The sequence below is a fragment of the Peribacillus phoenicis genome, from assembly GCF_047238085.1.
In the GTDB taxonomy this organism is placed as follows: Bacteria; Bacillota; Bacilli; order Bacillales; family DSM-1321; genus Peribacillus.
On the sequence record NZ_JBDFMF010000001.1, the window covers coordinates 2087771 to 2145441 of the forward strand.

General features: G+C 35.8%; 62 protein-coding genes and 6 pseudogenes (2 of these 68 running past the window's edge). 61 read left to right on the plus strand and 7 right to left on the minus strand.

Annotated elements, in window-relative coordinates; all coding sequences use genetic code 11:
* The 4 genes from ABC374_RS10075 to ABC374_RS10090 form a co-directional block, all read left to right on the plus strand.
* Window positions 1-183, plus strand: partial view of a nicotinate phosphoribosyltransferase gene (locus ABC374_RS10075; protein WP_413017434.1) — the final stretch only. It extends 1287 nt beyond the left edge of the window; only the last 183 of its 1470 coding nucleotides appear in the window; its start codon lies off the left edge, out of view; the stop codon is at window positions 181-183.
* A 34-nt stretch (window positions 184-217) separates the two neighbouring features.
* On the plus strand, window positions 218-1048 hold the full coding sequence (gene nadE / locus ABC374_RS10080) for an NAD(+) synthase (protein WP_413017436.1): 831 nt from the start codon (window positions 218-220) through the stop codon (window positions 1046-1048).
* Between the two features lie 124 nt (window positions 1049-1172).
* The gene (locus ABC374_RS10085; protein ID WP_413017438.1) at window positions 1173-2198 is read left to right on the plus strand and encodes a serine hydrolase domain-containing protein; all 1026 of its coding nucleotides are present in this window, start codon (window positions 1173-1175) and stop codon (window positions 2196-2198) included.
* Window positions 2199-2554: 356 nt separating this feature from the next.
* Window positions 2555-2848, plus strand: coding sequence for a hypothetical protein (locus ABC374_RS10090; RefSeq protein WP_350302531.1), 294 nt, complete (start codon window positions 2555-2557; stop codon window positions 2846-2848).
* Window positions 2849-2998: 150 nt separating this feature from the next.
* Here the strand turns inward: ABC374_RS10090 and ABC374_RS10095 are convergent, their stop codons facing one another.
* Window positions 2999-3403: a hypothetical protein gene (locus tag ABC374_RS10095; protein ID WP_101221979.1), complete on the minus strand. Its 405-nt coding sequence runs from the start codon at window positions 3401-3403 to the stop codon at window positions 2999-3001.
* Between the two features lie 362 nt (window positions 3404-3765).
* Between ABC374_RS10095 and ABC374_RS10100 the strand changes: the two genes are divergently transcribed.
* The 18 genes and pseudogenes from ABC374_RS10100 to ABC374_RS10185 all read left to right on the plus strand — a co-directional run bounded on the left by ABC374_RS10100 (window position 3766) and on the right by ABC374_RS10185 (window position 15501).
* Window positions 3766-4014 carry a hypothetical protein gene (locus tag ABC374_RS10100; protein ID WP_350302532.1) on the plus strand — a complete coding sequence of 83 codons (249 nt, stop codon included), beginning with the start codon at window positions 3766-3768 and terminating at the stop codon, window positions 4012-4014.
* 239 nt (window positions 4015-4253) lie between these two features.
* Window positions 4254-4682, plus strand: a complete 429-nt coding sequence (locus ABC374_RS10105) for a YwqH-like family protein (protein WP_350302533.1) — start codon at window positions 4254-4256, stop codon at window positions 4680-4682.
* On the plus strand, window positions 4682-4972 hold the full coding sequence (locus tag ABC374_RS10110) for a YwqI/YxiC family protein (protein WP_054395992.1): 291 nt from the start codon (window positions 4682-4684) through the stop codon (window positions 4970-4972). Before ABC374_RS10105 ends, ABC374_RS10110 begins: the two co-directional genes overlap by 1 nt.
* Window positions 4969-6945: a T7SS effector LXG polymorphic toxin gene (locus ABC374_RS10115; RefSeq protein WP_413017441.1), complete on the plus strand. Its 1977-nt coding sequence runs from the start codon at window positions 4969-4971 to the stop codon at window positions 6943-6945. Before ABC374_RS10110 ends, ABC374_RS10115 begins: the two co-directional genes overlap by 4 nt.
* Complete coding sequence (locus tag ABC374_RS10120; RefSeq protein WP_350302535.1) at window positions 6936-7373, plus strand: SMI1/KNR4 family protein; 438 nt, start codon at window positions 6936-6938, stop codon at window positions 7371-7373. Before ABC374_RS10115 ends, ABC374_RS10120 begins: the two co-directional genes overlap by 10 nt.
* Before the next feature lie 19 nt (window positions 7374-7392).
* A complete protein-coding gene (locus ABC374_RS10125) occupies window positions 7393-7851 on the plus strand; it encodes an SMI1/KNR4 family protein (protein WP_289321968.1) in 459 nt (152 codons plus the stop codon).
* A 222-nt stretch (window positions 7852-8073) separates the two neighbouring features.
* Complete coding sequence (locus ABC374_RS10130; protein WP_413017444.1) at window positions 8074-8289, plus strand: immunity protein YezG family protein; 216 nt, start codon at window positions 8074-8076, stop codon at window positions 8287-8289.
* A gap of 106 nt (window positions 8290-8395) precedes the next feature.
* Window positions 8396-8515 (plus strand): annotated as a pseudogene (locus ABC374_RS10135) (immunity protein YezG family protein); the annotation flags it as partial.
* 605 nt (window positions 8516-9120) lie between these two features.
* Window positions 9121-9474 (plus strand): DNA/RNA non-specific endonuclease, encoded by a 354-nt coding sequence (locus tag ABC374_RS10140; protein WP_413020314.1) that lies wholly within the window; start codon window positions 9121-9123, stop codon window positions 9472-9474.
* Window positions 9471-9956: an immunity protein YezG family protein gene (locus tag ABC374_RS10145; RefSeq protein ID WP_350302537.1), complete on the plus strand. Its 486-nt coding sequence runs from the start codon at window positions 9471-9473 to the stop codon at window positions 9954-9956. Before ABC374_RS10140 ends, ABC374_RS10145 begins: the two co-directional genes overlap by 4 nt.
* A gap of 27 nt (window positions 9957-9983) precedes the next feature.
* The gene (locus ABC374_RS10150; protein ID WP_413017446.1) at window positions 9984-10256 is read left to right on the plus strand and encodes an immunity protein YezG family protein; all 273 of its coding nucleotides are present in this window, start codon (window positions 9984-9986) and stop codon (window positions 10254-10256) included.
* Window positions 10257-10459: 203 nt separating this feature from the next.
* Window positions 10460-10894, plus strand: coding sequence for a hypothetical protein (locus ABC374_RS10155; RefSeq protein ID WP_413017448.1), 435 nt, complete (start codon window positions 10460-10462; stop codon window positions 10892-10894).
* Between the two features lie 127 nt (window positions 10895-11021).
* A pseudogene (locus tag ABC374_RS10160) lies at window positions 11022-11483 on the plus strand (Imm30 family immunity protein).
* A 738-nt stretch (window positions 11484-12221) separates the two neighbouring features.
* Window positions 12222-12830, plus strand: a complete 609-nt coding sequence (locus ABC374_RS10165; RefSeq protein WP_413017450.1) for an immunity protein Imm33 domain-containing protein — start codon at window positions 12222-12224, stop codon at window positions 12828-12830.
* Between the two features lie 200 nt (window positions 12831-13030).
* Window positions 13031-13537, plus strand: a pseudogene (locus ABC374_RS10170) (DNA/RNA non-specific endonuclease); the annotation flags it as partial.
* A pseudogene (locus ABC374_RS10175) lies at window positions 13520-13995 on the plus strand (antitoxin YezG family protein). The pseudogenes ABC374_RS10170 and ABC374_RS10175, both read left to right, overlap by 18 nt.
* A 751-nt stretch (window positions 13996-14746) precedes the next feature.
* A pseudogene (locus ABC374_RS10180) lies at window positions 14747-15024 on the plus strand (DNA/RNA non-specific endonuclease).
* A gap of 21 nt (window positions 15025-15045) precedes the next feature.
* Window positions 15046-15501 carry a DUF600 domain-containing protein gene (locus tag ABC374_RS10185; protein WP_413017452.1) on the plus strand — a complete coding sequence of 152 codons (456 nt, stop codon included), beginning with the start codon at window positions 15046-15048 and terminating at the stop codon, window positions 15499-15501.
* 448 nt (window positions 15502-15949) lie between these two features.
* Here the strand turns inward: ABC374_RS10185 and ABC374_RS10190 are convergent, their stop codons facing one another.
* On the minus strand, window positions 15950-16117 hold the full coding sequence (locus ABC374_RS10190) for a hypothetical protein (protein ID WP_350302545.1): 168 nt from the start codon (window positions 16115-16117) through the stop codon (window positions 15950-15952).
* 194 nt (window positions 16118-16311) lie between these two features.
* Between ABC374_RS10190 and ABC374_RS10195 the strand changes: the two genes are divergently transcribed.
* The 27 genes and pseudogenes from ABC374_RS10195 to ABC374_RS10330 all read left to right on the plus strand — a co-directional run bounded on the left by ABC374_RS10195 (window position 16312) and on the right by ABC374_RS10330 (window position 36078).
* Window positions 16312-16938: an HNH endonuclease gene (locus tag ABC374_RS10195; RefSeq protein ID WP_413020315.1), complete on the plus strand. Its 627-nt coding sequence runs from the start codon at window positions 16312-16314 to the stop codon at window positions 16936-16938.
* A gap of 65 nt (window positions 16939-17003) precedes the next feature.
* Window positions 17004-17465: a DUF6985 domain-containing protein gene (locus ABC374_RS10200; protein ID WP_350302547.1), complete on the plus strand. Its 462-nt coding sequence runs from the start codon at window positions 17004-17006 to the stop codon at window positions 17463-17465.
* A 594-nt stretch (window positions 17466-18059) separates the two neighbouring features.
* The gene (locus ABC374_RS10205; RefSeq protein ID WP_413017455.1) at window positions 18060-18836 is read left to right on the plus strand and encodes a YwqJ-related putative deaminase; all 777 of its coding nucleotides are present in this window, start codon (window positions 18060-18062) and stop codon (window positions 18834-18836) included.
* Window positions 18837-18936: 100 nt separating this feature from the next.
* Window positions 18937-19398, plus strand: coding sequence for a toxin-antitoxin system YwqK family antitoxin (locus ABC374_RS10210; RefSeq protein WP_350302549.1), 462 nt, complete (start codon window positions 18937-18939; stop codon window positions 19396-19398).
* The gene (locus ABC374_RS10215) at window positions 19395-20096 is read left to right on the plus strand and encodes an endonuclease V (RefSeq protein ID WP_413017457.1); all 702 of its coding nucleotides are present in this window, start codon (window positions 19395-19397) and stop codon (window positions 20094-20096) included. Before ABC374_RS10210 ends, ABC374_RS10215 begins: the two co-directional genes overlap by 4 nt.
* Window positions 20097-20422: 326 nt before the next feature.
* Window positions 20423-20560, plus strand: a complete 138-nt coding sequence (locus ABC374_RS10220) for a hypothetical protein (RefSeq protein ID WP_413020316.1) — start codon at window positions 20423-20425, stop codon at window positions 20558-20560.
* A 427-nt stretch (window positions 20561-20987) separates the two neighbouring features.
* Window positions 20988-21371, plus strand: coding sequence for a polymorphic toxin type 15 domain-containing protein (locus tag ABC374_RS10225; RefSeq protein WP_413020317.1), 384 nt, complete (start codon window positions 20988-20990; stop codon window positions 21369-21371).
* Entirely contained in the window at window positions 21289-21498 is a 210-nt protein-coding gene (locus ABC374_RS10230; RefSeq protein ID WP_413017459.1) for a polymorphic toxin type 15 domain-containing protein, read from the plus strand. The genes ABC374_RS10225 and ABC374_RS10230 overlap by 83 nt, the downstream gene beginning before the upstream one ends.
* 19 nt (window positions 21499-21517) lie before the next feature.
* Window positions 21518-22065 (plus strand): annotated as a pseudogene (locus ABC374_RS10235) (T6SS immunity protein Tdi1 domain-containing protein).
* Window positions 22066-22392: 327 nt separating this feature from the next.
* A complete protein-coding gene (locus ABC374_RS10240) occupies window positions 22393-22866 on the plus strand; it encodes an antitoxin YezG family protein (protein ID WP_350302553.1) in 474 nt (157 codons plus the stop codon).
* Between the two features lie 833 nt (window positions 22867-23699).
* Window positions 23700-24176: a hypothetical protein gene (locus ABC374_RS10245; protein WP_289321966.1), complete on the plus strand. Its 477-nt coding sequence runs from the start codon at window positions 23700-23702 to the stop codon at window positions 24174-24176.
* Window positions 24177-24390: 214 nt separating this feature from the next.
* Window positions 24391-24684 (plus strand): pre-toxin TG domain-containing protein, encoded by a 294-nt coding sequence (locus ABC374_RS10250; RefSeq protein ID WP_413017461.1) that lies wholly within the window; start codon window positions 24391-24393, stop codon window positions 24682-24684.
* Window positions 24685-24819: 135 nt separating this feature from the next.
* Window positions 24820-25029, plus strand: coding sequence for a hypothetical protein (locus ABC374_RS10255; RefSeq protein WP_413017463.1), 210 nt, complete (start codon window positions 24820-24822; stop codon window positions 25027-25029).
* Window positions 25030-25111: 82 nt separating this feature from the next.
* Window positions 25112-25273: a polymorphic toxin type 15 domain-containing protein gene (locus tag ABC374_RS10260; RefSeq protein ID WP_350302557.1), complete on the plus strand. Its 162-nt coding sequence runs from the start codon at window positions 25112-25114 to the stop codon at window positions 25271-25273.
* Complete coding sequence (locus ABC374_RS10265) at window positions 25266-25520, plus strand: polymorphic toxin type 15 domain-containing protein (RefSeq protein WP_413017465.1); 255 nt, start codon at window positions 25266-25268, stop codon at window positions 25518-25520. The genes ABC374_RS10260 and ABC374_RS10265 overlap by 8 nt, the downstream gene beginning before the upstream one ends.
* Window positions 25521-25539: 19 nt before the next feature.
* Window positions 25540-26088 (plus strand): T6SS immunity protein Tdi1 domain-containing protein, encoded by a 549-nt coding sequence (locus ABC374_RS10270; RefSeq protein ID WP_413017467.1) that lies wholly within the window; start codon window positions 25540-25542, stop codon window positions 26086-26088.
* Window positions 26089-27020: 932 nt separating this feature from the next.
* The gene (locus tag ABC374_RS10275; protein WP_413017469.1) at window positions 27021-27488 is read left to right on the plus strand and encodes an antitoxin YezG family protein; all 468 of its coding nucleotides are present in this window, start codon (window positions 27021-27023) and stop codon (window positions 27486-27488) included.
* A gap of 330 nt (window positions 27489-27818) precedes the next feature.
* Entirely contained in the window at window positions 27819-28463 is a 645-nt protein-coding gene (locus tag ABC374_RS10280; RefSeq protein ID WP_413017471.1) for a DNA/RNA non-specific endonuclease, read from the plus strand.
* A gap of 21 nt (window positions 28464-28484) precedes the next feature.
* Window positions 28485-28967, plus strand: a complete 483-nt coding sequence (locus ABC374_RS10285; protein ID WP_413017473.1) for a DUF600 domain-containing protein — start codon at window positions 28485-28487, stop codon at window positions 28965-28967.
* A 1145-nt stretch (window positions 28968-30112) separates the two neighbouring features.
* Window positions 30113-30577 carry a hypothetical protein gene (locus tag ABC374_RS10290; protein ID WP_350302864.1) on the plus strand — a complete coding sequence of 155 codons (465 nt, stop codon included), beginning with the start codon at window positions 30113-30115 and terminating at the stop codon, window positions 30575-30577.
* A 531-nt stretch (window positions 30578-31108) separates the two neighbouring features.
* Window positions 31109-31519 carry an immunity protein YezG family protein gene (locus ABC374_RS10295; protein ID WP_350302563.1) on the plus strand — a complete coding sequence of 137 codons (411 nt, stop codon included), beginning with the start codon at window positions 31109-31111 and terminating at the stop codon, window positions 31517-31519.
* 479 nt (window positions 31520-31998) lie between these two features.
* Entirely contained in the window at window positions 31999-32511 is a 513-nt protein-coding gene (locus ABC374_RS10300) for an Imm6 family immunity protein (RefSeq protein ID WP_413017475.1), read from the plus strand.
* A gap of 219 nt (window positions 32512-32730) precedes the next feature.
* Window positions 32731-33237 (plus strand): Imm6 family immunity protein, encoded by a 507-nt coding sequence (locus tag ABC374_RS10305; RefSeq protein WP_350302565.1) that lies wholly within the window; start codon window positions 32731-32733, stop codon window positions 33235-33237.
* 908 nt (window positions 33238-34145) lie between these two features.
* Complete coding sequence (locus ABC374_RS10315; RefSeq protein ID WP_413017477.1) at window positions 34146-34295, plus strand: hypothetical protein; 150 nt, start codon at window positions 34146-34148, stop codon at window positions 34293-34295.
* 32 nt (window positions 34296-34327) lie between these two features.
* On the plus strand, window positions 34328-34843 hold the full coding sequence (locus tag ABC374_RS10320; RefSeq protein WP_413017479.1) for an SMI1/KNR4 family protein: 516 nt from the start codon (window positions 34328-34330) through the stop codon (window positions 34841-34843).
* A gap of 250 nt (window positions 34844-35093) precedes the next feature.
* Window positions 35094-35393, plus strand: a complete 300-nt coding sequence (locus ABC374_RS10325; RefSeq protein ID WP_413017481.1) for a contact-dependent growth inhibition system immunity protein — start codon at window positions 35094-35096, stop codon at window positions 35391-35393.
* Window positions 35394-35598: 205 nt separating this feature from the next.
* Entirely contained in the window at window positions 35599-36078 is a 480-nt protein-coding gene (locus ABC374_RS10330) for a DUF600 domain-containing protein (RefSeq protein ID WP_413017483.1), read from the plus strand.
* Window positions 36079-36675: 597 nt separating this feature from the next.
* On the opposite strand, the gene ABC374_RS10335 is transcribed toward ABC374_RS10330, so the two are convergent.
* Window positions 36676-37590, minus strand: a complete 915-nt coding sequence (locus tag ABC374_RS10335; RefSeq protein ID WP_350302569.1) for an iron-hydroxamate ABC transporter substrate-binding protein — start codon at window positions 37588-37590, stop codon at window positions 36676-36678.
* A gap of 565 nt (window positions 37591-38155) precedes the next feature.
* On the opposite strand from ABC374_RS10335, the gene ABC374_RS10340 reads away from it, so the two are divergent.
* Entirely contained in the window at window positions 38156-38335 is a 180-nt protein-coding gene (locus ABC374_RS10340) for an MBL fold metallo-hydrolase (RefSeq protein WP_413020319.1), read from the plus strand.
* Window positions 38336-38530: 195 nt separating this feature from the next.
* Window positions 38531-38722, plus strand: coding sequence for an MBL fold metallo-hydrolase (locus ABC374_RS10345; RefSeq protein WP_413017485.1), 192 nt, complete (start codon window positions 38531-38533; stop codon window positions 38720-38722).
* Window positions 38723-39085: 363 nt separating this feature from the next.
* Here the strand turns inward: ABC374_RS10345 and ABC374_RS10350 are convergent, their stop codons facing one another.
* The 3 genes from ABC374_RS10350 to ABC374_RS10360 form a co-directional block, all read right to left on the minus strand.
* A complete protein-coding gene (locus ABC374_RS10350; RefSeq protein ID WP_350302571.1) occupies window positions 39086-39331 on the minus strand; it encodes a hypothetical protein in 246 nt (81 codons plus the stop codon).
* A gap of 364 nt (window positions 39332-39695) precedes the next feature.
* Window positions 39696-40907, minus strand: a complete 1212-nt coding sequence (locus tag ABC374_RS10355) for a SpoIIE family protein phosphatase (protein ID WP_413017488.1) — start codon at window positions 40905-40907, stop codon at window positions 39696-39698.
* Window positions 40908-40929: 22 nt separating this feature from the next.
* Entirely contained in the window at window positions 40930-41751 is an 822-nt protein-coding gene (locus ABC374_RS10360) for an alpha/beta fold hydrolase (protein ID WP_350302573.1), read from the minus strand.
* A gap of 968 nt (window positions 41752-42719) precedes the next feature.
* Here ABC374_RS10360 and ABC374_RS10365 point away from each other — a divergent pair.
* The 3 genes from ABC374_RS10365 to ABC374_RS10375 all read left to right on the plus strand — a co-directional run bounded on the left by ABC374_RS10365 (window position 42720) and on the right by ABC374_RS10375 (window position 46360).
* Complete coding sequence (locus ABC374_RS10365) at window positions 42720-42929, plus strand: hypothetical protein (protein ID WP_350302574.1); 210 nt, start codon at window positions 42720-42722, stop codon at window positions 42927-42929.
* A 158-nt stretch (window positions 42930-43087) separates the two neighbouring features.
* Window positions 43088-44050 (plus strand): peptidoglycan-binding protein, encoded by a 963-nt coding sequence (locus tag ABC374_RS10370; protein WP_413017491.1) that lies wholly within the window; start codon window positions 43088-43090, stop codon window positions 44048-44050.
* Window positions 44051-44758: 708 nt separating this feature from the next.
* Window positions 44759-46360, plus strand: coding sequence for a phosphodiester glycosidase family protein (locus ABC374_RS10375; protein ID WP_413017493.1), 1602 nt, complete (start codon window positions 44759-44761; stop codon window positions 46358-46360).
* Between the two features lie 97 nt (window positions 46361-46457).
* Here ABC374_RS10375 and ABC374_RS10380 read toward each other — a convergent pair whose 3' ends face one another.
* Window positions 46458-47189 (minus strand): IclR family transcriptional regulator, encoded by a 732-nt coding sequence (locus ABC374_RS10380; protein WP_350302577.1) that lies wholly within the window; start codon window positions 47187-47189, stop codon window positions 46458-46460.
* A 448-nt stretch (window positions 47190-47637) separates the two neighbouring features.
* Here ABC374_RS10380 and ABC374_RS10385 point away from each other — a divergent pair, with 448 nt between their 5' ends.
* From ABC374_RS10385 to ABC374_RS10415, 7 genes are all read left to right on the plus strand, one after another.
* Entirely contained in the window at window positions 47638-49437 is a 1800-nt protein-coding gene (locus ABC374_RS10385; RefSeq protein ID WP_413017496.1) for an acyl-CoA dehydrogenase family protein, read from the plus strand.
* Window positions 49438-49461: 24 nt separating this feature from the next.
* A complete protein-coding gene (locus ABC374_RS10390; protein ID WP_413017498.1) occupies window positions 49462-50649 on the plus strand; it encodes a CaiB/BaiF CoA transferase family protein in 1188 nt (395 codons plus the stop codon).
* Window positions 50650-51164: 515 nt separating this feature from the next.
* The gene (locus ABC374_RS10395) at window positions 51165-52340 is read left to right on the plus strand and encodes an acyl-CoA dehydrogenase family protein (RefSeq protein WP_413017500.1); all 1176 of its coding nucleotides are present in this window, start codon (window positions 51165-51167) and stop codon (window positions 52338-52340) included.
* A 227-nt stretch (window positions 52341-52567) separates the two neighbouring features.
* A complete protein-coding gene (locus ABC374_RS10400) occupies window positions 52568-53839 on the plus strand; it encodes an MFS transporter (RefSeq protein ID WP_413017502.1) in 1272 nt (423 codons plus the stop codon).
* 157 nt (window positions 53840-53996) lie between these two features.
* Window positions 53997-55622: a long-chain-fatty-acid--CoA ligase gene (locus ABC374_RS10405; RefSeq protein WP_413017504.1), complete on the plus strand. Its 1626-nt coding sequence runs from the start codon at window positions 53997-53999 to the stop codon at window positions 55620-55622.
* Entirely contained in the window at window positions 55612-56475 is an 864-nt protein-coding gene (locus ABC374_RS10410; RefSeq protein WP_413017506.1) for a 3-hydroxyacyl-CoA dehydrogenase family protein, read from the plus strand. Before ABC374_RS10405 ends, ABC374_RS10410 begins: the two co-directional genes overlap by 11 nt.
* 349 nt (window positions 56476-56824) lie before the next feature.
* A protein-coding gene (locus tag ABC374_RS10415) for a thiolase family protein (protein WP_413017508.1) crosses the window boundary here: on the plus strand, window positions 56825-57671 show its 5' portion. 338 nt of this gene lie beyond the right edge of the window; only the first 847 of its 1185 coding nucleotides appear in the window; it begins with the start codon at window positions 56825-56827; its stop codon lies beyond the right edge, outside the window.

Consider the following 57671-nt stretch of genomic DNA (forward strand, 5'->3'; position numbering starts at 1 on the left):
TTGCCGACCATAGATGAAATCAAGGCCTTCACGCACAAAAATCTCCAAGTATTATGGCCGGAGTACCTTCGTGCACTGAATCCTGAAGAATACCCGGTAGATCTAAGCCAGGATTGTTGGGATAATAAAATGAGGAATATAGATGAAGTTAAAGCAAATGTAGAAAGAATGCTAACGAAATGACCAATCTATTTTATTAGAAAGCGGGGCTATGCCAATGCGTCCATTACAAAAAGAAATCGTAAAAAAATTACTTGTCCAACCAACGATCGATCCTGAAGTCGAATTCAGGAAAAGTGTTGATCTTTTAAAAGAGTATATGAAGAAAAATACGTTTCTGAAAAGTTTTGTACTTGGGATATCCGGAGGTCAAGATTCAACATTGGCGGGCTATATTGCTCAAACCGCTGTTAATGAATTGAATGAAGAAAAAAATGGCAGCGACTATAAGTTTGTTGCTGTAAGCTTGCCATATGGAGTACAGGCTGATGAAGATGACAGGCAGCTGGCTTTAAAATTCATCAAGCCAAGCCAAACGGTTACAGTCAACATCAAGGAAGCGGTGGATGCATCTGTCAAAGCTGTGGAAGAAGCAGTTTCTGAAAAGCTATCGAATTTCTTAAGGGGAAATGTTAAAGCACGTGAGCGAATGAAGGTACAATATGATTTAGCCGGGCTGTATAAAGGCGTTGTGCTTGGTACGGACCATGCAGCTGAAGCGATCACAGGTTTCTTTACGAAACATGGTGACGGTGCAGCGGATATCCTTCCTTTATATCGCTTAAATAAAAGGCAAGGAAAAGAAATCCTGAAATTCGTCGGTGCTCCTGAGCGTCTTTATACGAAAATTCCAACGGCCGATTTAGAAGACGACAAACCGTTACTTCCTGATGAAGTGGCTTTAGGCGTTAGCTACGATGAAATCGATGATTATCTTGAAGGCAAGGAAATCAGAACGGAAGCTGCCGAAATCATCGAAGGATGGTATACTAAAACCGAACATAAACGCAATGAAGCCATTAATGTTTATGATACTTGGTGGAAATAAAAGAACGAGTGAAATCTGAAATAAGTTATCCCGCATCTAAGATGCGGGTTTTTTTGCAAGACCTAAGTAGCACCTTGGTCAACACATCAGTTATGAAAATTTTACCGGCAAGGGGGAAAAGGAAATGTCGACTCTACATATGGATATATCCAGGATTATTGAAGAAACATGCAAGGAAATTAAATTCTCGGGTGTTATCGGTGTGAAAGCGGGAGATGACCTGATCCATAGCTCAGCACATGGCTATTCCAATCGAGCGGATGAAATCATGAATACGACCGAAACAAGGTTCGGAATTGCTTCCGGTTGTAAACTGTTTACGGCGATAGCCATTTGCCAGTTAATACAAAAAGGAAAACTTAGGTTTGATTCTAAGCTTAAAGAATGTCTTCCGATCGTGTTTCCTAATTTCCATCAAAATGTAACCATTCATCACCTCTTAACACACACGTCGGGCCTTCCTGATTACTTTGATGAAGAAGTGATGGATGATTTTGAAGAGTTATGGCAGAAAAATCCGATGTACCATATAAAAAGATTAAAAGATTTCCTACCAATGTTTCAAGATGATGTGATGATGTTTGAACCCGGGGAAAGATTTCATTATAATAATGCAGGCTATATTTTATTAGGATTGATTGTTGAGGAACTAACCGGACTCCAATTTTCTGAATATATCGACAAGAACATCTTTCTGCCTTGTGAAATGATAAATACCGGTTATTTTTCGATGGACCAGCTTCCTAAAAATACTGCCTTAGGGTACATAAATGAAGAAAATGGAGTATGGAGAACAAATATATATTCCCTTCCGATCAAAGGCGGTGCGGATGGAGGGGCGTATATTACCACATCAGATATGTTCAGGTTTTGGGATGGGTTATTTTCCAATCAGTTACTGAATCAAGAATATACCAATCTCTTATTGGACGCCCATATTGCTGCGGGAGATGAAGGGGAATACTATGGGTATGGTATATGGATCCGTAAAAAAAATGACGGGATTTTCAAATATCATCTTATGGGGTATGACCCGGGTGTAAGTTTCAATTCTGCGGTATATCCGGCAAATCGATTGAGAACCGTCATTACTTCAAATGAAAGCATGGGTCCATACCATATTACTTGCGCGATCGAGAAAGAATTATAAAAACAAATGGAACCTTTCCGCTAATGAAGGGTTCCATTTGTTTATAGTCAATCTGAATTCATTCAAGTATTTATTAAGAAAGGGAAGAATTCGCATTCAATTGCTCCATTGGTTCCAGAACTTCTGGAGTTTCAAGGGAAGAACCCCTTCTGTACCCTTATTCAAGAACGAATCTTTAATGATGATGCGGCACACCAATTTTTCATTTATTGTCGGAAATCTTTAAGGAGGTAGCTTTCTTTAGGTTTCAAGGCTTTTCCAAACAAAGAATTTGTATATTTAAATATCTTGAAGTAGAGTATATTTAATATACTTTATTTTATCCGGTATTTTCCGATGGAGGTTCTTTTTACATTATGAAGGCAAGATATGAACTAGCGAACATGAACTTAACAGTAAGCAATGTAACTTTACGTAATGCTGCGGATAGCTATGTCCTCTTGAAAGCTGCAGATGATCAAAATAATGAAATCACGATCAAGCTTTCCCACGAACAAGCGGAATTTCTGGAAGCGGAATTAAGGGAAGTAAATCGCCGCCGCAGGGAAAATAGTCCTGATATAACAGGAAATGACCAGGAACATATTAATGACGACGATTCTTTTAATCTGTTCAGCATTGATTTATTCAATGAAAATGAATCGAAGTAATTCCCCGAATCAAATTTGCTTCTCTGTAACCTTCCTTTCCATTTAAGCTGCTGCTACAGAGAATTTATCATTCCCGCCAATACAAAATCTGAATTTCCAGTTATTCAAAGGCATTAGGAATGTTTTAAGCAAGGTGACCTATCGTTACCTTTATTTTGATTGCTTGAATAAATTCTTCACCAATAGGAATATGGATGATAGTACAGCAAAAACCATGAAAAATACGATGAACCCCCATAGGCCTATCGCCGCATCTTGAAACTCCATATTCCCCCTGCTGGTAAGGGCTTGCTGTATTTCAATGGCAAAGACTAAAACAACCATGACTGTAAAGGTATAAAGGAAAGAGAGGATCGTTATCCCAAAACGCATCCGGGCAATTAAATTAGATAAAAATAACACGAACAAAAATATTATGATACCGATGATTCCCATTATCCAAAAATGCAGATCTTTGTCCGTTGCATTTGAATTTAATGTGTCGCTTACAAAGAATAGGATGAAATCGTGAAGATTATTGACGATTTCAGCTAATATCTGGATGATTTCTTTCATTTTTTCACACCTCCAATCCTTAGATTATAGCAGGTTATAAATCTATATAGAAGAGGGGAGGTCCTCGGGGTTGCCAGACTGACCTTGGATGGTAGTTATGTGAAATCATAAAGATGCTAAGAGAAGTATATTCTGGGAAACGTAAAAAAAGCATAAGTGAATGAAGAAGTCAGGACATGCAAGTTCAGTTAAATATGGGTAGATTGAACAAAATACATAGAAAAATAAAGTAATTCATGGATTGCAGGAGTGCCTATTTTCCAATAGTTTTAATGCCTTTAGCAATCTTAGCCATGATTGTTGATCGGTTCTTTATTTATAAAGTTAGTAAAACTTAATGCTAAGAGTTGGAGGAAAAAAGGATGAAAGATGTACATAATCATGTGTTAACAGTAATTGATTTTATGAAAACCGGACACAAAACCTGTTTTGTGAAAGTAATTGGTTTTGATGCTGAATCCGGACTAGATTTTGAAGGTGAAGTTAAATTTGTCGGTGATTTGCCTTTTGGTGATTTGATTCATCCCGAACGGTCACATTTATCTTCCACTTGCAGGGAATTTGTTCGGGATGATTTGTTGCGCAGATACAGTCATGGGCAGTTTGAATGAACTGGTTGGAATTTTTATAGAGAATCCAATGAGATGATATTCTGCTCACTTGTTTAAAATTGGTAAAATGGCGGGTATAAAGAATATGGTATGTAGGAACTTTTTTATGCCAATCTTCACTTTCAACTGACAAAATAGCATATTTCTCCCTATTTAACTCTCGGACTATAATCCTTATAATATTAAATAGGAAAATATGACATTTAGTGTAGGATTATACTGTTTCTGAGGTGAGTTTCATGGTTTATGCAGATATTTTGAGTAATATACACTCTGCTATCTCCAGCAAAAAAGCTGATTTAAATGTGAAAATTGAACGTTTAGAAAATGCGAAGAACGATATTATAAAAGAGCAAAGCATGTGCTTAAGCGAGATTAGGAAAATAAAAGACCCTGAGCTAGGTGGCAGCTGGACAGGAAATCGCTCGGATCAATTTCAGGAAGCTCGTCATGATGCCTATAATGTGATGTTTAGTATCATTCATGACGATTATGACGATTACCAATGGAAAATCGAGGCGATGATTACAAAGCTGAATGCCGAGAATACGCTTCTGAGCATAGCGGGGAATATAGCCCATGAAGCCGATTCCCTTTTGAGCAAAGGCGAAGAGGCATTTGAACAGCTGGAAAGTAAAATATCCGATTTAAAAAGGCGGTTGTTTTAATGACGACAATCAAACTGAATCATCCTGCCGTAATGAAGCAAGTCGATCAGGTGAAGACGGCACTTGGTACAGTCACGCTTGGAAATTTGCCGGCAGGCGAGCTTGGCAACAATAAATTGGAATTCACTTCGAAATGGATCGACCGCGAAACGAACCTGGAGAAGGTCTTCGAGCAATATATCAAAATCGTCCAGAAAAACGTGGAAGATACCCGTGCCAACATTGACTTATTAAAAGAACAGGATGAAGCCATCGCCCATACGTCTTCACATGGGTATCCTGTGAGATGAAAATATATGAAGCCGAGACATTGACGGCCGCAACAAAGTCGCGTGCCAAGCAATATGAAGACCTAAAGAAGGAAGTCGCAGCCCTGAAAAAGGAATTTCAGGGCATTGTTGGCCTTGATAACGAGTTTCAGGGAGCCGGTGCTACCGCCATCAAAAGCTTCTATGAAGCGCAAATCGAGGTGGCGGACGCTTGGATGGAGCTATTCACGACCCAAATAAGTTTTTTAGAAGGCATTCCAGCCAGTCTGGAAGAGGCGGACCTATCCGGAAATACCGTGGTCGAGGTTCCCTTTTTAGATGGCGAAGTGTCGAACGGTATTAACCAAGCGAAGTCGCTTGTCGATCAACAAGCGAACGATCTCCAAAGGATCCTGAACAGCATTGACGATATCCTGTCTCTTGATATGTTCGACCAAAAGGACTTTAATGAAAAAATCACGCTGGCCGGGCATAGACTGGATGACACCGTGACAAAGGTCGAGAATGTCGACCGGCAATTGGTAGAAGAATATGATGTGTCCATCGGGCAGGAAAACGTGGCCGTTGGCCTCTTCCGTGCTTTGCTTGATGCCACCAAACAGGACGGCCATGTTTCGCCGATGACATTCAACCAATCGGCATTCAAAAATAGTGACGTCTATCAAGTGAAGGATGATGTCGCCGGTCAGATGAAAGACTATCAGACCTTCAAAAAGCAGCAAGCAGAAGCCCGGAAAATCGAACAGGAAATGGAAGAACTCGAAAACCGCCCATGGTACGAAAAAGCCTGGGATACGACAAAAACCTTTACAGGGGAATTCACGGGATATTATGATTCTATCAGGGCCTCAACCGGAGTCGATCCAGTAACGGGTCGCAAGCTGTCCGATGCCGAACGAATCGCCGCCGGCGCCATGGCCGCCGCTGGATTCATCCCCGTCGTCGGCTGGGCCGGCAGGGCCATCAAAGGCGGCAGCGCCCTATACAAAACGGCCAAAGGACTCAACGCAGCGGACCACGCGCTCGATGCCTATAAAACGACAAAAGGCTTTAGCCTCCTCCAGAAAACCGAATACGGGATATACGGGCTCCTCGCAGCCAACGGCCTCGGTGAAGCAGTCACCGGCAAAGACATGTTCGGCAACCAGCTAACCGAGGAACAGCGCCAGAACGGACTGTTGATGGCACTCGGAATCGGCGGTGTGGCAGGTGCTGCGAAGGTCGCTGATAAAGTAGCGAGTGGTACAAAGTTCATTCCTTACAGCAAAGAATTTGCGCAAAAGCAGGTACAGAAGGTTCAAGCCTTCGGCAGGGAAATCGGCAAGGTGGAAGTTCCTCTCCGGATTAGGGTCGAAGAATTAGCGACGGCGTATGGAAACAACTATAAACATGTCACATTTGATAAAACGACGATTAAGGATATCGTGCAGAAGTTTGCGGTGAAAAGACTGTCTACTGTAAATCAGGCAAAGGCTGACGGTGCGATGGTTGAAGCAGTTAGAAATCTACCAGCATATACAAGAAGACCTAACCAACCAAGAAATTATAAATATAAAGAACGTAATGAAGACGGAACTACACTGTACACTTTTATTTCAATCAAAAATGGAAAAGAATATCAAGTAATTTATGACAAAGATGGATTCCCAATTTTTCAATCAAAATTTGAAATTTACTTACCAGAAAAATATTTTTTAGAATCAGATGCTGCACAATTTGAATATTTATCTAAAACCTTATCTGAAGAAATTATAAGCAATCCAGAACTAGCTGAAAAGTTCACAGCGAAAGAATATGAAGTGTTTAAAGAAGGTAGAGTTCCAAAAACACTTACTTGGCATCATCATCAGGAAACAGGTAGAATGCAAATTGTGGATTATTTTGAACACCAAGCAGCCGGACATACTGGTGGAAGGGCTATATGGGGCGGTGGTGAATCGGGCAGAAAAGGTATTATAAAAAAAGAAATTCTGGAGATGGTAACATGGGATTAAAAAAGTGGCTATTTGTAGAGGAAGAAAAACCCGATGAGGGTGTAATTGCTTCGATTGAAAGAGTGTTTGAGATTGAATATCCTGATGACTACAAAATGTGTGTTATGAGATATAACGGAGGTTTTCCAGAGCCTAATATCTTTAATTTTGGTGAAGGGCAACAGGGAGTATTTAATGATTTAATTAGCTTTACTGATAATGATATAAATATAGGGATGTTTTATGAGCTATTTTCTAGTCCAACGTTAAAAGGGATTGTGCCTTTTGCCAGAGATCCATTTGGAAACTACTTATGTTTTGATTATCGAAATAATTATCCTTCTCCCAAAATAATTTTCTTCAATCATGAAGAAGAAGCGTTATCATTAGTTTGTGATACATTTAGTGATTTGCTAGAGCAAATGTATTCTATAGAAGATACAAAGTAGATGGGGGAGCAAAAATAAAATGGAATATAAATTTGAATATACATTTAAAAATATTACAGTAAGTGAACTTGAAAATTTCGAGAAAAAATTTAATTTAGTACTACCGGAAGATTTCAGTAAATTTTTATTATCTAATAATGGTGGAAAAGCGGTAAATAGAAGATTTCAAACAGAAGATCGAACAATAACTTCCTCGATTATACTATTTTTCCCTTTATCTAGTGAAATAGAAGAAAATTTAGAAAGTAATTTCATTAAGTATAATGAAAGCAGGATTGTACCGAAAGATTTTCTCCCTATAGGATTAGATCCGGCTAATAGTTTAATCTGTTTATCTTTAGATAGAGAACAAAAAGGTAAAGTTTATTTTTGTGACATGGACTACTTTGAAGAGGATAATGAATTAAGGAAAGAATTTATTAAACCGATATCTGGAAATTTTAAAGAGTTCATGGATAATTTATTTGTCGCCAAGTAAATAAAGTTTGAATATTGGGTGCGAAAATACAACAAAATAGAACCCGGTGGATTCCAAGCACTATCATCAACGCTTTCTGATGCTATTCTTCAATTTGTTCGTTTTTCTGAATGATATTAAAAGCTATTAGCCATGGTTATAATTCTTTTGACCTTTTATACAAAATAAACCAAAACTTTACTCTTATCAGGTAGCGTCTGGTTTAGAGCAACAGTAAAAGAATTGAATGAATCAAACTACCAAAAAATAACTCAAACTGTAAATGAGATTATTCCAGAAGAGTGGAGTAAAGTAATTTTGTATGGAGAAATTACTGTGGGGACAGGGACAGCGTTCATTTTCTATCACTTAATTTTAATGATAACCTCATATATATCCATGATATACCTTAATTACATATTAGTTGAATGGAGCATAGAGAAACATGGCGGAGGTTAATAAAGATCTTAATAGACTTATTAGAAGAATTTAAACAGAACAATGAACCAATTTAACTTTTACTTTAGAAAGTACAGGGAATTTTAAGGTTGATTATGATTATGTAGATCTATCAGATTCAGATGACCACGAAAGAAGGGTTATTTGGGAATATACTTATTTGGGTATTTTACCTGAATCTGAATATAATAAAAGTATTTTAGAAGAATACCTAAAGAAAGAATAATGAAGGACAAGAAAAGCTTGTTCTTTTGTATGACCTTAACGCAAAAGTTAAGGTCTTTTCATTGTTGATATGAATATGTATCATCTTAAGCCATATAGGTTCCTCAGATAATAGGCCGTGAGGACTTAAAATCATATAGAATTACTTCAGGCAAGGTGGCATAGGAAAAAATCAGCAAGTGGTACAAAGTTCATCCCTTACAGCAAAGAATTTGCGCAAAAGCAGGTTCAGAAGGCTCAAGCTACAATAACAGACATAGCGAGATCAGGGAAAACCACGTTAAAAAATATAGGTGAAGAACTAGGTAAAAAAGAAATTCTTAAACGTATAAGTGTGGAACAAGTTTCCATCGCAGCAGGACCAAGCCTTCCCCAAGTTATGATGGAAAAGCAGGCAATTAAGGAAGCCTATCAGAAATTCACCGTGAAGGATAGCAAAGTAGAGGTTGCTTCAGGGGAGAGTATTCCTAAGGGTACGCGTAAAGGTATAAGAGCGTTGATGATATAATTAAAGACGGTAGTCATTTTTTAGATGAGTTTAAATTAAAGCCAAATGTTAAATATGAAACAAATGGATATCGATATCAAACAGACGATTTAGGAAGAATTGAGAAGGCTTCGGGAGAGTTAACGTTGGAAATGGGTGTTCGTGATACCAAACATCAGTTAGCTGCTGGAGGGGATGAGAGAATAATAGCTCCTAGTACTAAAGGGGATCATGGAGGACATTTAATCGGTACTCAATTTAATGGTTCTCCTCTTATCGATAATATAGTTGCAATGAATGGTAATGTTAATGTAAGTGCTTATAAAAAACTTGAATATGCTTGGGCAAAAGCTTTAAGAGAAGGTCAACATGTTTCGGTAGATATAAAACCAATATATGAAGGGCAGTCTTTACGACCAAGTAGATTTGAAATAAAGTATAAAATTGATGGTAAAAAGGAGGTAAATAAATGAATAAAGAAAAAATGGAGCAACTATATCAAAATATAGGACGACAATTAAATTTTATTATTCCTGAATCTTGGGACAAAGTATTATTATATTCTGAAGTAACAGAGTGGAGTAATCGAACCTATTTCTACTATTATCCTCATTATAAAGAAACACCTATTTATAGTTTAGATATTGAAGATATGGATAATGTTAATGAGGACGAAGTTAATAGACAATTACACCAATTATATGAATATCTAAGAGAATTATGGGATGAATTTAAAAATCAAAAACAAGAGCAGTGGACTAACTTAACATTAGAATTGACATCAAATGGAAAATTTAATATTGATTATAATTATAGAAATTTAGAAAATGATGATAGCTATGAGCAACAAGTAATTTGGGAATATGAAAAATTAGGCATAATGCCAAAAGCGAATAGAAAACGGGATTTCAAGATAATTGAAGAATATAATAAAATTAAGAATACTACTAAATAAACTTACTTGTTAATAAAATTTTAATTTATGGTTGACTATGGTTATGAGAATCTTTCAAATGCAGATAATCACGAAAGAAGGGGTATTTGGGAATACACTTGCTTGGGTCTTTTACCTGAAACTGAATATGATAAGAGTATTTTAGAAGAATACCTTAAGAATGAATATTGGAGGACAATAAGAGCTTGTTCTTTTTGTATGACCTTAACGCAAAAGTTAAGGTCTTTTGTCTTTTCATTGTTGAGATATGAAAATGTATCAACTTACTCCATATCATGCTCCTCAGATAATAGGCCGTGAGGACTTAAAATCATATAGATTTACTTTAAGGCAAGGTGGATTAGAAAAAAGTAGCGAGTGGTACAAAGTTCATCCCTTACAGCAAGGAATTTGCGCAAAAGCAGGTTCAAGCTACAATAACAGACATAGCGAGATCAGGAAAAACCAAGATAAAAAATATAGGTGAAGCAATCGGTAAAAAAGAAATCCCTAAACGGATAAGTATGGAACAAGTATCCCTCGCAGGAGGACCAAGCCTTCCCCATGCTATGATTGAAAAACAGACAATTAAGGAAGCCTATCAGAAATTTGCGGTGAAGGATAGAAAAGTAGAGGGTGTTTCAAGGGAGAGTATTTCTAAGGATACGGATAAAGCTCTATTGACTAATGAAGGAAAAGTTGGAACCTATAAACAACTTGTGAAACAAGGAACTGCTTTTGATAATATTACTCCACATCATATGCCTTCTGCAGAGAAAATGAAACAAGCTGGTATAAAAAGGAATGATGGTGTGAGTATGAATATGGAACAACCTCATCCTGGAACTGGTGGGAGACATCGTGAAACATATACATATGGTCTATCAGGAGAAAAATCGAAGGCGTATTTAAACCTTAGCTTTCGTGATGCCTTAGCTCATGATATCTTGGATGCTTGAAAAATTTATATAAAAGATGGTTTATATACTGCTGAGATAAGAGAAGGTTTAAGAGAAGTTATTAAAAGAAACAAAGAGCTGTATCCGCATTTATTTGATAAATAAAACATGGAAAGGATGATTACCTTTGGATATTAAGAGTCATTTAAAAAGACTATATGATAATCGTTTATTAGAAAATGAAAATGAGATACGAGATTTTAATGAGTCATTAATGGAAGTAATAGAGTACAACGACGTCTCTGTTATTACAGATTTATGTTTAGTTTTGGATGATGAGACTGAGCAATTTGAGGTTATGTTTGGTTTGATTCATGGAATAGAGAGCTTATATAAAAATAACATAGAAGAAGGACTTGTATGTATTGCTAAAGCTTTTCCAAAGATGATTAACTCAGCTAAATAATGGGTAGAAATTTTACATTATAGAATTCTTAATCACCCTCAAGTAAGATTAGCATATGGGAAAGTACTTTCGGGATTTGATCCATCAATTACGATTATTATTAAAGAATTATTGATTGATATAAAAAATGAAGACCCTGATATGTTTAGTGAATCTGTTAATGAGGTAACTAAGAACATCTAATGTTTAAAGTTGAATGATATAAAAGCACATAAGGCAAGTTAACAAAAAAAGAATTTATTATTGGAGTGGAAAGAAAAAGAATAAGCTATTAAAAAGTACATACTCCATGATGGTTGTACCATCATGGAGTACTGTGTGCAATGATAGAATAGAAAAACGAAGTACGAGCTTAGGCGAGATAACATTTTACTGGGTGATGAATATAAACACATGGAATGGACATAAAACTAACGAACTCGTACAAGCTCGTAGGTTTTAACGTAGTAGTTGTCACGACATATAAAAGGTGTCATACTGTTACCATAAAACTTACAAATTTAATGCTACTTAAAAACATATGAACTTAAAGCACTTGATTGTCAATTAGAGGCAACAAGTGCTTTTTTGCGTTTTAGCGTAGAAATGTAAAAGAGCACTATAATTTTATAAGTGCATTAAGTGTTAAATTTTTAGTTAAGTTTGAAGCAGACCATATGGTTTCAATGAAAGAAATAACTGAAATCGAAGGATTCAGTAGGTTAACTAGAGAACAACAGATAGAAATTCTAAATCTAAAAGATAATTTTGTTGGTTCTTGGGAAATCTTCGAATGCCTCTAAGGGGGCTCATAGTTGGGCTGATTGGAAAGGACATTCTAAGATGGGAGAGGTTCCTGTTAATGTTAGAATGGAGATGCTAGAAAAAGAGGGAACAAGCTAGAGAAGCGCTAAAAGTAGCTATAGAGGAGAGGTTGAAGTAATGATGAAATTTGAAAAGATTATTATGGGTAAAACCATTGTAGTGACTGCCGAAAAAGAATTAGAACCTCAAATAGAAAATTTGTTTGCTATATTAGAACAGGTAGATTGTAATAAATTAATTCATGGATTCTCTCTTCAAGTTGGTTGGTCTGTCTATTATTTACATGAGAGAGAAACCGGGAATTTTATATTGACTTCTCCTGATTACTCTAGAAATCCATTTGAAGATATAACAGAAGATTTAACTTTAGCATTGTGGGTACAACTAGAACAAGGTCATTTTTTGAGAAAGATAAATGTCGATGGTTTATCAATAAAATTTAGTGATAAAATCATACTTACTAAAGGTGTACTAGAACTTGAGAAAATATATTTACAAAGAAATAGAGATGTTGAAAAAGGAGATTCAGGTTGGTATATAGGTCCTGTAGAGGATAATAATACTACAGAGTTGTATGCTCTATATGCTTATCAACTACTAAAAATTAAACCAGAAATCATTCAAGTTCTTGCTTTACCAAATGACTATTTGGTTGTTTTTGAAGGTAATGAAATAAAAGCAGTATTAAACGAAAACGATGTAGATGTTTTTAAAGGCTCTATATAGATTTTATTTACGGGAATTTAAGTTACACAACTAAACTATACAGGAAGTAAAACATTGAATAAAGCACTTGATTGTCAAACGGACAACAGGTGCTTTTTGTTTTATGTGAGAAATTGCTATGGACGACAGAAAATACTAATGAAAAATTCATAACTCATGATGGTTGTACCATCAAAGCATTCTGTTTTAATACTTAGTTTGTGAAAATAATAAAGATAAATAGGAGGGATAAGGAAAGTAAGATAACTGAAATAACAGGGGCAAATTTTGGAAAGCATATCATTAAAGGAAAGAATGGAAGGAAAGAACTTGATCCAAATGTACGCTATATAACTGAGGAAAATTATAAATATACAACTGATGAACTTGGTAGAATAGTAGATGTAAATGCAGAAGAATTAATATACTTGAAAAAGGAACAAGAAAAACAGCGATGCAAGTGGCAGTAGGTCGAGAAGAAGGTTGTTTGATGATGATGGTGGACACTTGATAGGAACTCAGTTTCGTGGTTCGGGAGATATTGATAATTTGCTTGCTTGAATAGGCAAATTAATCGCTCTGGTGGGGAGTGGTACAAGATGGAGACTGAGTGGGCAAACGCTCTGAAAGAGATTCCTGGGACTTCATTAAGACCAGATTCATATAAAGTAGTTTATGAGATTGAAGGTAAAGGAATATTTAAGAAAACCATTGAAAATAGAGCAGGAAGTAGAGAGATAGCTGAAACAGTTAATGAAATTATTCCAGAAGATTGGAATAAATTTTATTTTTATGCTCAAATATCAGAAAATGGAGGAGGAACTTACTTTTTTTATAATACACTTGAAAATAAGCAATATAAATATAGTTTAGAAATTCCTTTCAAATATCAAATTGATGAAGATGAATTTGAGAGAAAAGAAGATGTTTTATATAAATTGAGTAAGGAGCTTAGAAAGGTTTTTAAAGATAATGAGCAATTACTTTGGTATTCTTTTACAATGTCTCTAGAGAGTAGTGGGAAATTTAAGTTACATTATGATTATACAAATTGGTTTGATACAGATTATAGTTTTAGTGACCAGATGATTATTTGGAAAAATAAATATTTAGGTGACCATCTGATGAAAATTATAAAGCATTAATTGATAAGTATCATGATGAATTTCCAAATAATCCGATTTAATTAAATAGAACAGGACAGAAAAAGAAATTTTCATTTTGAAGAATTGATTCTATGATGGTTGTACCATCATAAGCTACTGCTTGCACCCCCATCTCTCGACACAATAAAATAAGTCACACGAGCTTAGGCGAGATGACATTTTACTGGTTGATGAATATTAACACATGGAATGGACACGAAACTAACGAACTCGTACAAACTCGTAAGTTTTAACGTATTACTTGTCAAGACATATAAAAGGTGTCGTACTATTACTACAAAACAAATTTAATGCTACTTAAAAACTTATAAACTTTAAGCACTTGATTGTCTACTAAGGCAACAAGTGCGGTTTTGCATTTTAGAGTGAATTATAAAAAGACAACTATAATTTTATAATTGCACGAAGTGTTAAACTTTTATAGATTGTAATGGCTATGTAAAAAAATATAGGTGAAGAAATAGGTAAAAAAGAAATCCCTAAACGGATAAGTATGGAACAGACCTCCCTCGTAGGAGGACCAAGCCTTCGCCAAGTTGTGATAGAAACATACCATTAAGGAAGCCAAGCAGAAATTCACGGTGAAGGGGATAGCAAAGTAGAGGCTGCTTCAGGGGAGAGTATTCCTAAGGGTATGGGTAAAGGTAGTGCTGAAGTATGTGAAGTTAAAACATTAGTGGACAACAGACTACAGTTTACAAACGGAAGAAAAAATAGGTTTAAGTCTGATATTAGATATAAAATTTACAATTAACAACGAGAACAGATAGATTGTCACACAGCAAAAACACACCTGGTAAAGTAAAAGGTCAAGACCATGCAGGGCATTTGGCAGGTGATAGGTTTGGAGGCTCACCTAAAATTGACAATTTGGTTTCGCAATTATCTGATGTTAAGAAGAATGGGCTGCAGCTTTAAAAGAAACATCTCCCAAAAAAGTAACAGTTAATGTTGATATAATTTATTCTGGGAGTGATATGCGTCCTGAAAAATTTAAATATATATATACTATTGATGGTAAAAGGAGCTCTAGAGTTCTTGAAAATTAATCTAAGGAGTGAATTAGTAGTATGAAAGAATTTGAAGATAAGTTTAGTGAATTGCAAGCAGATATGATATCCATATGTATGGAATATGTTGAAGATGGAGCTGATAAAGTGTATGTTTATGCTTCACGTGAAGAAGGAGTTACTGCGAGCGATTTTTTTTATATGATTAACGACAAGTATGTAGAGCCTCATAAATTGAATGATGCATTGGAGAATGGGGAAGAAAGATATGATGTATCTGCAGAACGAAATTTTATGGTATTAGATATCTTAAATGAAGATATCGGAAAAATCAAAGCATTGTGCAAAGAATATAAAAGAGATATGCCCACTGAGATGAAATTAATATATGATGTTAAGAGTGGGAACTTCAAAGCTGAATACAAGTATGATTTAGTTTATACGCATGATGAGATTAAAACCGCCACTCATATTTTTAATGAGTGGTTTGATGAGATAAAAAATAATAACCTTTAAATTGTTTACACTCGAAGATACGCTCTAATTTGAATTCATGACTCATCAAGGTTGTACCTTCAAGGTGTGTCAATGTAATTTTAATATTAGGTAATAAGATCGAGAATAGGGCGGGATAACATTTTAATAGATAGGATTCCTCATAGATGTCATACTGTCAACATTAAAACATGAAACTTAATGAATTATTTAGAAAATGAACTTAAAGCGCTTGATTGTCTATTAAAGACAACAAGTGCTTTTTAGCGTTAAAAATTAAAAGAGCACTATAATTTTTATAATACACTAAGTGTTAAATTAATTCTTGTCTGTAAATAGACTGTAATGACTGTGAACGGTGTATTACGAGAGCAGAGGAAAGAAGAGAATAATCTTTAACAATGGTTTTAAGGTAAGGTGAAATAGAAAATTAATCCAATTATATATGTGCCAGAAAGCCAAATACGAATTATACGTACTCCTCGCAGCCAACGGTCTCGGGGAAGCAGCCACCGGCAAAGACATGTTCGGCAACCAGGTAACCGAGGAACAGCGCCAGAACGGCCTGTTGAAGGTGCTCGGAATCGGCGGTGTAGCTGGTGCGGCCAAAGTCGCCGATAAAGTACGAGTGGTACAAAGTTCGTCCCTTACAGCAAGGAGGTTGCGCAAAAGCAGGTTCAGAAGGTTCAAGCTACAATAACAGACATAGCGAGATCAGGAAAAACCACGTTAAAAAATATAGGTGACGAACTAGGTAAAAAAGAAATACCTAAACGGATAAGTATGGAACAAGTTTCCCTCGCAGGAGGACCAAACCTTCCCCAAATTGTAATGGAAAAGCAGACAATTAAGGAAGCCTATCAGAAATTCACGGTGAAGGATAGAAAAGTAGAGGGTGTTTCAGGGGAGAGTATTTCTAAGGGTACGGATAATAGGGGTGCTGAAGTTCCACCTGCCTTTAGACAAACTGAATTTGCTAGTTCGTATGAAGCGAGGCTTAATCAGACACCTGCATTAGAGAATTCAAAGGTTGAATTTGAGGGAATAAGGGGTGAATCTAAGGGAATACTTAAGCCGCCACCAGACCGTCAATTAAAACAAATTTTAGATGAAGTTGGGATTGATGGCATCCAATATAAAAATGCTGTTCCTGATTTTTCACCGACAGCAAAAGCACAAGTTGAAATCAACTATATGCTTGGAGGAAAAGGAACTTATGGAGGGAAAGCCAGACGAGCTAATTTTGTTCAATCAGACCTAAAATTAGCTGATCAACTTAATAATTCACCTGAATTAGCAAGCCAATTTGGGATGGAGTCTGGTAAAATTAGTGCAAGAGATATAAAGAAATATCGAGAAAATAATAAATTAACATGGCATGAATTAAATGATGTTAAAACAATGCAACTTGTGCCAACAAAAATAAATAGTGAATTCGGACATCTGGGTGGTGTATGAGAAATAAATGCAGGAGCTTTTATACCTGGAGGGTTTGCTAATAAACAAAAAGAGGAGATTTTAAAATGACTATAAACGACCCAATTTTTGGTGAACTTGAGTATGGTTGGGCTAAGGATACCACTATTCATTTTTTTGGTAAAGAAACTGAGATATCTTTGATGATAGATGGTGAAGAAGATGGAAAGTTTGATGAAGAGCAGTATATGGCATATCAAGCATTTATGCAAAAATGGGAGGATTTACAGCTAAGTTTATTGCAATCAATTTTAGACTATTACAAACAAAAGCGACATGAACTAGGTTATGATATTGGATTAAATGAAAATTATCCATTAGTTGAAACAACTAATCAAATACTAGAAATGATAACTTTAGATGGAATTGTTGTTCCTTATGCGGATATTTTTGAGGGGCGAGATATTGGAATTACATTTAATTGTACATGGGATATAGAAAATGGATTAGGGCTTCGTCTATTAAATGAAAAAATAATTGAAGTAGGTTACCAGGACGTTGCAATTTAAAATCGCTGTTAAAAAGTAAAGACTCATGATGGTTGTACCATCATAGAGTATTACGTGCAAAGATGGAATAGAAAAAGAAGTACGAGCTTAGGTGATATGACATTTTACTGGGCGATGAATATAAACACATGAATTGTATATTAAACTAGCGAACTCGTACAAATTCGTAAGTTTTAAACGTAGTATATGTCTCGACATATAAAAGTTGTCATACTGTTACTATGAAACTTACAAATTTAATGTTACTTAAAAACAAATGAACTTAAAGCGCTTGATTGTCAACTAAAGGCAACGAGTGCTTTTTAGCGTTATAGCGTTAAAAATTAAAAGAGCATAATACACTAGAGTTAAATTTTTATTGTCGTGTATATAGACTGTAATGACTGTGACAGTGTATGAGTAGAGAAAAAAAGGAAACTATCTTTAATAATGGTTTTAGGGTAAAGTAAAATGGGATATTAATCCAATAATTTATCTGCCATGAAACCAAGTGCGATCTGTACGCCTTAACCGCAGCCGCCTCGGTGAAGCGGCCACAGGCAAAGACATGTTCGGCAACCAACTACCGAGGAACAGCGCCAGAATGGGCTGTTGATGGCACTAGGGATCGGCGGTGTGGCTGGTGTGGCCAAAGTCGCTGGTAAAGTGGCAAGTGGTACAAAGTTCGTCCCTTACAGTAAGGAATTTGAGCAAAAGCAGGTTCAGAAGGTTCAAGCTACAATAACAGACATAGCGAGATCAGGAAAAACCACGATAAAAAATATAGGTGAAGCAATCGGTAAAAAAGAAATCCCTAAACGGATAAGTATGGAACAAGTATCCCTCGCAGGAGGACCAACCCTTCGACAAGTTATGATGGAAAAGCAGACAATTAAGGAAGCCTATCAGAAATTCACGGTGAAGGATAGCAAAGTAGAGGCTGCTTCAGGGGAGAGTATTCCTAAGGGTACGGGTAATATATCAAACAATAATGTAAGTTTAAATCGAATAGATTATTTGCATGATAAATATGGAAGATTTACTTCAGAAGATTTAAATCATAGAATTAACTTACGTGGTGCTCTAGCACAAGAAGTTGAAAGATTAAATAAACTTGGCATTTCTAAAAGAGAGATGGGACCTGCAATTGCTGGAACTTTTGATAAAACAACAGGTAAATATTACTTTGGAATCAATAATACTACCGGTAAGATTCCAGAAAAGTTACACTCTTTAATAGAACAACGCATAATAAATATGCCGATAGATATTAAAGAAGGATATACATTTACGTATGGGGCTGGATCTCACGCAGAAGTTTACTCATTAAATCAAGCGTTACTTGCAAATCCTCAAGCAAGTTCTTCAAATTTTAACACTCATGTAGTATGATCTGGTAAAAAATTGAAACCGGCTGGCATGATGATGCCAACTTGCCCACATTGTAATTATATTACTGAAGGATTTGAATTTAGTTCAGAGGTGAAAAAGATTGAAAGATCAAATTGAAATTTTAAGTAAAGAATATGTTATAGAACATGGAACCGACTTTGACGAAGATTTATGGTTTACATCTTATAGCGATGAAGTTTTAGATAATCCGGAAGACGAAAATGGGAAACCTTTTACCGGTTTAGCTTATGAGTTGTATGATAATGGGAATTTAATATATTATACAAATTATGTAAAAGGTTTTATAGAGGGCCAGTTAATAGAGTTTTATAAAAATGGAAATATAAAATCCGTGAAAAATTTAATACATGGACAAATTAATGGCACCGAAAGAATCTGGTACGAAAGTGGAGAATTAAAATTTGAAGGAAAATATAAATTCGGTATAGCTCTTCATTATGTGGAATGGGATGATAAAGGTCGTATCATCAAGCAAAAACTTTCTCCAACAGACACAGATTTAAAATTGATTGAATCTTTTTCTAAACGTGATACTCTATGAAGAATGTAGATTCAAACAATATAAAATTGTTAAATCAATTTACTAATATTCAAATTGAATTATTATCCGATGTAACTCTTGAGAATAGTTTTGACATTAGTGAAATCCAAACCATTGCTGGGGTAGATTTAGCTTACTGGGATGTAAATAAAACGACGTATGGTACATGTTGTATAGTTATGATTGATTATAATACAAAGGAAGTTGTCGAAAAGGTATATAGTTATGGAGAAATAAATGTTCCTTATATTTCAGGTTTCCTTGCTTTTCGAGAGTTGCCTCTAGTACTTGAAGCCGCGAAGAAATTATCTAATGAACCTGATTTATATATGTTTGATGGAAATGGGTATCTACATTATCGTCACATGGGAATTGCTACTCATGCTTCAATGTATTTAAAAAAACCAACTATTGGTGTGGCAAAGAGCTATTTAAAAATAGAAAATGTTGACTTTACGATGCCTGAAAATGAAGTGGGTTCGTATACTGACATCTTAATTCATGGTAATGTTTATGGCAGAACTTTGAGGACTTCCTATCATGTAAAACCAATTTTTGTTTCATGTGGGAACTGGATTGATTTAGAAACTAGTACGGAGATTGTCATGAACTGTATCAATCAAGAGAGTCGTTTACCCATTCCTATTAGATTAGCAGATATAGAAACACATAAAAAGAGAAAACAATTATTTAAATGAAGAATAATGTAAGTAGACATAGGACAAGTAAACAAAATTTTTGCGATAACTTGTTGAAAATCGAAAGCTTATGAGGTTTGTACGATCATAAAGTATTATAGCGAAATCTAGGCGGGATGACATTTTTAACGCAGGGAACATACCTAAAAAGAAAGCACTTGATTGTCTATGTGGCAACAGGTCCTTTTGCGTTTAATATGATTTATCAAAAGGTCGGGATGAGAGTATACGAAAGTGGTTGGTTAACCTGACATAAAAAGTAAAACCAAAATACTACTCCCGGAGTCGATCCAGTAACGGGGCGCAAGCTGTCCGATGCCGAACGAATCGCCGCAGGCGCGATGGCAGCCGCTGGATTCATCCCCGTCGTCGGCTGGGCCGGCCGGGCCATCAAAGGCGGCAGCGCCCTATACAAAACGGCCAAAGGACTCAACGCAGCGAACCACGTGGCTCGATGCCTATAAAACGACAAAAGGCTTTAGCCTCCTCCAGAAAACCGAATACGGAATATACGGACTCCTCGCAGCCAACGGCCTCTTTGAGACGGCCACCGGCAAAGACATGTTCGGCAACCAGCTAACCGAGGAACAGCGCCAGAACGGGCTGTTGATGGCACTTGGAATCGGTGGTGTGGCAGGTGCGGCGAAGGTCGCTGATAAAGTAGCGAGTGGTACAAAGTTCGTCCCTTACAGCAAGGAATTTGCGCAAAAGCAGGTTCAGAAAGCAAAAGCATTCGGCAGACAAATCGGCAATGTGGAAGTACCTCTCCGGATTAGGGTCGAAGAATTAGCCACGGCGTATGGAAACAACTATAAAAATGTCACATTTGATAAAACGACGGTTAAGGAAATTGTTCAGAAGTTTGCGGTGAAGAGCAATGGTGATAAGGGTATGGGTGTTTTGTACCATGTCCAAAGAATCTCAGAAATAGATGTCAAGTTCAAGCAAAATCCTAAACACAATGCAGAAGAATTCGCAAGACAGTTAAAAGACCAAGAAAAAGGGTTGAATGGTTTAACTATTGATGAGTATTTAAAGAATAGAGAAAGATATATAGAAGAAGGAAGAGCTTTAGAAGGGAATGTAGCTCAAAAGGCTGCAAGATTAAAAGCTTATTTAGATAAAGTTGATGAGTTAAGGGAGACAGGCTTATCTAGAAAAGAATCAGAAAAGCAGGCTACGGTATGGATGAATGAACAGGCTGCTTTACATAATCCAGATCAAATTGCGGGTGGCAATCCACTTGATATTGGTGGAATGGGAAAAAAGGGTTAATTCATCCCTTGGTTCGCAATGGAGATATAGAATTGATGTTATAGATGAACAAATAAAATCTATTGCAGCTAGTATGACGGAAGTGGATAAAAAATCAATATACTTATATGTGAAATTAATACAATGAAATAGAGGTGATTATAAAAATGTCAACTAACATTTTTGATAACTTTAAATTATTTGAAAAAGCACAAGCAGAAACTATTAATAATTTCAATGGTTACATACCTGAACAAGTATTAGAAGTGTGGAATAAATATGGTTTTGGTAGTATTTTAAACGGTTATTTAAATATTGTTAACCCAGAAAAATATTGGAACTATTAAAGGATGTATATGTAAGAAACGAGGATGCGCTAGTATTGTTTACTACATCAATGGGGGATCTTGTTGTTTGGGAACATAATAAATATTTAATTTTACTTAATTTTAGAAAGGGTGAAATTAAAGGGATATCGTCCGGTTTTAAATATTTCTTTCCTGATTTAGAAGATGAATCATTTTACCAAGAAATTTTAGATTGGAATCCTTATCCTGAAGCAGTTGATAAATATGGAGAACCAGATTTTGATGAATGCTTTGGTTATACCCCTCTCCTTGGATTAGGTGGACCTGAGAATGTGGAAAACTTGAAAAAGGTGAAACTTATTGAGCATATTTATCTAATTACTCAATTCATGGGACCAATCGAATAAGGGAGAGTCAATGAAGTTGAAAAGATGGTTGATGATTACAAGTGACTATCAAAAGTAAATGAATCCAGGGTCTTTTTTTGGGGTTAAGTCAAAAAGCCTAAAATTCAGGGGCTTATCGTTTTTTTCGATAAGCTCTTTTAATTTGGTGAAGAAAGAATCATAAATACTAGAAACTGGTTATATGAGAAAGTAGAAAAGAAATATTAATCCCCAAGTAACACCCCAAGGATAAGACAGACATAGTAACAAAGAAACTAAAATCCTCCCCTACCAGTAAGGAATATTGGAGATATGGACATTTGAAAATTGAGCAGGAGGTAGGTAAGTATGAATGAAATTAAACTTAATAGTATTTATCAAAAAATAGCCCAAACTATTAATGAAACTATACCAGAGGAATGGTCAAAGGTATTAATGTACGGTGAAATTGCTGACGGTACCGGTACGGCTTTCTTTTTTTATTATACTCCTAATAGTGAAGTGCCTATTTATAGTCATGATATACCTGAAATATATAGTTTAAATGAAGAAGAATATGATAAATTATGGTATCAATTATTAGATGAATTAAAAATATTATCAGATGAATTTAAAAATAATAATCAAGAACAATGGACCAATTTAACTTTTACTTTGGAAAGTACAGGGAAATTTAAAGTTGACTATGATTATGAAGATCTATCAAATGCAGATGATCACGAAAGAAGGGTTATTTGGGAATATACTCGTTTGGATCTTTTACCTGAAACTGAATATGATAAGAGTATTTTAGAAGAATACCTAAAGAATAATCAAGGATAAGAAAAGCTATTTCTTTTGTATGACCTTAACGGTAAAGTTAAGGTCTTTTCAATGTTGATATGGTATGTATCATCTTAAGCCATATCGGGTTCCTCAGATAAAAGGCCGTTAGGTCTAAAAATATTAATAGATAAGAATATGGATTTACTGACCTCAGGCAGGGTCGTGATAAAATAGCAAGTGGTACAAAGTTCGTCCCTTACAGCAAGGAATTTGCCCAAAAGCAGGTTCAAAAAGGTTCAAGCCACAATAACGGACATAGCGATATCAGGAAAAAACACGTTAAAAAATATAGGTGAAGAACTGGGTAAAAAAGAAATTCCTAAACGGATAAGTGTGGAACAAGTATCCCTCGCAGGAGGACCAAGCCTTCCCCATGTTATGATGGAAAAGCATACAATTAAGGAAGTTATCAGAAATTTACTGTTAAGGATAGCAAAGTAGAGGCTGCTTCAGGCGAGAGTGTTCCTAAGGGTATAGAAATAGGCGAAAATATTAAGGACTATAAAAAGACATTCTTTGTTGAATACCCAGACCTTAAAGGTAGTGTAGTAGTTCATCATGCTATAGAGCAACAAATTCTAAAAAGGCACCCGAATTTATTTTACTTGAGGAAATACATACTCTAGAAAACCTGAGAGGTATACCAAAAGAAGTAAACAGTGATATACATTTATCAAAAATAAGAATAGATTGGAATAGATTTTACAGAAATAACCCTAATCCCACAAAAGAGGAAGTAATAGGCTATATGATTGAGTTAGATCAAAAATATGGTGAAAATTTTAATCCGCCAGTGAAAAGGTGAGAATGTGATAGGAAGGAGGTTACTAATGAAATTATATTTTTTAGAACCAGAAGTATCAGGTGGTCATGGTGAACATACCATTTATGGAACAGAAGAAGATATTGCAACTGAAGGTATTTCAGGAAAGGTAAAATATTTACATTATGAGTTTGAAGGATGGCTAGGAGATGACCTGTTAGAGTCAACACCAGCCTTTATTGTTTCAAGTAAACTTGAAACAGAATTAAAGAATAGTGAATTTAAAGATTACAAATTAGAAAAGTGTTTAATTACTACATCTGATGAATTTAAAGAAATGTATCCAAATAAGGAATTACCTAAATTCAGCAGATTTATTCCGCTTGGTAAAGTTGAAGTAGAAGGAGAGAACTTCAAAAATTGGTCAGGACATCACTTCTGTTTATCACCAAAAGGTGAGTTAGTTGTAACTCAAGAGGTTATGGACTTTTTTAAAAGAGTTTTAATAGATAATTGTTATATTACAACCCTAACACAGGAATAAATAATAAAACCTTAGAGATATCAAAAATCTCTAAGGTTTTATTATTTGAAGGGAGAGCCGAATTCTTTTTTATAGTATTGAGATTAACCTATTGTTAGACCTACACAGCATTTTAAGAAGATATAAAGCCGTACTTAAAGTTAAATCGTATGTACAATATACCTTTTTTACTATGCCGTAAGGCTACTCTACCTTAATTAATTTCTGAATGTCGATGTCTAATACTTTTTTTCCTAAGATTAATAGAAAAAATATAAAGCTAAGCCTAGAAAATCGCCCATGGTATGAAAAAGCCTGGGATACGACAAAAACCTTTACAGGGGAATTCACGGGATATTATGATTCTATCAGGGCCTCAACCGGAGTCGATCCAGTAACGGGCGGCAAGCTGTCCGATGCCGAAAGAATCGCCGCCGGCGCCATGGCAGCCGCTGGATTCATCCCCGTAGTCGGCTGGGCCGGCGGCCGGGCCATCAAAGGCGGCAGCGCCCTATACAAAACGGCCTAAGGACTCAACGCAGCGAACCACGCGCTCGATGCCTATAAAACGACAAAAGGCTTTAGCCTCCTCCAGAAAACCGAATACGGGATATACGGACTCCTCGCAGCCAACGGCCTCTTTGAGACGGCCACCGGCAAAGACATGTTCGGCAACCAGCTAACCGAGGAACAGCGCCAGAACGGCCTTTTGATGGCACTCGGAATCGGCGGTGTGGTAGGTGCGGCGAAGGTCGCCGATAAAGTAGTGAGTAGTACAAAGTTCATCCCTTACAGTAAGGAATTTGCGCAAAAGCAGGTTCAGAAAGCAAAAGCATTCGGCAGACAAATCGGCAATGTGGAAGTAAGGAAATAGTACAGAAGTTTGCGGTGAAGAGTGATGGTGGTAAGGGTACAGGCATTTATACCATATCCAAAGAATCTCAGAAATAGAGGTTATGTTCAAGCAAAATCCAAAACACAATGCAGAAGAATTCGCTAGACAGTTAAAAGACCAAGAAAAAGGGTTGAATGATTTAACTATTGATGAATATTTAAAGAATAGAGAAAGATATATAGAAGAAGGAAGAGCTGGAATTAAGGAAACAAGGATTGTCTAGACAAGACGCAAACAAAAAAGCAAATGAATGGTTAGAAACTCAAGCTGCTCTCCATAACCCGGATCAAATTGCGGGAGGAACTCCTATTAATATAGGTGGAATGGGGGATAAAAAAGTTAATTCTTCTATTGGCTCTCAATGGAAATACAGAATAGATGTATTAGATGAACAAATAAGAGAGCTATCAAAAACCATGGTTGAATCAGAAAGAAAATCAACATATTTAAATGTTAAATTAATGAATTAATTATTGGAGTGAGAATAATTTGTCAAATAATGTATTTGAAGGATTTGTATTTGAAGAAAAAATTGATAAAGAAGTCATCGAAAAATATAAAGAGAAGATACCAGAACAAATAACAGAAATATGGAGGCAATACGGGTTTGGAAGTATATTAAAAGGTTATTTAAAATTGATAAACCCTGAAGTATTTGAAGAACTTTTAAAAGGTGTATATATAAGAAGCGAGGATGCTATTCCGTTATTTGCTACATCTATGGGCGATATAATTGTTTGGGAAAAAGGAAGATATTTAAACCTGCTAAATTTTAGAAAAGGGAATGTAAATGTTATTTCAGCTGGTTTTGATTTTTTTCTAGATGATTTAAATGATAATAGCTTTATTGTTGAAGAATTAGAATGGAATCCTTATCCTGAAGCAGTTGATAAATATGGAGAACCAGATTTTGATGAATGTTTTGGTTATACCCCTCTCCTTGGATTAGGTGGACCAGATAAAGTGGAAAACCTGAAAAAGGTGAAACTTATTGAACATATTTATCTGATTACTCAATTCATGGGACCAATCGAATAAGGGATAACCAATCAAGAATAGATTATGAATATAATTATTAAGATCTATCAGGTTCAGATAATCATGAAAGAAGGGGTATTTGGGAATATACTTTCTTGGGTTTTTTACCTCCAACTGAATATGATAAGATTATTTTAGAAGAATACCTTAAGAATGAATATTGGAGGACAATAAGAGCTTGTTCTTTTTGTATGACCTTAACGCAAAAGTTAAGGTTTTTTGTCTTTTCATTGTTGAGATATGAAAATGTATCAACTTACTCCATATCATTCCTCAGATAATAGGCCAAGAGGACTTAAAATCATATAGATTTACTTTAAGGCAAGGTGGCTTAGAAAAAAGTAGCGAGTGGTACAAAGTTCGTCCCTTACAGCAAGTAATTTGTCCAAAAGCAGGTTCAGAGGTTCAAGCTACAATAACAGACATAGCGAGATCAGGAAAAACCACGTTAAAAAATATAGGTGAAGAACTAGGTAAAAAGGAAATTCCTAAACGTATAAGTGTAGAACAAGTTTCCCTCGCAGGAGGACCAAGCTTTCCCCAAGTTGTAATGGAAAAGCAGACAATTAAGGAAGCCTATCAGAAATTTACGGTTAAGGATAGCAAAGTTTTCTCACAGTAGATGAAATTGAGAGAATGGAAAATATTCTTCATGATTATCAGTGTACAGATAAAGAAATCCTAATAAAAAGAGAAGAATTTATAAAATTATTTTAAACATGCAATAAACCTATGGATTTGTCTGTGTTACGTACTTCAAGACTTGCAATAGAACTTTTAGCATATTATAATTTCGTTTGTTTATGAAGGTGATAACTGGTAAAACCAGTTATCACCTTCTTTATTCCTAAGTATACAGATTATAACTTTTGGTATAGGATGTTGTTAAAAACTACTAAGAACATTTGAAAATAGAGCAGGGGGATAAAAAATTGAATGAATCAAAACTAAATGATTATTATCAGAATATAGCTCAAACTGTAAATGAGATGATTCCAGAAGAATGGAGTAAAGTAATTTTGTATGGAGAAATTACTGAAGGGACAGGGACTGCGTTCTTTTTCTACAAGTCTAATATTAATGATAAACTCATATATAGCCATGATATCCCTGAATTACATAGTATTAGTAGAAGGGAGTATAGAGATACATGGCGGAGGTTAATAAAGGTCTTAAAAGAATTATCGGATGAATTTAAAAATAATAATCAAGAACAATGGACCAATTTAACTTTTACTTTAGAAAGTACAGGGAAATTTAAGGTTGACTATGATTATGAAGATCTATCAGATGCAGATGATCACGAAAGAAGGGTTATTTGGGAATATACTCGTTTGGGTATTTTACCTGAATCTGAATATGATAAGAGTATTTTAGAAGAATACCTTAAGAAAGAATAATGTAGACAAGAAAAGCTTGTTCTTTTGTATGACCTTAACGCAAAAGTTAAGGTCTTTTTATTGTTGATATGAATATGTATCATCTTAAGCCATATCGGTTCCTCAAATAATAGGCAGTGAGGACTTAACATCATATAGATTCACTTCATGGCTAGGTGGCTTAGAAAAAAGTAGCGAGTGGTACAAAGTTCATTCCTTACAGCAAGGAATTTGCGAAAAGCAGGTACAGAAGGTTCAAGCTACAATAACAGACATAGCGAGACCAGGAAAAACCACGTTAAAAAATTCAGGTGAAGAACTAGGTAAAAAAGAAATTCCTAACGTATAAGTGTGGAACAAGTATCCCTCGCAGGAGGACCAAGCCTTCCCCATGTTATGATGGAAAAGCAGACAATTAAGGAAGCATATCAGAAATTTACGGTGAAGGATAGCAAAGTAGAGGCTGCTTCAGGGGAGAGTATTCCTAAGGGTATGGGTAAAGGTAGTGCTGAAGTAAGTGAAGTTAAAACATTAGTGGACAACAGAATACAGTTTACAAACGGAAGAAAAAATAGGTTAAAGCCTGACATTAGATATAAAACAGGAGAGTATGATTACTTTTATGAAACAGATAATGTAGGTAGGATTGTAAAATTTGAAACAGAAAATTTACAATTAACAACGAGAACAGATAGATTGTCACACAGCAAAAACACACCTGGTAAAGTAAAAGGTCAAGACTATGCAGGGCATTTGGCAGGTGATAGATTTGGAGGATCACATAAAATTGACAATTTGGTTTCGCAATTATCTGATGTTAATTTGAAGCAATATAAGAAAATTGAAGAAGAACGGGCTGCAGCTTTAAAAGAAACACCTTCCAAAAAAGTAACAGTTGTTGATATAATCTACTCTGGGAACGATATGCGTCCTGAAAAATTTAAAGTAATTTATACTATTGATGGTAAAAGGAGCTCTAGAGTTCTTGAAAATTAATCTAAGGAGTGAAAAAATAGTATGAAAGAATTTGAAGATAAGTTTAGTGAATTGCAAGCAGATATGATATCCATATGTATGGAATATGTTGAAGATAGAGCTGATAAAGTATATGTTCATGCTTCATGTGAAGAAGGAATTATTTCGAGCAGTTTCTTTTATTTGATTAACAATAAGTATTTAAAGTCTCATAAATTGAATGATGCATTGGAAAATGGGGAAGAAAGATATGATGTATCTGCAGAACGAAATTTTATGGTATTAGATATCTTAAATGAAGATATCGGAAAAATCAAAGCATTATACAAAGAATATGAAAAAGATATGCCCACTGAGATGAAATTAATATATGATGTCAAGAGTGGAAACTTCAAAGCTGAATACAAGTATGATTTAGTTTATACGCATGATGAGATTAAAACGGCCACTCATATTTTTAATGAGTGGTTTGATGAGATAAAAAATAATACCTTTAAATTGTTTACACTCGAAGATACGCTCTAATTTGAATACATGACTCATCAAGGTTGTACCTTCAAGGAGTGTCAATGTAATTTTAATATTAGGCAATAAGAACGAGAATAGGGCGGGATAACATTTTAATAGATAGGACCCCTCATAGATGTCATACTGTCAACATTAAAACATGAAACTTAATGATTTATTTAGAAAATGAACTTAATGCGCTTGATTGTCTACTAAAGGCAACGAGTGCTTTTTAGCGTTAAAAAAAAAGAGAACTAGAATTTTTATAATACACTAAGTGTTAAATTCTTATTGTCCTGTAAATAGACTGTAATGACTGTGAACAGTGTATTACGAGAGTAGAGGAAAGAAGAAAACTATCTTTAACAATGGTTTTAGGGTAAGGTGAAATAGAAAATTAATCCAATAATATATCTATCAGAAGACAAAATGCTAATTATACGGGAATTTGCGCAAAAGCAGGTTCAGAAGGTTCAAGCTACAATAACAGACAGAGAGATCAGGAAAAACCACGTTAAAAAATATAGGTAATGAAATAGGTAAGAAAGAAATCCCAAACGTATAAGTGTGGAACAAGATTCCCTCGCAGGAGGACCAAGCCTACCCCAAGTTGTGATGGAAAAGCAGACAAATAAGGAAGCCTATCAGAAATTCACGGTGAAGGATGGCACAATAGAGGGTGTTTCAAAGGAGAGTGTTCCTAAGGGGACGGGTGAATTTACATCTAAAAAGAAAACTGTACCAGATTGGCTTAAAGAGCGATGGGAAGCAGGTAATAATTTTAATAAGGAAATCGTCCTCGTTATCCTTATAATGAGGTAGAGTACTTCTAATATTAATTCATCTTTAAGTCGCCCTCCTTGAGAGCGTTTGGATTAAAAGGACCAATTGATATTTTAGAGCCTGAAGGATATTTTTTTGTAATTTCATATAAGTAACTCTTAGCTATCGTTTTTTGCACTTCACTAAGTTGAGTGAATTTTCTCGATACTATTTCCTTATTGGGTCCATATGAGTCGACTACGTACTTTTTGCCGCCTACTTCTTTTGCTTCCATTACCAGTTCAAAATAAACCAATTCCGCAAACAATTATTGATGAAGCAACAAAAAACAGAATTATTATTAAGGATATTAATGGGAAGGTGAATAAATGATAATGATTATGAAAGTTTATTATTGTGACGAGTGGTCAGATATCAAAAAAAAGCCTTGGAACATTCTTGATGAACGTACTGCATACACATACCATCAAAAACATGAACCATATACGGCGGTATTAACTGAAAATGAAAAACCTAAATATATTGTAAATATAACAAATGAATGGGTTTCGGTAAGTTTTTATGATGATTTCACTCGTAAGTATCTAAATTATGACTTTGAAGTTATGAGTGATGGTAAGATTTTTTTAAGAACAGCAATGTATTGGGAGTATGATGATGAAACTGATAAGGAAGTAAGTAGCTTGATTTTGGGCTTCCGAGAAGATGGCTATATAGCAATGGAAAAGAGAGACTTTAAAACCGGTTCAGTCGAGGAACGCGAGGTTAGCGATACCCTTGAAAGAAACTGGGACGTATTTCCTGATTTTAGTCAGTACATTCATTTGTGCAAAGAGGAAAGATAACGGATTTAGAGCACTCTTCAGTGCCGATGCTAGCTATATGAATGGTTATCATATTTCAGTAACACATAAGGCAAGTGAACTAAAGATAAATATGCCATTTTGTATAGTATTAATGACGCTCAAGGTGGTTGTATGTATTATGAGGGTGGCTTACCTACTAATAAGATAAAAAATCCTATTTTAGATCTTAACTGGCTTTTGCCTTTCAATCCATTTTTGCTTTAATAGTTTTAAGGTTAAAGTAATCCATATATAGATTTAAAAATCGGGATGGGAGTGTAGCAAGTGGTTGTTTAACCTGACATGAAAAGTAAAGTAAAGCAAACAAATACCGGAGTCGATCTAGTAACGGGTCGCAAGCTGTCCGAAGCCGAAAGTCCATGGAAGAAGTCTTTGGTAAAGAAGTAATTATTAAAGTAAAACCCATAAAGAGGCGCAACCAGCTAGACTAGGTGAGTTTAAAATCAACTATGCAATAGATGGTAAAAAATATTCATATAGATTAACTAATTATTTTAAGAGGTAAATGAGATGGAAACCAAAATAATGGAGCAGACATATCAACAAATTGCGAATACATTAGTTAATATGATTCCAGAGGATTGGAAACAAATCTTTTTATACGCTGAGTTTAGAGAAGGTTATAAAAAGGTTTTTTTCTACTATTACCCTGAAATTGGAGGGGAACCAGTATATAGTCTGGATATAACTGATTTATTTAATGTTGATGAGGAAGAGTTTGAGGGGCTTGATAATGATTTGTATAATTGTTTTTCGAAAATGCGTGAAGAACTTAAGGAGCAAGAACAGGAACTATGGACTAACCTCACTTTCATTTTAGATAACACAGGAAAAATGCAAATGAATTATGGATATGATGATATTTCAGAACTTAGCCCTGTAGAAAAACAAGATAAATGGGAATCTGAATACCTAAATTAAAACACTATATAAAATGAAACCTTGAAATGCTTTTTTAATCCCTTGAATGGCTAAATATCTTTCAGGTTTTTTTGGGTGGCTACCTAGTGCCGAATAAATAGTTTCGTTCTAAGATAGATAACACTAAGTAGTTATTAATAATGTTTGACAAAAAAATATTGTACATAAAAACAACTTTAAATACATGTTCACAATTAAGCCAAATGTATAGGGACTCATCACGGACAACGGCTTTGGCGAAGTGGTCATTGGGAAAGATGTTCGGCAACCAGCTAACTGAGGAACAGCGCCAGAACAGGCTGATGGATGCAAGAGGAATATTTAAGCAAATGACTGATATGTATCCTAATTTAAAAATTAAGGTATCGACTGAAATAAATCCTAGTTACCATATCCAAGAGATACATTGTCCTTTGAGGTAATAAATGGGTTGCCAGAAAATGTGGTTAAAATAAGAAAATAAGTAGGGAATGATAGTTATGGATTTTATCAATAACCTCAACGCAGTGGCTAAGGTTGCAGTAGGATTGGTAATAGCTGAAAATATGTTTAATATAATTAATATGGATGAACCCGGATATAAAATTGGTAAAGAAGCTCTAGATTCCTGTTGGAAATGGCTTGAAGGTGAAAAAATCGATGCGGATGATTTGTGTAACTACATAGATAGCGAAGATTATGTAGATGTAGCTGAGTTTGCAAATAAAGAAAAGGATTTACAAAAACAATATGCATGGTATTCAGTTTTAGATGCTGTTTCTTATACAGCTTATCAAGCATATAAAAAGGAAAAAAGAGACTTTGTTCCTCAAGTGGTTGAAGTGATTGATGACGAAACGTTAAGATTATTAGGTGAAAATGCGAATGAATCTGGTAATTTTAAGCTTGAAAGTCTAAATAATTTTAAAAAATACTTATTGGAAAACTACTCATTAATCGATAATATTGAAAACTATAATTATATAAAAAGGGATAGTCTAACACTGTCCTAAGAGTAAAAAAAGAAACCTTCTTCCTAAAGGGAGAAGGTTTTTTAACCAAATCGAATTAGGTGAACCTGAGAAAGTGGAAATAACTAAGTAAAAGAAGTAAAAGGTACCCTGAGTTAACGATAAAGTCATCTTCTGAGACGTTGAAGGGGTTAAATCTGCAGGGGGATTATCCTTTATTTTGAAAAAATGGAGTTTTGATTGAATAAGGAGGAAAAGTTTGTGATAGAAAAAATCATTGAAATGAACTCTGATTTACAGGTAGCATTTCTTTTAACTTTGTCTGAGAAAGTTATAGGCATGCTTTCGAAATCTTCTGGGTATAAAGCTGCAGTCGAAGCAATTGACTTATGCTGGGATTGGGTTGAAAACAAAAACATTTCTGGAGATACTATCTATCAATTTTTTGACAATGCAGATGAAACAGGTCTATTCATACTGATGCAATTTGAGGAGAAGGAATTAAAGATGAAGGCTTGGAACTGCATTATTGATGCGATTGCATTTACTGATTGGAAAGCTTATATTGAGCAAGGGGAAAAATATTTACCTGGTCCAATAGAATCAGTGGATGAGGATCTATTTCATCATTTCATAAATAATTTCTTAGAAATTAACCATGGAAAGGATGGAATGATCTATCGATTAATTGATATTTTACAAGATAATTATTCAAATAATAAAATTGATGCAAATATAAGAAAACAAATTTTATCTAGCATTGAATAAGTAGTTATACAAATGGCTGTTCAGCTTTTTTCCTTTAAGTTCTTGTTTTACACGCACAAATAAAGAAACAAAAGTAGGTTATGTAAATTGTTAGCGGATGGGTTAATTATGATTATGAGGATTTATCCAATGAGAAGATCACGAAAGAAGGATTATTTGGGAATATACTCGTTTAGGTCTTTTACCTGAATCTGAAAATGAAAAGAGTATTTTAGAAGAATACCTTAAGAAAGAATAATGGAGGCACGGTGGCTTAGAAAAAAATAGCAAGTGGGACAAAGTCCTCCCTTACATAAGGAATTTGCGCAAAAGCGCGGTTTAGAAGGCCCAAGCTACAATAACAAGGAAAAACTACGTTAAAAAATATAGGTGAAGAACTAGGCAAAAAAGAAATTCCTAAACGTATAAGTGTGGAACAAGTATCCCTCGCAGGAGGACCAACTTTAGCCAAGTTATGATCGAAAAGCAGACAATTTTCCCAATGAGACAAATGCTAAATTTAGAAGAGCATCGCCGTCTTCTAAAATACAAAGAGAAGTTTACAATAGTATTGATGATATTATTGGATTGAGGATTTTGCTCTACCTGGAAAAATAATGATAAAAAACGGCATGCAGACCATATTGTTTCTCTAGAAAATAGCTCGTATAGAAGGTTTTGAGACATTAACTTACAATCAACAGAAGGAAATTGCCAATTTTGCAGAGAATTTTATAGGTCTTAGTGAAGCAGCTAATACATCTAAAGGTTCAAAATCATTTGCAGGTTGGTACATCTACAAAAAAGAAAATATTCCGGTAAATCCTGAATTTAGGGAAAAAATGATATTAAAAGAAAAAGAACTAGAAATTGAGATACAAAAGATGATAGATGAATTTAATAGGAAAAATAAAAAGGAGTGATTTCGGGTGGATAAATTATCTTTTTTAAAACAATACAGGAAAAGTATCGAGTTTGTATCTAATAAAGACTTACTCAATATTGAAAAGGAAAATATGCCTGAAAAATGGATAGAGATATTTAAAGAAACAGATAAACTAGAAAGAAAGATAAACTAATAGCTTTATGGAATAATGTGTGTGAAAAAGAATTGAGTAATACTATATCATACTTGAAAGAGAATTTATTAGAAATTGAACTAATTGTAGATAATGGACAATATGCAGTACTATATAGCGTAATGAGTGAAAATGACGAAATTCTCTATTATGAAGGTGGTATACCGACCAATTCTATTAATATTTCAGAAATGCAACAAAATTGGTCAAATGTACCAGTATCTATTAAGGGATTTTATGAAAAGTTACATAATGGGTTTTATTATCTGCCAAGTAGAGCTATGGGGCTTGTACCAGTAGACCACATTACTCATTTTGAGGATTACGAATGGGGAATACTTGAAGAATTAGATGAACCATTAGGAATTAATATGGCAACAACATATGGTTTTTTTGAAAATGGCATGGGAGGATATGTTGCTATAGATTTAAAAAACTGTATAGATGACTTAGCGACATTATGGTTTACTAATGATAAGCCTGAGTATAATGTGGATTTCTGGGATATTGTAGATGAATGGATTGTAATAGGGCTACAAGACAATTGAAAAATATGTAAAATCCCTCGCAGGAGGACCAAGCCCTCGCATATGGAGAAAATACAAAATGGATTTCTGGTCCAAATACCTACATTACCAATAAAAATTAAGGATGTTGAAGAAATAATTAGTAGAAGTGTATCAAGGAACTCCGACTTTGTAGAGAATGTTACAAACGCAAAAATTGTACTTAAAAAAGATACAACGATAATTTTATTCTAACAGGATATCCATAAAAAATAAGGAAGCGAGGAATCTAATGAAAGAAAGGTATGATTACTTAGAAGAGTTAGAAGATTTTTTATGTGGAACATTTCACCAGGATATTAGTTCGCCTGAACTAGCATTAGTTGAGTTTATAAACGAAGCTAATAATGAATGTTTGCTTTTTACAATAAAGTATTGTGACGAATTTTTAAATAGTGATATAACAAAAAAAGAAAAGGAAAACTATATAAAAGCTAATGCAGAAATTTATTTTCCCGCAATTGGATTAACTCCTATACAGTGGCTAAATAAAGTCATAGAACGAATAAAAGAAGCTGTAAAATTAAAATAGAACTTATTATCATAGAAACCTTGGGAGGTAAACAAGTCTTTCAAGGTTTTTATTATGGGAAATTCAATGGCCTACGGCTAAAAAAAGGGGAATTTGTTCCTCAATGTTAAAGTTAATTATGATGGGATTAATAGAGACCGAGCAGTTTTGATATTATGTACGAGATAGATGGGGAACCAAACTTTATTAAAATAAAGAAATAGAGGTGTTCATTTTGGGAAAAGAATTTGAAGATTATTTTTCAGAGCTTCAAACAGATTTGGTTGCGATTTGTTTGGAATTTGTTGATAAGAAAGCAGATGAAATTTATATTTATGGTTCTTATGAACCTGATGCATATTATTTTAATGTGTTTTATAACGTGCAAGGGACTATTGTTTTGAAGCAAAAATTGAACGAAATAGATGTGAAGAATCATGACTATATTTATGATGTATCAAAAGAACGACAATTTGCATTACAACGTATAGGTACTGAAATTTTAGAAGAGATTCATAAAAGATGTAACGAATTTAATCATGAGATGCCAACTGAAATAAAGTTACGTTACAGTATAAAAAATAACAAATTGCAAGCAAAGTATAACTATGATTTAGTTTACACTAATGATGATACCCTTCTTCCAAGTAATATTTTCAAAACTTGGTTTAAAGAAGTAAGTGAAGAGTTAAGTAAAAGAAATTAATATTGTTAACAAATTTGACTGGAAAATATATGTGAAGTGGATAGAAGGTAATGATGAGGTGTTTGAAAATACATACTTCATGATGGTTGAACCATCATGAAGTATTTTGTGCAATGATAGAATTGAAAAAGAAGTACGAGGTTAGGCGAGATTTTGATTGCACAACAGATTAACGATATGATTCCAAATGAATGGGATAATTGTTGTATTAATGGTGAAGTTAAGGGGGGAAGGAGGAGCTTTCTTCTTTTTTAGGCCCCAAAGGTAAGGAGTAACACGTTTTTACATTATATTTCAAAATTATATTATGTAGATAAGATAGCTTACAATTAAGAACTACATAAAATTATATCAAACAAATGTTGAACTCCAAAAGTTTTTATTGATAACGACCAAGAACCTAGTATTCGGTGACATTATTAGTAAATGATTCAGGAAAGTTAAATGTACATTTTGATTATACAAAGTGGCTTGAAAGGAATTTGGTCCAACAGCTGCCTTTTAGGCATCAGGTGCTGTTTGTTTTTCTGAGATGAAATTCAAGTATAAAACACATTAAAGAAGGAATTCTCATTTAAAGAATTCCTTCTTTGCATATTATTTGTTAAGAAATGATTTTTCGAAAAATTCCAGAAGATGCTCTAAAGTGATTGGATCACTGTAGGTGGATGCTTTACTATTTATTTCAAATATACGATCGTTTTTAACTGCAGGTATATTTTTCCATGTCTCGGTCTCTACAAATGAATTAACAACATCTGGGTTTTTGCTAAAGATAATATAATCTCCAGTATACTCAGGAAGCACTTCCGATGAGAGGACATAAATGCCGGATTTAAGTGCCTTTTCTTTTACTTTTTCAGGCATTTTCAAATCCATTGCTTGATACAATATTTCTGTTCCGCGTGCATAGTTATTTCCAAATACATAAAACTCCTTAGCATCATTTTCAATCACAGAAACGGTTGCATCTTCACCAATTTTTGCACGTATCGCTTTTCCTGCGGATTCTGCACGCGTTTCGAAATCATTAACCCATTCTTTTGCTTCCTTTTCTTTGTTTAAGAGTTTTCCGATTTCTATTTGCTGTGATAAATAATCTAATTTCCCCCAAGTGAATACTACAGTCGGAGCAATTTCATTTAGCTTTCCGATATTTTTCATCTCGGATCCCGCTATGATTAGGTCCGGTTCCAGTTCTATGATTTTCTCGAGGTTATCTTCTGATACGACTTCCACTCCCTTTAGTCTTTCTTTAAAAAGTGGATTCATATTAGTCCATTGGTCTATCCCAACGACATTTCCTTCTAAAGCCAATACATTAGGTCCATTAGAGAGAGCAATTATTCTTTTTGGGTTTTTAGGAATCTCAATAGGGCCAGTTTCTGATTGATATGTAACTGTTTCTTTTTTAGCCTTGGATGCATTATTTTCGTTCGCAGTCTCTTTGTTACCGCAAGCACTAAGAATGAGTACGAACAAGAGTAGGAAGGGGATGAATAGCTTTTTCATTCTGATTTTTCTCCTTATTAATTATAGAGTAGGTTAAAAACATATCAAAAAATGTCTAATTAATAATGATATTCATTTTCAATGACTACATCAATATATTAATAGTAATGATAATCATTGTCAATAAATTTCGCCAGGTTGCTAAACTCTGTGTACTAAAAAATTGCGGTGTTCGCAGTCATCATTTTCTGCCTGCGTCGTTAAATACTTGATGTTGACGTATTCCGTTAAATTTTGATCGGTATTTGTTTACATAACTATATTATGGTCTAATCGTTGAGAAGTCATATATATTTGAACTAAAATTTGGAGGTGTATATAATTCTATAAATATAGTATAGAAAGAATTAAATGAAAACGTTAAAAAAGGGTTTTTAATCGTGTTAGCAAGTTTTGTTTTTCATTACTAAACATTTCGATACCGGTTTCAGCTCATGAAACTAAATCAAAACGAACGGTAATAACCAGTGAGGATAGATCAGTAGTTCTAACTCAAATAAAAAAGGATGTTTGGGTACATACAACATATACGGAAATCCAAGGTAATAAGATTTGTGCGAATGGTCTGGTACTTAATACTTCAAAAGGAATCGTCTTAGTTGATGCAGCTTGGGACGATATACTGGCAAAGCAATTATTGGATATGATAAAAAAGGAATTCAAAAAACCTGTCAAGTGGGCAATAATAACTCACCACAAATACGATAGAATTGGCGGGATTCAGGCATTATTGGATCAAAACTAAAAACGGTAAGCACTCCTGAAACTGCAAGATTGGCAGAAGAGTTCAACTATCCTATGCCCGATCCTTCACTGGATTCAATGGCATCAACTTTAAAAGTTGGGAATATGAAAATCGAAATATACTTCCCCCGGGGAAGCCCATACTTCTGATAACATGACGATATGGCTTCCAAAGTATACCTTATTATTTGGTGATATGATCTTTGCACTTGAACAAAAGAATTCTGGGATCATTGATGAAGCTAACATGGAAGCTTGGCCAAATACGATGAAGAATTTAATGTATGTGTATAAAGATGCGAAAATCGTTATTCCTGGTCATAAAACTTGGGGAGATTTCAGTTTGCTTCCACATACATTGGAAATTGTCCAGCAACAAGGAAAATGAATTAATTCTCATTCATTTATAATCTTTTAGCAACTTGTCCACACCTTCCATCAGTCCATGCATATACAATAGTAAGGAGGGTGTTAGTATGCAGATAAATTGTTGTTATGAAGAAAAATGTTTTGAGAACAATGACCCGAGTACAGTATGGTTTCCTGGAAAACGTTGTGAATGTAAAAAATGCAAAAAAAACAAGCATCGTTTTTATTAATCACTAAAAGAATGAAACAACTGTAAAACAATTGTTCAACAGGGGCAGTCCTAGTGGCTGCCTTTTTTATTTGGATATGAAGTTGATGGTGGTAATGCTCTGAAATATAAAAGCTTAAAAACACTCAACCGTGATGGCTGAGTGTTTTTAAGCTAGTCTTTCTTAAGAATCTGCCTGCTTTGCTGAATGATTTCATTATTTTTATTAATCGCTTCAACATTGTTTAATTTAACATGGTCATTGATCAATTCATTATCTTCCATATATTCAAGTAACAATTCGACGGATTTATCCAATAATCTTTCCAGTGGGATTACCCTTTCTTCTGCCAAACGAGTGAGCCGCATGTTTAAATGTGAAGCGAGTGAGGAAACGAATGGATCTCTACCTTCGTTCATTTGCCATGCCCCCTTCCTCTTTAATAGCTTCATTATATAATGGAAATTATTGGAAGGTAAATGGAGCAAAATTAATAAAAAGATGGTTAAATCGATTGAAAGTGTGCTGGTAGCTGGATTATTTTTGGATCGGACGCTGTCAATTATTTATATTACGCAATCTTTAATAATTATTTTGCATAAAAAATAGAAGCTACCCAAAATAGATAGCTCCTCATTTGTTTTATTTTATGCCAATTACTAAACTGGCCATTAAGACTCTCGGTTTTCGAACCAACTAAATTAGTATCTACTACAGGAATTCCCAAGAAATTGAACAACAATCTGTATTAGTTGATGTAACGGATAGCGCAACCCCAAAGTCTTATTTTAGTTTAACCAAAATAAGACTTTGGTCATCTTTACGTTGGTCAGTGTCCTCTTCATTTCTAAGCGATTGTATAATTTCCTCTTTAAGTGTAAATAAAGGGGCAGCCGAATAGGTCTTTAACAATGAGCATAAACGGTCTGAACCTAGAGGTTCTTCAACTCCATCTGTATAAAGGCAGAGCTTACTGTCCTTATTGTATGTAAGGGTATTTGTTTTAAAAATAATTTCTTCAAACATCCCGAGTGGAGGCCGATTAGAACGCAACTGATATTGTTTTCCGTTTATATCCTGTAAAAGAACGGAAGGATGGCCTGCATTAATATAATTAATTTCTCTCTTATCAGTATCGATTAAAAGGTAGACGGCTGTGCAGTAATGCCAAGTTTCACTTGTGTTTTTGAATAAAGAATGAAGGTGATCATCTAATTCCTTCATCACAGTTTTCACTTCAGAACCTTTTAAAATTAATCTCTGAAATATGGAATGAAGTGACATGGTTATGAGAGCTGAAGAAAGCCCGTGCCCCATCACATCAAGTAGGATAAGCCCATACCGTTGGGCGTCAATTTGGTAAAATCCATATAGATCACCTGATAATTGATTGGAACCTTTATAATACGCTTGAATTTCAAGATGTTCATTACTAATAGGAACAGTTAATAGTGTCTCTTGGATTTTTTTAGCAAGATCCATTTCTCTTTCTGTATCTACTTTGTATTTTTCGTTTTTTTCGTTTAATTCAATAAGTTTATCCTTTTGCATTTTCATCGTTTCATGAGCAGTCTCTAAATCAGAATAAGCCTTATTCCTAGCATTTAGAGCTGTCACTGCCTCTTTTTTCGCTATAAGAAGCTCATTTTCTAATTCGTTTCTTTTTCGCATTGGAATCACCACACACTCAATAATGGTTCTTCCATCTCGCTCTCTTTGAACAGCGTTTAGTAACACAGGTATTTCTTCTTCGTCTTCAGACTTTAAGGATATATATATTTCCTCAATGTGATTTTCTAACTTAATCAGAGGAACAAGATAAAGCTGATGAAAGAGTATAGCAGAAGCCGAAAGGATAAAATTAATATGCTGTCCCTTCAATTCATCGAGATTATACCCCAATAATTTAAGTAAGGTTTGATTAACGGATAAAATATCATCTTCTTCTGATAAAGTTAAATATCCGCAGGGTGCCTCATTCAGTTGTTCATTCACAAAAATTCACACCCATCTCTATCTATAAATCGTTTGTCGGAAATTCATCCAAAAACTGTCTAATTAAGAATATCGTCTCTTCAGGATGACTCATATGTGGACAGTGTCCTGTTGCTTTCATCACTTTCAATGTACTATCAGGAAGATGCTTATGAATATATTCTCCTACAGCTGACGGAGCAATAACATCTTCTGAACATTGCAAAATGAGTGATGGTACTTTTACTTTTGGTAAGTCTTTACGGTTGTCTGCAAAAAAGGTAACCTCCGCAAATTGTCGAGCGATAATGGGATCAGTAGAACAAAAACGATTCTCTAGCTCCCGTTTAAGCTCTGGTCGATCTGGATTATTCATTACCGTTCCAGCAAAGGCGGTTGCCCAGCCTATATAATTTTTGTCCATCATATCAATCAATCCTAAAAGTTGTTCTTTTTCGAATCCTCCGTAATAATCATTAGGGAGATTCAAGTAGCAAGGAGAAGGACCAACCAGAACAAGTTTAGAAAAATATTCTGGATGTTTAATTGATGCCAGCATGCCGATCACACATCCGACAGAGTGTCCAACAAATATAGCATCTTTTAGGTCTAATGCGGAACAAACATCAAGTACATCTTGTGCATACCCTTCAAGAGTACTGTATCTTTCCACGTTATATGCCTGTATATCTGAATTACCTGACCCAACATAGTCAAATAGGATAATTTGGTATTCATCTTCGAAGTCTTTTGCAACTGATTGCCAGACATTTTGATCACAACCAAAACCTGGGGCAAATATCATTGGTCGTGTACCACTTCCTTTAAGCTTTACATTATTACGCAATAAAATATTGGGATTCATGATTAGCTCCTTCATTAGAAGATATACTTACTATATGTTAACACTAACCTTATTCGAATTAAAGAATTACACTTTAGTACCAAATCGGTGGAACTTATGTTTAACTTCACCATGATTTACTTGAACTGAAAATTGTCACAGTATCTATTTACCTTAAAAGTTCTGTCAACCTTTTACCATGGTAAGTAATGATCGGTTTTCATAGTCTTAGATTTGCTGGTCAGTGAGTACGAGGAATCACATTTTCTCCTCAAACCATCATTTAAGATCTATTAATAAAAATGAATAATCATCAAACTATGATTTACAAAGGCACTCGCTTTAAAATGAACTTGAAGGGGGGAGATTGATACACTTCGTGGAGTTTCAAGACTTTTGGAAACTCTTAGACTAACGTATGCACGAACTTCTTATATACGGAAAAGGCCGAACGTTCCTTGATAATTAGCCTTTGGAAAGGCTAATTTTTTTAAAAGGGATTATGTATAGGGGATCCATGAGGGGTTTTTTAATTAGATCGAAATATATGGCCCGTGATGTGATTCAATCCACTGTTCTAGAGTGTAAATTCTTTTTAGAAAACATTTTGTAGAGAGCGGAGATAAGTGGGGTTTTGAGAAGTATTGACTGATTATGTGAAGTTCTTTAATTCAATTTATCTATTTTATAATCATGATAGAAACGCGACAAAAAATACATTACCCTAATTTATGTCTATATTTGAATAGATAAGATGGGGGTTTTTATAATGGGTAATTTAAACTTCCCCCTTTTTCTGATTCAAATCCTTCAATATGGATTCACCCTATCTTTAAGAAATTTTCTGATTACTAATTGGAGATCATTAAAATGCGGCTAGCTTCAGTTTTTTGCGCAAAATAATTATTTAAATAATAAATCAATATCGAACGCCTTCTTTGTTTTTCCTGTATAATAATACTATATTTTACATTTGGGAGGGATTATTTATGGACCAAGCCAGCAGTTTAATAGGGCTTTTTGCAATCATACCGATTTTATTTTATTTGGGACTTATTGTATTAAGTGTTTATTTCATAATTAAGATAATTAAATTCATCAATGCAAAGACAAGATTAGATCAAGAAAGAAATGAAAAGCTGGATGAGTTGATAAGGGTAATTGGTAAAGAAAAAGAAGATCAAAATATGCCTTTATAATAGTTGAAAAGCACAGCCCCATTTAGGGTTGTGCTTTTTTTATTTAAGAACGATGAACCTATACTAGGTCCTAATAAAAGGGCGTTTTTTTTGTAACGTCAAGGTAGGTGTACAAGCATTTCCTAATTAGCACCATAACATATTAGGAGGTGATTGAATTGACGGTTAAATTAGAAACTTTATTGGATCGTTCAGAAAAGAATATGGGCAGCGGAATTCATCCAGTCGTAAAAGAATCAGCATTGGAAATGGTTAAACGGGCATATCAAGAAGGCATTTTCGTGCAAATCAGCGCAGGTTATCGGTCTATGGAAGAGCAAGCAAAGCTATATGGTCAAGGTCGCCTAGGATATATCTACGATGGTAAAAACTATAGTAATCTATCAAAACCGAGAGTGACCAACGCGATGCCAGGTCAATCTTACCATAACTATGGACTAGCCATTGATTATTTCATAGTCAGTGATGATGGAAAGAATGCAATATGGACGGTTGATGCAAAATGGAAACGGGTAGCGGCTATTGGTAAATCCTTGGGCTTTGCATGGGGAGGAGATTGGTCAAGCTTTAAAGACTATCCGCACTTGGATATGACAGCCGGACTGACTTATTCTCAGTTAAAAGCGGGAGCAAAGCCTGTACTGATATCAAAAGTTAAAGGAACAACCCCACCAGCTACACAAGTCGAATCCGAAGTCATTGTAAAAGATATACCAGCAAAGGACAGCGGCAACCAAACTATCAAGTCCATTCAAAGGACATTAAATAGCAGATATAATGCGAAAATAGATGTTGATGGATATTATGGTCCCAATACTAAAAAAGCGCTGATCAAGGGTTTTCAAACCGAATTGAATAAACAATATGGTGCAAAGATTAATGTTGATGGAATATGGGGACCCCAAACAAAAGCGGCTTCACCTAATGTTAGGGAAGGGGCGGAAGGGAATATCACCTATATCCTTCAAGCTGCACTTTATTTGGAAGGACATAATCCACATGGCATGGATGGTATCTTTGGAAGCGGAACGGAAATAGCTGTGAAGGCATTTCAAAGGGCCAATGGATTATCTGCAGACGGCATCGCCGGTGAAAATACCTTTGCAAAACTATTTGGATGATATTTGAATTTGAATAGAACTATAATGCTTAAAAGCAATCAGGTTAGCAAAAAAGCCCTTAAAAATGAGGGCTTTTTTTGGATGAATGAAAAAATATTTTATAATAGCAGTTATTTTAAAAGTAAATATCTCAATCGTTTAAGAATCGAAGTATAAGAAACGTAAGAATACATATGGGGACAAGAAATGTAACCGCATTTACGAAATGAAAGTACTTTAATGCGGAATGATTTTTGACTTTAATTACTAAATAGAAGAATGATAAAGTTGCGATCAATGGGCATAACAAGCCAAGATCAGTTAAAATGCTCGAAATTGGGTGGTTTATAACACTAAGTCCAATGAGGAATGAAGCAAGGCAGATAGCATTGATAACCGACAAAATGGTTGGTATTAACAACAAGTTCTTTTTTACTGTCTCCATAAATTTCACCTCCTAGGTGATAATCCCACACGATATATCTTATAATATTCACTGATTAGGCAGTAAAGCAAGATTAAGGCTTTGTTAAAGCAAAGGTTGATTAACTGTGTACAAATAGAAAATTTCAAAAATTGTCCATTCACTAAATGAATTGTAATATTTATCGAGTATTTATCCACATTTTTGTTCACTTAAAATTGACTGAAAAATAATAGTTTTTTTAATTTCCCATCATATTTAGACAATATAGTTAAAGGAGGACATAACTTTATTGGAGGAAAAAAATGAAAAAAATACGGAAAAAGCCAATTTTGCCTATAGTCTTTATTAGTCTGGCATCTGTGATGTTTCTAAATGCAATTCCTGAAACTCCAGTTCAAGCAGAATTGAATGTTTCACAGTTACAAATGAAAAATCATTTGCTTCCGCTTGGTACGCCAAATTTGCAGGAGAAAAGAACTTCCATGAATCTAGCACCAGGAGTGAAGTATACCAAAATCAATCGTGGTGAAACATCTTCTAAAGAATTTTACACAGTGGATGTGGCATTTGTAGCAACACAAAAGCAGGCAAAGAAATTGTTGGAGAATTTAAAGAGAGACGGTTTCAAAAATGCTCGTATCATAAAAGAACCGGATCGGGCCGTGGATGACCGGAAAAAGGGACCGCTTGGGTACATTGTTCGCATCGGTCAATATCAGCTGGAAGCGGATGCAGCCGAAATGAGAAACAAGTTATCGGATAAGGGATATTCGGGACTGCGGACTGTGTATACGGGTGAAGACGGAGAGAAAACAACAGGACCATGGGTAGTGAACGTCCTTGAAGTGGATCAGGATCGATTTCATGGGCATGTGATGCCTGAGTTAGCAAATGATGTAGTGGCAGGAAAAGAAACATTGACCCAAATCGCTGGTAGAAATGATGCCATTGCAGGAGTTAATGCCGGATACTTTGTTGTAGGAGAGAAGGATGGAACACCAGGAGATCTTGCCGGTATATTCGCCAGCAAAGGTCAACTTGTCAGTGAAGCTATAAATGGACGTTCAGCTCTGATTTTATCTTCTGTTGAAGAGAAGGCAAACATTGCATCTGTGTCCACGTCAATTCAGGCTACTTCATCTGATGGTGCGGTCAGGGAAGTGGATGGATTAAATCGAAAGCCAGGATTAATCCGCAATTGTGGCGGTGTTGGAGGAGATACGACCACAGAACGGGCAAAACATGATTTTACTTGTAAGGATGAAAGTGAACTTATCCAATATACGTCCGTATTTGGAGATAAGACAGAATCGGGCGAAGGTATGGAAGTGGTAGTAAATCATGCCGGGGTAGTGGGGGAAATTCGTAACAAGCGTGGGGGAGACATTCCAAGCGGTGGTTCTGTTCTTGCGGGAACGGGGGAGGCGGCAGAGTGGCTTCGTGACCATGCCCGACAAGGAATGAAGATTCAAGTGAAAAGTAAAATCATCGGTGATGGAAAGCAATTGATATTAGACCAAACCACAAGTATGATTAATGGAGGTCCTCGATTATTGGAAAACGGAGAAATTTCCATTAATGCCGTAGAGGAAGGCTTTCACTGGGAAGAAGATCCAGGGTTTTATTATCGTTTTGGGGAACGTCGCAATCCTAGAACGCTTGCAGGAATCAAAGAGAATGGCAATCTATTATTCGTCACCATTGATGGACGCGCACCCGGATGGAGCGTGGGAGCTAATTTTGAAGAAAGTGCGAAAGTGATGAAGTCATTAGGGGCCGTCGATGCCATCAATCTTGACGGCGGCGGATCGACGACCATGACAGTTGGGGATGACCGAGTCACAAGACCCTCTGATGCAGCAGGTGAACGCCCGATTGCCGACGGTATAATGTTAGTAGAATAGATGGGCAGAGATTAACGACTTCATTTATCAAATAAACTTAAAATCTCTTCAGATAGGTTTCTGAAGAGATTTTTTTGTTGTGATATTTTGAAATAATTTAATAAAAGGATTTTGAAATACTTTCAGCAGTTTTTAACAATAAAGGGATATGTTGTTCCATCGATTCCTTATTCCAGCGAAAGACAGGCCCGGAAATGGAGATAGCTCCAATGACTTTTCCTTTAGCACCGAATACTGGTGCTGATAATGCAGCTACATTTTTCGTGATTTCCTCCTCATTAATGGAGTAACGGGTATTTACTATAATTTCTAATTGTTGTTGTAACATTTTTCTTTCTTCCTCTGGAAGGAGGTTTAATACTTGTGCCTGTAACCCTTCGCTAAGAAATGCCAATATTACCCGTCCGCTTGAGCCAAGTTGTAGCGGAATCCTATTGCCAACACCTGCTCTTCTGCTTATTTCCTGATTACTTACATGTTCAATTACACACATCCTAACCATGTTTGTTAACATATAAAACCCTACAGTTTCCTGTGTTTCGTCTCTTAATTTAATTAGTTGTGGATCGATTATCGAGACAAAAGGTACATCGGTTATAATTTTATTTGCATAATCGATAAACACCGTACCAAGTGAATATTTTTTAGAATCTACATCCTGGAATACCAAACCGTCCATTTTCAAAGTAGTAAGCAGACGATGAGTGATAGGGGGAGAAATATTAAGGTTTTCGCTAATATTTTTAATTCCTTGTGGACCGGTTGTTTCATTCAAATAATTGATGATTTTGATTGCACGCTGCACCGTAGACGAAATCTTTGTGTTCATGAATATATCCTCCAAATAAAATTCCAAATTAATTTAATTATTTAAAATATTATATCATAGTAAGATAAGGGGCCAATCAGTACCTAGAATAGTTTTCTTTATCATTACTAAAATTTGAACGGGGTGATTCAAAAAGTTCACGAAAAGTGAACTTTTTGGGTCATCCCTTCTTTTTTAGAAATATAAAATTTGGTGAAGAAAAACTCAATTTTTCTGCATGATGAGGTCCTGTTTAATAAATTGACTTTTCTGAAAATTAACTTTATATTCATGATATAGGAATTATGATTCCTGTATTATGAATAATAATTTCGTGAAATGTTGAAAGGAAGTGAAATAATAACCTGAAAAACGAATCACTTGTACAGATCCTGACTCGGAGAAAAGTATAAAAAATAAAAGTGGGGATAAGAGAATTAAAATGGAACATCAAACAAGGAGGAATAATATGTCCGTGAAATTAATGAATTCTCATCCTAGAAAAGCCTATCCTGGTGCGATGCCAGACACGAAAGGATTAAACTTTTTTGATGAGGATCAAAATTTGACTTTTATACTTAAACATTATCTTTCCACTGAAATTTATGAACGTGCCCTTCCTATCCTAAAGGAGTTGGGGGAAATAGCCGGAACAAGGCTTGATGAATTATCCCGCATGGCGGATAAGCATACTCCCGAGTTAATAAATTACGATGCAAAAGGGGAACGAGTAGACAAAGTTGAATATCATCCGTCCTATAAGGAGATGGAATCATTAGGATATGGAAAGTTCGCTCTGGTCGCTATGTCACATAAACCCGTACTGGGGTTTCCTACTAAACTACCGCACGTGTTAAAGTACGGATTTTGGTATTTGTTCGTCCAATCTGAGTTTGGTTTAGCTTGCCCGATGAGCATGACTGACTCTGCTGCAAGGGTCTTAAGAAAATTTGGTGATCAAGGTTTAAAAGAAACCTATTTGTCTCGTATGACGAGTACTGATATAAATACTTTTTGGACAGGTGCCCAATTTATGACCGAAAAACAAGGCGGGTCTGACGTAGGTGCTAATACGGTAACAGCAAAGAAAGTGGATGATCATTGGGAGATTTGGGGTGATAAATGGTTTTGTTCCAACGTTTCAGCAGATGTAGCATTAGTTTTGGCTCGACCTGAAGGGGCCCCCGAGGGTACTAAAGGTCTTGGAATGTTTTTAATGCCAAGAAGACTGCCAGATGGAACTCTTAATAAATACAAAGTTAATCGCCTAAAAGATAAATTAGGGACCCGCGATATGGCTTCAGGTGAGGTGACATTTGAAGGAGCCGTTGCTTATGTCGTAGGAGATTTAACTAAAGGGTTTAAACAAATGATGTCGATGGTAAATTCTTCACGGTTATCGAACGCCGTACGTTCCAGCGCGATGATGCGAAGAAGCTTTTTAGAAGCACTCGTTTCAGCTCGCGGACGTGTCGCATTTGGCAGCTCCTTGTCTGAAAAGCCCCTTATGAAAGAAACACTTTTTGAACTATTACTAGATTGCGAAGCAGCTGCGTCAATCACATTTTACACAGCTTCCGTTTATGATAAATCCGATCAAGGGAACGTGGAAGCTGAAAGGCTATTACGAATTTTGACGCCATTGTTAAAAGGGTACATTTGTAAACGTGCTAGGAATTCTACCTCTGAAGGAATGGAATCCAGGGGAGGAAATGGATATATCGAGGATTGGATAGATTCAAAACTTGTACGGGATGCTCACGTGGGTTCCATTTGGGAAGGTACCACGAATATCGTTGCCTTAGACGTTGTAAGAGCGTTAGTGAAAGACGAAGCAGGAAAAATCTTTTTTAACGACTTATACAATCGGTTGGATGCTATTACGAATTCTTTAACTAAACGGATTGGGAAAATCCTTCTGCAAATATCCAAAAAAGTCGAATCACAATCAAACAGGATAATGAGTCTGAATGGACCAGAAAGGGAATTGCCTGCAAAACAATTAATGAACCGGATGTATCATATATTCACTGCAAGTCTTTTGCTAAATGAAGCAGAAGTACAAATTACAGCACAAGAAAACTATCGAAAATTATACATGACTTTGCAGTATATCCATCGTTATTTGCTTTCAAGTGGCTTGGATGAACTTACTTATTTTGATTCATCATTATTACAATGGTTTGATGCTATTGTTGACTTTAACAAAGTATCAAAAGGGGCGGTAGAAGGTTTGCTGGAAAACGTGCAACAGGCCGTGAAAATCTAAACGTAAAGGATGGAGGTGAGAACAATGACTAGGGCATTAAGCCGGATAAAAGTTCTTGATCTAAGCCGAGTGGTTGCTGGTCCTGTCTGCACAAGTATTTTAGGAGATTTGGGTGCAGATATTATTAAAGTGGAAGGGCCGGATTTCTTGGATGAAACACGAACATGGTTTCCTCCGGACATTGAAGATATTAGTTTGTATTATATGGCAGTTAATCGAAATAAACGTGCCATAACGGTAAATTTAAAGACAAAAGAAGGAATCCAAATCATAAAAAAACTCATCCAGGAATCTGATGTTATCGTAGAAAATTTTAAGACAGGAACGATGGAGCGGTTAGGACTGGGATATGGAGACTTGAAAGCGTTAAAACCTAAAATAATTCACTGCTCCATTACAGGGTTTGGTCATACGGGACCGTATAAACAATTACCTGGATATGACTTTCTTGCTCAGGCAATGAGCGGTTTTATGAGTGTGAATGGCACATCCAATGGTGAACCTGTAAAAGCCGGGATTGCCATGGCCGATTTATATGCAGGTCTATATGCAACCATTAGCATATTAGCTGCTTTGGAGGCAAGGAACCATACCGGTCGTGGTCAGCATTGTGACATCTCTCTTATGGACTCAATGGTTGCTTCTTTGCTAAATATAGGAACAGGTTTCTTAAACACAGGAAATCTGCCTAAGCGGTATGGAAATCAGCATCCAACCTTAGTACCCTATCAGAATTTCAAAACAAAAGATAAGGAGATAATCATAGCAGTAGGCAACGACAGGCAATTCCAGCGTTTTTGTACATTAATAAATGCAGATGAATTACCCAAGGATGAACGTTTTGCGACAGCTAATGCAAGAATCATATATAGGGAAGAGTTAATTCCTATATTACAAGAAGTGATATTAACAAAAACAGCAGATGAATGGCTTACACTCTTCCAAGAAAACAATATACCTTGTGGTCCCATCAATACTTTAGATAAAGTTTTTACAGATGAACAAGTACTTGAAAGGCAAATGATTCAGGAAGTTGAACATCCCACAGTGGGAATTGTTAAACTTCTGGGATCACCTATAAAGCTCTCAGATACTCCTGTTACAATCGAAAGGCATCCTCCATTACATGGGGAACATACCGTAGAAGTATTGTTGGAATTAGGGTACGATAAACAAGAAATTGAATCGTTCATGGAAGATAAGGTTATTTAGAAAGAAGTTTCGGGGTCAAGTTCTAGAGGAAATCAATGTATTATTGAATAGTAATGCCACTATTATTTCCTTTAGCAGTAGTTTATCTTAACAAAACTCTTAACATTAATGAGTTACTTACAATAATTAAATTTCTCCATGATAGGCTATACGTGGTCAAGTGTACCTACACATATTCCTGATAAAGCTATGTAGGGGGAAAATATCTTGTTGCAGATTTAGACGGAGACATCCTAATCGAGATTGTAAGCGTTATCATTATATAATGACAGTCAATCAGATTAGGCCAAGCAAATATAAGTATAACTATGTCTTAGAAGTAGGTATTTCTACATGGTTTATCTAAAAAAAATATAGTTTCTATTTGTGATTAAGAAAATGATACTACTCAACAAGAAACAATAGAAAACGATTTCGAAGCCGGGTCAAGTCAAGAATTCGATGACATTATCAAATAGGGTAAAAGATGAGCAATCAAACTTAATAAACTTTTCCATTAAAAAAGGAGTGATTATATGTATTTACGCTTAACAGATGAACAAAAAATGATCCAACAAACCATTCGGAAATTCGTGGAGAATGAATTAATCCCTCTTGAAAATGATGTATTAAAAAATGAGAGGGAAAGCAAACCGGGCATTTCTCCAGAAAAATTGATGGAGCTGCAGTTAAAGGCAAAGGAATTTGGATTTTGGGGAATCAATACACCGGAAGAGTATGGCGGAGCCGATATTGGGCAAGTGATGATGGCTATCGTAACAATTGAAGTAGCCAAAACATTTGTGCCGTTTAAGTTTGGTGGCTATGCCGATAACATTCTGTATTACGGGAATGAAGAACAAAAGAACAAATATTTAATTCCAACCATTAATGGTGATAAGAAATCATGTTTTGCTATAACGGAACCAAATGCCGGTTCGGATACTAGAAACATAAAAATGATAGCTGTCAAAGAGGGAGATGAATGGGTATTAAACGGTGAAAAAACATTTATTACCGGAGGCAATGACGCCGACTTCGTTATGGTCATTGCGATTACCGATCAGGAAAAACACGAATCTACCGGCAGAGATGGTGTCACTTGCTTTATCGTTGATAGGGAAATGGGATGGAAATCAGAGTATATTCATACGATGGGAGAATGGGGTCCGGCCGCTTTAGTATTTGACAATGTACGTGTACCAGAAGAAAACATTTTAGGCGAGATTAACGGCGGCTATAATCTTGGGCTGGAATGGATTGGTTTTCAGAGATGGCTTGTGGGCGCACGCGCTGTCGGAATGGGTGAGCGATTGTTGCAAATGGCGATTGAGTATGCAAAGGAGCGGGAAACATTTGGTCGACCACTCGCGGATAGACAAGCCATTCAGTGGCAAATCGCCGATTCAGCGGTTGAAATAGAAGCGGCGAAATGGCTAGTGTTGAATGCTGCTTTTACCCTTGACCAAGGGGAAGATAACCGCTATTTAGCTTCCATGGCTAAATTGTATGGAGCAAACATCGGGAACAGGGTAGTGGATCGTGTTATGCAAATTCATGGAGGAATGGGTTATACGAGGGAACTGCCGATTGAACGTTGGTACCGCGAAGCCAGACTTTGGAGAATCTATGATGGAACAGATGAAATTCAGCGAATGATCATTTCCAGAAGCCTGCTGAAAGGTCATGCCAAATTAGGGCAATTTGTTTAAGAAAACGTATAGAAGAAAAAGTTCTGGAGAAATAGCTGTGAGTTTGAAAATACAAGAGCCAATCATGACCTTTAAGTATTAAAATCAGCCCTTTAGAAAACTGAAGGAGGAAGAGAGGAACTTCCCCTGTTTATAATTAAGTGAAAATTCAAAAAATAAATGGTATTTTAAGATACATTTAAGAGAGAAATTAATATGAAAAATATAAATAGAAAAGGGGAATATATATGCGCTGGATTGTTCTTCTTCTGTTATTTCTCGGAATGATAATAAATTTTGCCGATAAATCAATCGTTGGACTTGCCGCTGTACCGATCATGAAGGAATTTAATCTCTCCTATGCCGATTGGGGGCTAGTAGGAAGCAGTTATTATTGGCTCTATCCAGTGACTGGAGTTGTTGGAGCAGCATGGGCTGATCGAGCCGGAGCAAAAAAAGTGCTTGGATTTTTAATGATAATGTGGACTGTTTTGCAATTTGGTGTTTTGGCCATTACGGCTTTGCCTCTTTTGATTCTCTATAGAATTTTATTAGGGGCATTTGAGGGGCCGTTTAGTCCAGTTGCTTATAGTCATGTAAATAAGTGGTTTCCGCCGAAACAGAAGGCATTCGCCACTTCCGTCGTGGTGTCCGGAGGCACTGTGGGTGCCATGATTGTGGCGCCGCTCCTTGTCTTCTTAATTACGACTATGGGATGGAAGATAGCTTTCGCCTGCCTTGGTGCAGCAAGTCTTGTATGGTTCTTCCTATTCCAATTCACTAAGGAAAATCCAAATGAAGTATATGTAGAAGAAAATAAGAAAAAGAAAGAAAAACTAGAGAAATTAAACTTGAAAGATTTTCTCGTTCTCCTCGCCTCGCGTTCTGCATTATTTACAACCCTAGCATATTGTTCAACCTATCTTCTTGTCGTTTGGTTTTCGGTTTGGCTACCAATTTATTTGGTAGAGGCGGTGAACATGACATCAGCTCAAATGGGATATAGTGTGGCTATCATTGGTGTAGCATCTATCGCTATTTATATGGGTGTGTCGGTGCTATCCGATTATTTATTCAAAAATAATCAAAATTGGCGTGTTTCACGAGTCTTTGTCGTCGCTGGAGCGATGATGATAGGTGCATTATTTATGGCATCCAACACGTTTTTTCAAAATCCAATTTGGGTAGTCCTGGCAATGTGTTTTGCAAAAGGTCTCACGTATGCAATTATTCCGATTGGACCCACGATAATGATAAATGAGCTCCCTGAACGCGGCGGTTTGATGACGAGCATTTTAACATCATCGGGGAATATAGCTGGCATTATAGCGCCACTTATAACGGGATACATCATCAGTTTAGCAGGAGGCGACAAAATTGTAGGCTATAATTTATCTATTTGGTTCATGGCTGTTCTAGTCTTTGCATTTGCAATACTATTTGCCATTTTTGTTAAACCTACCTATTTGAAAGGGAATATTGATGCCCAGCAAAATGAACTACCTGAAAATGTTAATTAATTTGTGGCGAAGTCACGCTGAAATAAATATTAAAGTCCACTATGAAATGCCATTCAAATTAGCATAAAAAATTATCAAATAGGTGATAAGCCAGGTTTTATTCATAGTTGAAGAAAACGTATTGTGAAAATTCGGAAGAGAAGGAAGAGGGATTTATATGAATCATTTAATAAATAGGCCGTGGTATAAATTTTATAGAGATCCAAAAGAACTGAAAGTGCCCGAAATTTCTCTGTATTCCATTCTGAAAGAAACGGTCAAACTATATGGAGAGCGGGTTGCAATCATTTATGAACATACAAATACAACTTACAGTGAGTTAAAAGATAAAGTTGACCGCTTAGCTGCTGCGTGGAAAGAATTAGGCTTCCAAAAAGATGAGCGAATTGGATTAATGGTTGCCAATCATCCTGACTATATTATTTCATATTATGCTGCTCAAGCGCTTGGATTGATAGTCGTACAAATTAATCCAATGTATACACCCCGTGAGCTTTTATACATTTTAAGTGACTGTCAAGTTTCTTATCTTGTGGCAGATCCGGACGCATTAAAAACTGTACGTCAAGTATGTGATTCATACAAACTCAAAAATATTTTCGTTTCGCAAATGAGAAGTGATGATTCAAGTAGCGAGTTTTTAGACTTGGATAAGCTAAAAAAACATTCGTATCATTTGGAAAAGCAAGCATCTATCTCAACTACTAATGATGTTGCAGTTATTCAGTATACAGGTGGAACTACAGGGAAAATGAAAGGTGCGATGTTGACTCACTACAATTTAATCGCCAATTTGATGCAAGGTTATAGCTTACTTAAGGAAAAAATGCTACCTGGACAGGAAGTGATCTTAACTGCTGTACCTCTATACCACGTTTATGGGATGAATTCTATAATGAATTTAGGGGTGTATATCGGGGCAACGTTGCTATTAATCAAGAAGTTCCAGGTAGAAGATATATTGGAGCAAATTAAAGAATATCGTCCCACTTTCCTCCCGGGTGTTCCAAAAATGTACAATGCTTTTGTTAACCATCCACATGTCGAGAGGTACGGGTTGGATTGCTTTAAATTATGTTCGTGCGGATCATCACCACTACCTGTCGAGGTTATTAAACGTTTTGAGCATTTAACCGGAGCTGAAATTTTAGAAGCGTTCGGACTATCTGAAGCCTCACCGTTAACACACCGAAATCCACTTATTGGAATGAGGAAGGTCGGAAGTATTGGGATACCGGTACCTGGTACAGATAGTATTATCGTCGATGATAACAACCAAGAACTGCCATCGAAGTGCATTGGGGAATTATTAATAAAAGGGCCACAAGTAATGAAAGGTTATTGGAACAATGAGCAAGAAACAAATCGCTCTTTACAAAATGGATGGCTATATACCGGAGATTTAGCCATGATGGACGAGGACGGTTATTTTTACATTGTCGGACGAAAAAAAGAAATGATCATTGTGGGGGGCTTTAATATTTATCCTCAGGAAGTCGAGGGTGTCTTATATGAGCATCCAGATGTGAAGGAGGCAGCAGTTGTTGGTATTCCAAACCTAGTGAACGGAGAAACTGTAAAAGCGTATGTTGTTCCAAAAGATGGATGTCAAATCGATTTAGAGGAATTAAGAGGTCAATGCTATCTTAAGCTAACCCGTTACAAAGTGCCAAAGGAGTTTGAAATACGAGAATCATTGCCTCGGAACACAGTCGGGAAGTTACTTAAAAGATTACTAGTTCAAGAGGAACAAGAGAAGGGAGCAAGGGAGAATGCGAATTGATGATATCTCTAAAATAGCGGTTATCGGCTCAGGAACGATGGGATCACAAATCGCCATGATTTGCGCATTGAGGGGATATTCGGTTGTTTTGTATGATATCAGCGATGAAAACCTAATAATGGCTAAGAAGTCACTCCAAGGCCATATGGATAGAAGAGTACAAAAAGGAAGATTAATAGAGGAGAAAGTAAGTAATGCATTTAGCAAAATGACTTTTTCATCTAAGTTTGAAGAGATGAAGGATGTAGATTTCGTAATCGAAGCAATTGTGGAAAAACTTGATGCCAAACGTGAATTATTTACAAAGTTAGATAAGGTGACTCCGGAACATGCGGTTCTGGCAACAAATAGTTCGACAATTGTAAGTTCGAAAATTGCAGATGCAACGAATCGCCCGGATAAGGTTTGCAATGTTCACTTTTTTAATCCGCCACTTGTCATGGAGCTCGTAGAAGTTGTGTGCGGTCCGCATACTTCGGAGGAGACAACTCAAATAGCGCTAGAGCTTATAAAGAGCATTCAAAAGGTACCTGTCTTGCTGAAAAAAGAAATTTCCGGTTTTATTGCAAACCGAATTTTAGGGAAGTTAACGGACGAAGCGGTGTATTTACTAGAAAATGGGTATGCCGACCATGAAGAAATTGACCTTGTTTGTACGAAAGCGTTAAACCATCCGATCGGGCCTTTTGCACTTATGGATTTGACAGGCATTGATGTCAACAATTTCGTTCGCATGCAACGTTACCAGGAAAGCGGTAATGAATCAGATATGCCGGCTAAAATTGTACAAGAAAAAGTGCGAAAAGGAGAACTTGGCCGAAAAACAGGAAAAGGGTTTTACACATACGATTAATCCAAAAGACGGATTAAAAAAACGTTCATCAGTGGGGGGCATTCATTCTTCACTGATGAGATGAGAACTACTTATGCATGTTCAGCAGCCGGATTAATGGTTGCCATACAGAATATCCATTCCCGCGCTTTTCAAGGAAGTAAAATGGATAGGCATTATTAAAAGGCAGACGAATAAAGAATTTATATATAACTGATTTAAAGGATTCACAAAACCACCTTCTAAACTTAATTATATAAAGATATTTCCAATTTTCTGAGGTACAGAGATTTATTTAAAAGTCTGAAGTCCATATAGTTTCGAATAGTTGAAAAAAGAATACAGCTAAATATAGAGAGGAGTAGATGAGATGGGAGAAGATATTGTTATTGTTAGTGCAGTTCGAACTCCAATTGGGCGTTACGGCGGTAATTTTAAGGAAATCAGTTCTGGTCATTTGGCGAGTATTGTAATCCAAGAAGCTATTAAAAAGGCCGGAATTACGCCTCAACAAGTTGATGAGGTTATTTTGGGCGAAGTCAGACAATCGACTGAATCATCCAATGTGGCGAGAGTTGCAGCATTAAGGGCCGGGATTCCGGATATTGCACCTGCTTTCACAGTCAACCGGTTATGTGCATCAGGGATGCAAGCCATTGCTTCGGCCGTACAGCAGCTAACCTCTAATCAAGCTAATATCATGGTTGCAGGCGGTACGGAAAATATGAGCCGAGGTCCAATCTATTTAAGAAATACACGTTTCGGTGGTGACCGAGTTATCTTAATGGACTCTAATATGGAAGCCGGGCAGCAGCCACAAGAAATATACGGAAAACAGTTAGGTATGGGAATCACAGCAGAGAATGTAGCGGAGCGCTACAATATTTCTAGGGAAGATCAGGACACTTTTTCGATAGAAAGTCAACGAAGAGCTGCAAAGGCTATAGAAGCTGGAAGGTTTAAGGATGAAATCGTATCTGTAGGGGTCATGGTTGAAAAGAAAGCGCTTACTATTGGGACGGATGAGCATCCTCGTCCTGAAACAACCATGGATAAGCTTACGAACTTAAAACCAGCGTTCAAAGAAAATGGGACTGTCACCGCAGGTAATGCCTGCGGCCGGAATGATGGAGCGTCTGCATTAGTGTTAATGAAAGCAGGCGAGGCTTCACGTTTAGGCTTGAAGCCGCTCGCCAAGATTGTAGACTGGACCGCGG

What these genes read in the sequence shown, in the direction of transcription:
- ABC374_RS10375 (WP_413017493.1), top strand. Translation starts at nt 44,759, where the DNA reads ATGAAAAAAATACGGAAAAAGCCAATTTTGCCTATAGTCTTTATTAGT.
- ABC374_RS10380 (WP_350302577.1), bottom strand. Translation starts at nt 47,189, where the DNA reads ATGAACACAAAGATTTCGTCTACGGTGCAGCGTGCAATCAAAATCATC.
- ABC374_RS10200 (WP_350302547.1), top strand. Translation starts at nt 17,004, where the DNA reads ATGACTATAAACGACCCAATTTTTGGTGAACTTGAGTATGGTTGGGCT.
- ABC374_RS10105 (WP_350302533.1), top strand. Translation starts at nt 4,254, where the DNA reads ATGGTTTATGCAGATATTTTGAGTAATATACACTCTGCTATCTCCAGC.
- ABC374_RS10150 (WP_413017446.1), top strand. Translation starts at nt 9,984, where the DNA reads ATGGTTGACTATGGTTATGAGAATCTTTCAAATGCAGATAATCACGAA.
- ABC374_RS10335 (WP_350302569.1), bottom strand. Translation starts at nt 37,590, where the DNA reads ATGAAAAAGCTATTCATCCCCTTCCTACTCTTGTTCGTACTCATTCTT.
- ABC374_RS10155 (WP_413017448.1), top strand. Translation starts at nt 10,460, where the DNA reads ATGGAACAAGTATCCCTCGCAGGAGGACCAAGCCTTCCCCATGCTATG.
- ABC374_RS10285 (WP_413017473.1), top strand. Translation starts at nt 28,485, where the DNA reads ATGAAAGAATTTGAAGATAAGTTTAGTGAATTGCAAGCAGATATGATA.
- ABC374_RS10300 (WP_413017475.1), top strand. Translation starts at nt 31,999, where the DNA reads ATGGATTTTATCAATAACCTCAACGCAGTGGCTAAGGTTGCAGTAGGA.
- ABC374_RS10295 (WP_350302563.1), top strand. Translation starts at nt 31,109, where the DNA reads ATGGAAACCAAAATAATGGAGCAGACATATCAACAAATTGCGAATACA.
- ABC374_RS10400 (WP_413017502.1), top strand. Translation starts at nt 52,568, where the DNA reads ATGCGCTGGATTGTTCTTCTTCTGTTATTTCTCGGAATGATAATAAAT.
- ABC374_RS10165 (WP_413017450.1), top strand. Translation starts at nt 12,222, where the DNA reads ATGATGAAATTTGAAAAGATTATTATGGGTAAAACCATTGTAGTGACT.
- ABC374_RS10260 (WP_350302557.1), top strand. Translation starts at nt 25,112, where the DNA reads ATGTTCAAGCAAAATCCAAAACACAATGCAGAAGAATTCGCTAGACAG.
- ABC374_RS10250 (WP_413017461.1), top strand. Translation starts at nt 24,391, where the DNA reads ATGTCTAATACTTTTTTTCCTAAGATTAATAGAAAAAATATAAAGCTA.
- ABC374_RS10230 (WP_413017459.1), top strand. Translation starts at nt 21,289, where the DNA reads ATGAACAGGCTGCTTTACATAATCCAGATCAAATTGCGGGTGGCAATC.
- ABC374_RS10090 (WP_350302531.1), top strand. Translation starts at nt 2,555, where the DNA reads ATGAAGGCAAGATATGAACTAGCGAACATGAACTTAACAGTAAGCAAT.
- ABC374_RS10390 (WP_413017498.1), top strand. Translation starts at nt 49,462, where the DNA reads ATGACTAGGGCATTAAGCCGGATAAAAGTTCTTGATCTAAGCCGAGTG.
- ABC374_RS10195 (WP_413020315.1), top strand. Translation starts at nt 16,312, where the DNA reads ATGGAAAAGCAGACAATTAAGGAAGCCTATCAGAAATTCACGGTGAAG.
- ABC374_RS10405 (WP_413017504.1), top strand. Translation starts at nt 53,997, where the DNA reads ATGAATCATTTAATAAATAGGCCGTGGTATAAATTTTATAGAGATCCA.
- ABC374_RS10125 (WP_289321968.1), top strand. Translation starts at nt 7,393, where the DNA reads ATGGAATATAAATTTGAATATACATTTAAAAATATTACAGTAAGTGAA.
- ABC374_RS10115 (WP_413017441.1), top strand. Translation starts at nt 4,969, where the DNA reads ATGAAAATATATGAAGCCGAGACATTGACGGCCGCAACAAAGTCGCGT.
- ABC374_RS10100 (WP_350302532.1), top strand. Translation starts at nt 3,766, where the DNA reads ATGAAAGATGTACATAATCATGTGTTAACAGTAATTGATTTTATGAAA.
- ABC374_RS10395 (WP_413017500.1), top strand. Translation starts at nt 51,165, where the DNA reads ATGTATTTACGCTTAACAGATGAACAAAAAATGATCCAACAAACCATT.
- ABC374_RS10385 (WP_413017496.1), top strand. Translation starts at nt 47,638, where the DNA reads ATGTCCGTGAAATTAATGAATTCTCATCCTAGAAAAGCCTATCCTGGT.
- ABC374_RS10360 (WP_350302573.1), bottom strand. Translation starts at nt 41,751, where the DNA reads ATGAATCCCAATATTTTATTGCGTAATAATGTAAAGCTTAAAGGAAGT.
- ABC374_RS10345 (WP_413017485.1), top strand. Translation starts at nt 38,531, where the DNA reads ATGATCTTTGCACTTGAACAAAAGAATTCTGGGATCATTGATGAAGCT.
- ABC374_RS10095 (WP_101221979.1), bottom strand. Translation starts at nt 3,403, where the DNA reads ATGAAAGAAATCATCCAGATATTAGCTGAAATCGTCAATAATCTTCAC.
- ABC374_RS10145 (WP_350302537.1), top strand. Translation starts at nt 9,471, where the DNA reads ATGAATAAAGAAAAAATGGAGCAACTATATCAAAATATAGGACGACAA.
- ABC374_RS10245 (WP_289321966.1), top strand. Translation starts at nt 23,700, where the DNA reads ATGAAATTATATTTTTTAGAACCAGAAGTATCAGGTGGTCATGGTGAA.
- ABC374_RS10410 (WP_413017506.1), top strand. Translation starts at nt 55,612, where the DNA reads ATGCGAATTGATGATATCTCTAAAATAGCGGTTATCGGCTCAGGAACG.
- ABC374_RS10120 (WP_350302535.1), top strand. Translation starts at nt 6,936, where the DNA reads ATGGGATTAAAAAAGTGGCTATTTGTAGAGGAAGAAAAACCCGATGAG.
- ABC374_RS10215 (WP_413017457.1), top strand. Translation starts at nt 19,395, where the DNA reads ATGAAGAATGTAGATTCAAACAATATAAAATTGTTAAATCAATTTACT.
- ABC374_RS10205 (WP_413017455.1), top strand. Translation starts at nt 18,060, where the DNA reads ATGGCACTAGGGATCGGCGGTGTGGCTGGTGTGGCCAAAGTCGCTGGT.
- ABC374_RS10185 (WP_413017452.1), top strand. Translation starts at nt 15,046, where the DNA reads ATGAAAGAATTTGAAGATAAGTTTAGTGAATTGCAAGCAGATATGATA.
- ABC374_RS10325 (WP_413017481.1), top strand. Translation starts at nt 35,094, where the DNA reads ATGAAAGAAAGGTATGATTACTTAGAAGAGTTAGAAGATTTTTTATGT.
- ABC374_RS10225 (WP_413020317.1), top strand. Translation starts at nt 20,988, where the DNA reads ATGGGTGTTTTGTACCATGTCCAAAGAATCTCAGAAATAGATGTCAAG.
- ABC374_RS10085 (WP_413017438.1), top strand. Translation starts at nt 1,173, where the DNA reads ATGTCGACTCTACATATGGATATATCCAGGATTATTGAAGAAACATGC.
- ABC374_RS10350 (WP_350302571.1), bottom strand. Translation starts at nt 39,331, where the DNA reads ATGAACGAAGGTAGAGATCCATTCGTTTCCTCACTCGCTTCACATTTA.
- ABC374_RS10365 (WP_350302574.1), top strand. Translation starts at nt 42,720, where the DNA reads ATGGACCAAGCCAGCAGTTTAATAGGGCTTTTTGCAATCATACCGATT.
- ABC374_RS10110 (WP_054395992.1), top strand. Translation starts at nt 4,682, where the DNA reads ATGACGACAATCAAACTGAATCATCCTGCCGTAATGAAGCAAGTCGAT.
- ABC374_RS10255 (WP_413017463.1), top strand. Translation starts at nt 24,820, where the DNA reads ATGTTCGGCAACCAGCTAACCGAGGAACAGCGCCAGAACGGCCTTTTG.
- ABC374_RS10240 (WP_350302553.1), top strand. Translation starts at nt 22,393, where the DNA reads ATGAATGAAATTAAACTTAATAGTATTTATCAAAAAATAGCCCAAACT.
- nadE (WP_413017436.1), top strand. Translation starts at nt 218, where the DNA reads ATGCGTCCATTACAAAAAGAAATCGTAAAAAAATTACTTGTCCAACCA.
- ABC374_RS10290 (WP_350302864.1), top strand. Translation starts at nt 30,113, where the DNA reads ATGAAAGTTTATTATTGTGACGAGTGGTCAGATATCAAAAAAAAGCCT.